This window comes from Pseudomonas sp. A-RE-22 (genome assembly GCF_019956035.1).
GTDB classification, from domain to species: Bacteria; Pseudomonadota; Gammaproteobacteria; order Pseudomonadales; family Pseudomonadaceae; genus Aquipseudomonas; species Aquipseudomonas brassicacearum.
This window is the reverse complement of the sequence record NZ_JAHBCZ010000047.1, coordinates 1-43213: the sequence shown is the minus strand read 5'-3', so window position 1 is coordinate 43213 and position 43213 is coordinate 1. Positions and strand designations below refer to the sequence as shown.

Genomic DNA, 43213 nt, shown 5'->3' with positions numbered 1-43213 from the left:
CTGCTGCACGCCATCAGCAGGCTGAAAAGACTGAGCAAAACGAGCGATCGTAGCGGCATGTGTGGCTCCAGCAAGGTGAATTCCATGGATCTGACGGTAGGCCCGTCTGTATACCGTAAACCCTATGGCTTGTCTTGCCAGTGGGATGCGCTACCATGGCCCTCCCTTTTTTTGTTGCCTGCCACCATGCACTGTCCCTTCTGCGGTGCCAACGACACCAAGGTCATCGACTCGCGACTGGTCGCCGAGGGCGAACAAGTCCGCCGCCGCCGCGAATGCCTGGCTTGCGGCGAACGTTTCACGACGTTCGAGACCGCTGAACTGGTGTTGCCGCGCCTGATCAAAACCGACGGCAGCCGCCAGCCGTTCGATGAAGAAAAACTGCGCGCCGGCATGCAGCGCGCCCTGGAAAAGCGCCCGGTGAGCGTCGAGCGCCTGGAAGCGGCGCTGGTGCACATCAAGCACAAGCTGCGGGCGACCGGTGAGCGCGAGGTCAAATCCCTGGTGGTCGGTGAGTTGGTGATGGCCGAGCTGCAGAAGCTCGATGAAGTCGCCTACATCCGTTTCGCCTCGGTGTACCGGCGCTTCCAGGACCTGAACGAATTCCGCGAAGAAATCGACCGCCTGGCCCGCGAACCGGTGAAAGAATGACCGCCTCGGCGCAGCAGGCCATCCTCGACGCCCACTACATGGCCCGTGCCCTGGAGTTGGCGCGGCGCGGTCACTACACCACCCACCCCAATCCCCGGGTCGGTTGCGTGATCGTGCGTGACGGGCAGATTGTCGGCGAAGGCTGGCACATCCGCGCCGGCGAGCCCCATGCCGAAGTCCATGCCCTGCGCGCCGCTGGCGAACAGGCCCGCGGCGCCACGGCCTACGTGACCCTTGAGCCGTGCAGCCATCACGGGCGTACGCCGCCGTGTGCCGATGCGTTGGTCAACGCCGGCGTGGCGCGGGTGGTGGCGGCGATGCAGGACCCCAACCCGGAAGTCGCCGGGCGTGGCCTGCAACGGCTGGCCCAGGCCGGCATCGCCACCGAAAGCGGCGTGCTGGAGGGCGAAGCACGCAAGCTCAATGAAGGTTTCCTCAAGCGCATGGAGCAGGGCCTGCCGTTCGTGCGGGTCAAGCTCGCCATGAGCCTCGATGGCCGCACCGCCATGGAAAGCGGCGAAAGCCAATGGATCACCGGCCCGGCCGCACGCTCGGCGGTCCAACGCCTGCGCGCCCAGGCCAGTGTGGTATTGACTGGTGCCGACACGGTGCTGGCGGACAACGCCCGGCTGACCGTGCGCGCCGATGAACTGGGGCTCGATGCCGAGCAGACCGCGCTGATCATGAGCCGTCCTCCGCTGCGGGTGCTGGTGGACGGGCGTCTGCGGGTGCCGCTGGATTCCGCGTTTTTCAAAGCCGGCCCGGCGTTGGTCGCTACCTGCATGGCGGTGGAAGAACAGTACGCCAACGGTCCCGAATGCATGATCGTGGCGGGCGATGACGGCCAGGTCGATCTGTATCGCCTGCTGGTGGAACTGGCGGGCCGTGGCGTCAACGAGGTGCTGGTGGAAGCCGGTCCGCGCCTGGCGGGGGCTTTTGCCCGGCAAGGGCTGGTCGACGAGTTCCAGATTTTCATCGCCGGCAAGTTCCTCGGTTCTTCGGCGCGGCCACTGCTGGACTGGCCGCTGGCGCAGATGAAAGACGCCCCGCAGTTGAAAATCACCGAAATCCGCGCCGTGGGCGATGACTGGCGAGTCATCGCCGTTCCCGTTGCGCAGGCGAGCGTATAATTCCCGGCTTTCGCGCAAGCGGCGGCCTGTTCTCGAGGAGGACTCCATGTTTACCGGCATCATCGAATCCATCGGCAGCATTCGTGCACTCACCCCCAAGGGCGGCGATGTGCGGGTCTACGTCGAAACCGGCAAGCTCGACCTGAGCGACGTCAAGTTGGGCGACAGCATCGCGGTAAACGGCGTGTGCCTGACGGCCGTCGAATTACCGGGCAACGGTTTCCTGGCGGACGTCAGCCGCGAAACCCTCGACTGCACGGCCATGAACGACCTCAAGAGCGGCAGCCCGGTCAACCTGGAAAAAGCCCTGACCCCCACCACTCGCCTGGGCGGGCACTTGGTCAGCGGCCACGTGGACGGCGTCGGTGAAGTGGTGTCGCGCACTGATAACGCTCGGGCCGTGGAATTTCGCATCCGCGCGCCGAAGGAACTGGCCAAGTACATCGCCCACAAAGGCTCGATCACCGTCGACGGCACCAGCCTGACGGTCAACGCGGTGGATGGCGCCGAATTCCTGCTGACGATCATTCCCCACACCCTGAGCGAAACCATCATGGCCTCGTACCGGCCAGGTCGCCGGGTCAACCTGGAAGTCGACTTGCTGGCCCGTTACCTGGAGCGCCTGCTTATGGGAGACAAGGCCGCAGAGTCTGACTCTTCACAACGGCGGGCGGGTAACATCACTGAAAGTTTTCTGGCCGCCAACGGCTACCTCAAATCCTGACCCAAGGGGGTGCCGCGTGGCGCTCAATAGCATCGAAGAACTGGTTGAAGACATCCGCCAAGGCAAGATGGTCATCCTCATGGATGACGAAGACCGCGAGAACGAAGGCGACCTGATCATGGCCGCCGAGTGCTGCAAGGCCGAACACATCAACTTCATGGCCAAGCACGCCCGTGGCCTGATCTGCATGCCGATGACCCGCGAGCGCTGCGAGCTGCTGAAGCTGCCGCTGATGGCGCCGCGCAACGGCTCGGGCTTCGGCACCAAGTTCACCGTGTCCATCGAGGCCGCCGAGGGCGTGACCACCGGTATCTCCGCCGCTGACCGCGCGCGCACGGTGCAGGCCGCTGCCGCCCGGGACGCCAAGGCCGAAGACATCGTCAGCCCCGGCCACATCTTCCCGCTGATGGCCCAGGCTGGCGGCACCCTGGCCCGCGCCGGCCACACCGAAGCGGCCTGCGACCTGGCGCGCATGGCGGGCTTCGAACCCAGCGGCGTGATCTGCGAAGTGATGAACGACGACGGCACCATGTCCCGTCGTGCGGAGCTGGAAACCTTCGCCGCCGAACACAACATCAAGATCGGCACCATCGCCGACCTGATCCACTACCGGATGATCCACGAACGTACCGTTCAGCGGATTGCCGAGCAGCCGCTGGACAGCGAACTGGGCCAGTTCAACCTGGTGACCTACCGCGACTCGGTGGAAGGCGACGTGCACATGGCGCTGACCCTGGGCACCGTGTGCGCCGAAGAGCCGACCCTGGTGCGCGTGCACAACATGGACCCGCTGCGCGACCTGCTGATGGTCAAGCAACCCGGCCGCTGGAGCCTGCGGGCCGCCATGGCTGCGGTGGCCGAGGCCGGCAGCGGCGTGGTGCTGCTGCTCGGTCACCCACTCGATGGCGACGTGCTGTTGGCGCACATCCGTGAAACCGGTGACCAGGCGGCGGTGAAAAAACCGACCACCTACAGCATTGTCGGTGCCGGTTCGCAGATCCTTCGTGACCTGGGCGTGCGTAAAATGCGCCTGATGAGCGCACCGATGAAATTTAATGCGATATCCGGTTTCGATCTGGAAGTTGTAGAATACGTGCCCTCCGAATAATAGCCCGGGATTTTCCGGCCCTGTATTCGTGGCTAATATCACTGAGGAGCGCGTTATAGAACGCGCTCCGGCTCTTTAAGAGATCTGACGAATGACCCTGAAGACCATCGAAGGTACCTTCATCGCCCCCAAAGGCCGCTACGCTCTGGTAGTGGGCCGTTTCAACAGTTTCGTGGTCGAGAGCCTGGTTGGCGGTGCGGTCGATGCCCTGGTTCGCCATGGCGTGAGCGAAAGCGACATCACCATCATCCGTGCCCCTGGCGCCTTCGAAATTCCGCTGGTTGCGCAGAAAGTCGCTCAAAAGGGCGAATATGCGGCGATCATCGCCTTGGGCGCGGTCATTCGTGGCGGTACTCCGCACTTCGAATACGTGGCCGGCGAATGCACCAAGGGCCTGGCCCAGGTGTCCATGGAATTCGGCGTGCCAGTCGCCTTCGGCGTACTGACCGTTGACTCCATCGAGCAAGCCATCGAACGTTCCGGCACCAAGGCCGGTAACAAAGGTGCCGAAGCTGCCCTGTCCGCCCTGGAAATGGTCAGCCTGCTGGCGCAGTTGGAGGCCAAGTGATTAGCGACGAAAGCGATCGTTTCAATCCGCGCGATCCAAAGCCTGCGGATGCCGGCAAGCCGTCGAAAAGCGTCAAGCGTCGCGAAGCTCGTCAGCTCGCGACCCAGGCGCTGTATCAATGGCACATGGCCAAGCAATCGCTGAACGAGATCGAAGCGCAGTTTCGGGTCGACAACGACTTCAGTGATGTTGATGGCGCTTACTTCCGCGAGATCCTGCACGGGGTCCCGCAGTTCAAGACTGAAATCGACACCGCGCTCACGCCTTGCCTGGACCTGACCATCGAAGAGCTGGATCCGGTTGAACTGGCGGTGCTGCGCCTGTCCACCTGGGAACTGCTCAAGCGCGTCGACGTACCGTACCGCGTGGTGATCAACGAAGGGATCGAGCTGGCGAAAGTCTTCGGTTCCACCGATGGCCACAAATTCGTCAACGGTGTGCTCGACAAGCTCGCCCCACGTCTGCGTGAAGCTGAAGTGAAGGCGTTCAAGCGCTAGTCAGCGCTTGATATCCGCATGGGTGAGTTCGAGCTGATCCGTAATTACTTCGCTGCCGCGCCTTGTGCGCAGGGCGGCGAGGGCGTTGCGCTGGGGATTGGCGACGACTGCGCGTTGCTGGCCGTTCCTCCCGGGGAGCAGCTGGCGGTGTCCACCGACACGCTCGTGGCCGGTGTGCATTTTCCAGACCCGTGCGACCCGTTCCTGCTCGGCCAGCGCTCGCTGGCCGTGGCGGTCAGCGACCTGGCTGCCATGGGCGCCAACCCTTACGCCTTTACCCTTGCCCTGACCTTGCCGACGGTGACCACCGATTGGCTGCAAGCCTATGCCCGCGGTTTGAACCAGATGGCCCAGGCCTGTGGCGTGGCGCTGGTGGGTGGGGACACCACACGTGGGCCCCTGAGCCTGACCATGACCGTGTTCGGCCACGTGCCGTCCGGCCAGGCCCTGACCCGTAGCGGCGCACGGCCCGGCGACCTGCTGTGTGTGGGCGGCGAGCTGGGCAATGCCGCTGGCGCACTGCCGCTGGTGCTCGGCCAGCACGGCGCCGAACCTGCGATTGCCGAGCCGTTGCTGGCCCATTACTGGTCGCCACGTCCGCAGATCGACCTGGGCCTGGCATTGCGTGGCAAGGCCAGTGCGGCGATGGATATTTCCGATGGCCTGCTGGCCGATTGCGGGCATATCGCCCTGGCGTCTGGGGTGGCCTTGCAGGTTGAACGGGACCGACTGCCGTTGTCCAACGCTCTGGTAGCGTTTCTTGGCCGGGCGGATGCCGAGCAGGTGGCCCTGAGCGGCGGTGACGATTACGTGCTGTTATTCGCCGTGCCACCGAACCGGTTGTCGACGTTGCAGGCCGCCGGCTGGCCGATCCACGTGATCGGCAGCGTACTGGCCGGGCAAGGCGTCACGCTGGTCGACAGCGTCGGGCACGACATCACTCCGCCAGTGCGGGGCTATCAACATTTTCGGGAGACACCGTGACAGATCATCCCAACCAGGTCCCGGCAGAATTCGTTCCGCCTTCGGTCTGGCGCAATCCCTGGCACTTCCTGGCATTTGGCTTCGGTTCGGGTACTTTGCCTAAAGCCCCGGGCACCTGGGGCTCGCTGGTTGCGCTACCCTTCATACCGTTGTGGCAGATGTTGCCGGACTGGGGCTACTGGTTGATGCTGGGCATCACCATGCTGTTTGGCTTCTGGCTGTGTGGCAAAGTGGCGGACGACCTTCGGGTGCACGATCATGAAGGCATCGTCTGGGACGAAATGGTCGGCATGTGGATCACCTTGTGGCTGGTACCGGAAGGCTGGTATTGGTTGCTGGCGGGTTTCCTGGTGTTCCGTTTCTTCGATATCCTCAAGCCGTGGCCGATCCGCTGGATCGACCGGCACGTACACGGAGGTGTCGGCATCATGCTCGATGATGTATTGGCCGGGGTTTTCGCCTGGCTGGCAATGCAAGGATTGGTGTGGTGTTTCACCTGAGGGAGTCAGGCATGGGCGTAAGCCGCGCACTACTGCTGTTGCTGTGTTTAGGAGCCTGTGTGGGTGCAAGGGTGGCCGAGTCGGCTCCGCTGCCTGACAAGATCCGTGCGGCCAGCGAAGAGTGGGCCGATTACACCCAGGCCGATGGCCAGGGCATGGGCTGGGACATCTTGCGTGCAGTGTTCGAGCCTGAAGGCGTCAAGCTGGAGATCCGCAGCGTGCCCTATACCCGCTCGATCGGGTTGGTGCAACGTGGGGAGATGGACGCACAGGTCGGCGCCTATCGCGATGAAACCGAAGGGCTGCTTTACCCGCATTGGCACTACGACGTCGATCATATCTATGCCCTGGGGTTGGCCTCCAAGCCGTCACCGACGCTGACGACGATTGGCAACTACCGACTGGTGTGGATGCGCGGGTACGCATACGACAGCTACCTGCCCAACATCCGGCGTTTCAATGAAATCCACCGCGCCGTGGGTATCCTGCCGATGCTGGTCCATGATCGTGCCGATTTTTATATCGATGCGTTGATGGAAATCCAGGACGTGCTCGCCAAGGCCGACAATCCCCAGCAATTCAAGCTCTCGCCGCTGATCAATTTGCCGCTGTACCTGGGGTTCGCCAACAACGAAAATGGCCGTACGTTGCGTGCGCTGTTCGACCGACGCATGGAAGTGCTGGTGAAGAGCGGCGAGTTGAAACCGATTTTCGAACGCTGGAAGCAACCCTATCCTTTCGACGAGAATGGCAATCCACCGAAGCCATGATCAATCTTATCGATGATCATTAGCGATAATTCAGCCTAAGCGTCGGTTGGGTCGTGCTGTTACAATGCCCGCCTCTGCGAATCTCCAGTACTAGATCAGGAGCACACCGGTGCCTGTCGTTTTTGTTGCCGCTTCCAAGCTGCCAACGCCCTTTGCGCAATTCACCATGCATGGCTTTCTCGATGAGGCCACCGGCCGCGAGCATGTCGTGCTCAGCCTGGGTGATTTTACCGACGGTTCTCCGGTGTTGGGCCGCCTGCATTCCGAATGCCTGACCGGCGACGCCCTGTTCAGCCAGCGCTGCGATTGCGGTTCGCAACTCGAAGCCGCGTTGCAGGCCATCGCCCGCGAAGGCCGTGGCGTGTTGCTGTACCTGCGCCAGGAAGGCCGTGGCATTGGCCTGTTGAACAAGATCCGCGCCTATGAACTGCAAGATGGCGGCGCCGATACCGTGGAGGCCAACGAGCGCCTGGGTTTTGCGGCCGACCTGCGTGACTACAGCATTTGCCTGCCGATGCTCGAACACCTGGGTATCAAGTCCCTGCGGCTGATGACCAACAACCCACGCAAGGTCAAGGCCTTGACCGACATGGGCATCGTGGTGGCCGAGCGTGTGCCGCTGCACACCGGTCACAACCCCCACAACAAACTCTACCTGGCAACCAAGGCCAGCAAGCTCGACCACATGATGGGTAACGAGCACCAAGGCGAGGTTGACCGGGCGTGACGCGCGGTCAGGTCCGGCGGCGGCTGTCCGTCAGTTGGTGGAAATACCTGGCCCTGGCCTTGCTGCCACTGTTCGTGATCAACGCGGTGTTCGGCCAGGGCGAAGCGATTCTGCCGGTGCTGGCGATGCCGTTGTTCATTGCCGGCATGGCGTCGATGTTTGTCAGCCTGCGATTCTTCGGGCCGTACAAGCAAGCCCTGATCGCCACCCAGAAAGCCCTCGACACGCCCGAAGAACCCCAGGCCTGGATTGACCTGGCGGCCCGTCGTCGCGCCGCCTTCCTAGTGGCCGGGCTACCGGCCTGGGTCGGTGCCCTTGCGGTGTTCGTTGGCCTGGAGGCGGTGCCGTTGATGCTGCTGGCCTTGTCGACCGCCGTGTTGTTCTACCTGTACCGCATCCCGCGCCAACTCGGCTGATGAACCGCTGGCTGGCGGTCTTGCTGCTGGCCGTCAGCGCCTCGACGATGGCGGCTTCGCGGGTTGTCAGCCTCGCGCCGTCGCTGTCGGAAATTGTCGTTGAGCTGGGCTCCGCCGACCTCTTGGTGGGCGTGCTGGATGGCGGTGATCGTCCGCCAATCCTTAAAGACCTGCCTTCCGTAGGCCGTTACGGCCAGCTGGACATGGAGCGCTTGCTCAGCCTCCAGCCCGACCTGCTCCTGCTCTGGCCCGGCAGTGTCGGCCCGGCCCAGCGCGAGCAGCTCAAGGGCTTGGGCATTTCTGTCTATGTCGCCGAGCCCCGCAGCCTCGACCAACTCATCGTGCAAATTGAAGACATTGCCACGCAGCTCGGCCGCCCGGAGCGGGGCGTGCAACGGGCGGCGCAGTTGCGTGTGCGTCTTGCGGCGTTACGCCAGCGCTATCGACGGGACCCGCCGTTGCCGGTGTTCTACCAGGTCTGGGACCGGCCGCTGTACACCATCGGGGGCGGCCAGATCATCAGTGATGCGCTGGCGGTGTGCGGGGCCCGCAACGTCTTTGCCGACCTGAGCGTGCCGGCCCCGCAGGTGAGTGTGGAAGCGGTGCTGCAACGTAATCCGCAGGTCATCCTCGCCACGGAACAGGCGCAGCTCGATGCCTGGAAAACCTGGCCGGTGGCGCAGGGGCGGTTGTTGCTGGTCAATGACAAGGGGCTGGAGCGGCCCAGTGGACAGATGATCGAGGCGACGGCGCGGTTGTGCGAGTTGATTGCGCCAGACAGATAGACCGTGGCGCCTGCAATCGCGAGCAAGCTCGCTCCCACATGGGATTTTGTTGTGAACACAAAACCTGTGGCCACTGAAGATCAACTGTGGGAGCGAGCTTGCTCGCGATGAGGTCAGTCCAGGCACCACAGGTTCTGGATCAGAGAGAGGGGGTCCAAGTAACCCCAAACAACCAGGTCCGACCCTCCTCCCGATACCCATACTGGCCCCCATCATGGCTATACAGCGCCCGGCTGTAACCCTTGTCCAGCAGGTTATCCACCTTCATCTCCAGCTTCACTTCCCGAGTCAGCGCCCAGTTGCCGCGCAACCCGAGCAGGGCATAGCCGCCCAGGGCATAGCGGTTGTTTTCATCGTCATAGCTGCCACTCACCGCTTGCCAGGTGGCGCCCAGGCCCAGGCGGCCGAATTGCCGGTCCAGGTCCAGGCTCAAGGTCCGCCGGGCGCGGCGGGCCAGGGTGTGGCCGCTGTCGCGGTCACGTGGGTCGATGATGGCCAGGCCCAGGTGCCCTGCCAGCCGAACACATCCTGCAGGTAGGCCATCTCAAAACCGTTGATCCGCGCCGAGGCAACGTTCTGTGGACGTGAGTTACTGCCAAAGATGATCGCGTCTTCCAGGTCCGTGCGGTACAGCGAGGTCTCCAGGCGGGCGCTCTCGCTCAGTTGGCTGCGCCATTGCAGCTCGTAGCTTTTTGCCGTTTCGGGTTTCAGGTCAGGGTTGCTGAAGTCCGGGTAGTACAGATCGTTGAAGGTCGGGGCGCGGAAGCTTTCGCTGTAGGTCAGCAATACGTCGTTGTCCGGATTGATTGGTAGGGTGATCGTGCCGCTCCAACTGTTCTGGCCGCCGAATTGCTGATTCTGGTCGCGACGCAGGCCCAGTTCGGTGGAGAAGGTTTCGGCCTGGAAGCGATGCTGGATGAACGCGGCACGGTTCCAGCGGCTGTCTTCGTCGAACGGCGTGCTGCTGTTGACCCGGTCCTGATACCAGTCACCGCCGATGATCAGGCTGTTGCGCTCGTCCAGCGTCACGTCGTTCTGCCAGGTCACTGAATCGCGGTAGGTGTTGAACACTTCGCGGACATCGCTGAGCTTGTCGAAGGTCTTTTCACGGTTCTCGCTGTGGCCCAGTTCCAGGCGTGATTTCCAGGCCTCGTTGATTCGCCCGTCCACATAGGTGCTGAAGCTGCTCACCGCGAACTCACTGTAGGGTTGCTGGGGCAGGGATTCGAAGGTGGCTGGGTCGAAGCGGCCGAACGGGTTGTCGTATTCGCTTTTGCCGCGGTTATCCAGCACGTTCAGGCCGACTTCCAGGTCATCGCTGGCGGCATGGCTCAGGCTCAGGCTGAAAGACTGGTTGCGGTTGGCATCGTCGTCGCGGTCGCTGGCATAGGACTCGCGGGTCCGATTGCTTCCAGCGCTCTCGTCGAGGCTGGCGCCGAGGTTGAAGCGGGTCTGGTCGTCGCCGCCGGACAGGCCCAGGCTGCGTTCCCAGGTCTGGTGGCTGCCAACGCCCACATGCAGGCGCGGTTGCAGGCCTTGCTCGTTGCCGCGACGGGTGAAAATCTGAATCACCCCACCCACCGCATCGGCACCGTAGATCACCGAACGCGAACCGCGCAGCACTTCCACGCGCTCGATCTGGTTGATGTTCAAGCGCTGCAGGTTGCTGTCGCCGGAGGTGGCATTGCCGATGCGCTGACCGTCCACCAGCACCAGGCTCTGGGCCGATTTGGTGCCGCGAATGTAAATCCCCGGCAGGCTGCCGCGCCCACCCAGCGGTGCCACCTGCACGCCTGGCACACGGCTGAGCAAGTCAGTGACACTGGCCGGCTGCAAGCGATCGATGTCGTCGCGGGTGAACACGGTATTGGCGGCGCTGCTGTCGTTGCGGGCCTCGACCTGGCGGTTGGCGCTGATCACGATGTCGGGCAGCTTCAGGGCCTGGTCGCGCTCGAAGGTGTCGGCCAGCAGGTCGGGGGTGGGGAGTAGGGATAGAGTGAGGGCGAGGCGGAGTTTCATGGGGTTCCAATCATGCTTGATTCACACAAAACCAATGTGTGCGAGCTTGCTCGCGATAGCGGTGTGTCAGCCAATGGGTTTATTGACTGATCTTCCGCTATCGCGAGCAAGCTCGCTCCCACAGGGGCTTGTGTGGGCTGAACTTACAGGCCCAGCAACAGCAACCGCTGGCGCACCGCCGCTTCGATTCCCACCTCGTTCAACCCACATTCGGCGAGCATCTGCGCCGGCTTGGCGTGTTCGACATAGCTGTCCGGCAAGCCCAGGTGCAGCACCGACTTGAGGATGTTTTCCCGGGCCAGGAACTCGCTGACCGCCGCACCGGCGCCGCCCATGATGGCGTTTTCCTCGACCGTTACAAGCAGGTCGTGGCTGCCGGCCATCTCGCGCACCAGGGCTCCGTCGAGGGGTTTGACGAAGCGCATGTCCACCACGGTGGCGTCCAGGGTCTCGGCGACTTTCAGGGCTTCGGCCAGTTGCACGCCGAACACCAGCAGGGCGGTTTGCTTGCCCTGGCGGCGGATCACACCCTTGCCGATCTCGATTGGCTCGAGGTCGGTCGAGATCGTCGCGTTCGGGCCGGTACCGCGCGGGTAGCGTACTGCGGCCGGGCCATTGAACAGGTGACCGGTGGTGAGCATCTTGCGCAGCTCGTTTTCATCGCTCGGGGTCATCACCAGCATGCCGGGGATGCAGCGCAGGAACGACAGGTCGAAGCTGCCGGCGTGGGTCGGGCCGTCTTCGCCCACCAGGCCGGCGCGGTCGATGGCGAACAGCACGTCGAGGTTCTGTACCGCGACGTCATGAATCAGTTGGTCGTAGGCCCGTTGCAGGAACGTCGAATAGATCGCCACCACCGGCTTGGCGCCTTCACAGGCCATGCCGGCGGCGAGGGTCACGGCGTGCTGCTCGGCAATCGCCACGTCGAAATAGCGTTGCGGGTAGCGTTCGCTGAAGGCCACCAGGTCCGAGCCTTCCTTCATCGCCGGGGTAATGCCCACCAGGCGCGGGTCGGCAGCGGCCATGTCGCACAGCCATTGGCCGAAGACGCCGGAGTATTTCGGTCCGCCGGCCTTTTTCGGCGCGGCCGCCGGAGCGTCCAGGGGTTCGAGCTTGGTGATGGCGTGGTAGCCGATCGGGTCGACTTCCGCCGGGGCGAAGCCTTTGCCTTTCTTGGTGACCACGTGCAGGAACTGCGGCCCCTTGAGGTCGCGCATGTTGCGCAGGGTGGCGATCAGCGTAGGCAGGTCATGGCCGTCGATGGGGCCGATGTAGTTCCAGCCCAGTTCTTCGAACAGCGTGCCGGGGACCAGCATGCCCTTGGCATATTCTTCGGTGCGGCGGGCGATTTCCCAGGCGCCGGGCAGGCGGGACAGCACTTTCTTGCTGCCTTCGCGCATGCTGGCGTAGGTGCGGCTGGAGAGGATCTTCGCCAGGTAGTTGGACAACCCGCCCACGTTGCGCGAGATCGACATGTCGTTGTCGTTGAGGATCACCAGCATGTTGGCGTCGACTTCCGGCGCGTGGTTCAGCGCCTCGAAGGCCATGCCCGCGGTCAGTGCGCCGTCGCCGATCACGGCAATGGCCTTGCGCTCGCTGTTTTGCAGGCGTGCGGCAATCGCCATGCCCAGGGCGGCGCTGATGGAGGTGCTGGAGTGGCCGACGCCAAAGGTGTCGTATTCGCTCTCGGAGCGGCGCGGGAAGGCGGCGATACCGTCCTTCTGGCGCAGCGTGCCCATGCGCTCGCGACGACCGGTAAGGATCTTGTGCGGGTAGGCCTGGTGCCCAACGTCCCACACCAGCCGGTCGTCCGGGGTGTCGAACACGTAATGCAACGCGATCGTCAGCTCGATGACGCCCAGGCCCGCGCCGAAGTGCCCACCGGTCTGGCCGACCGTGTAGAGCAGCTCCAGGCGCAACTCATCGGCCAGGGTTTCCAGCTCGGCTTCACCCAGGCGACGCAGGCCGTCCGGCGTGTTGGCGCGGTCCAGCAGGGGCGTGGTCGGGCGCTTGCGGGGAATCTCTTGAAACGTCGTGGGCATCAGGCGAATCGTTATAGGTATAGAAAGAGGCGGCAGTTTACCTTATGCATCGCAAGCTGCCCACGCGTTGGCCGGAACTTGGCCGATACGCACTTATGAATGGGTTGACCCTGTATCAGCTGCGTCGTTCGACGATATAACGCGCCAAGTCACGCAACGGCTCGGCCGCCGCGTCAAAGGGTCGCAGCGCGGCCAGGGCCTGGTCGCGCAACTCCCGGGCGTAGGCCTTGGCGGCGTCGAGGCCGAGCAGGGCCGGGTAGGTCGGCTTGTCGCGGGCGATGTCGGCACCCTGGCGTTTGCCCAGGGTCTGGGTATCGCTTTCGACGTCGAGGATGTCGTCCTGCACCTGGAACGCCAGGCCGATGGCTCGGGCGTAGGTCTGCAAGGCCTGCAATTGTTCAGGCGTGGCCCGGCCGCTGGCCAGGGCACCGAGCCGGACGCTGGCCTCGATCAAGGCGCCGGTCTTGTGCCGGTGCATGTATTCCAGGGCGCTCTGGTCCAGCTTCAGGCCCACTGAGCCCAAATCGATGGCCTGGCCGCCGACCATTCCGGCAGGGCCTGCCGCCAGCGCCAGGGCGCTGACCATGTCCAGGCGAACCTGCGCCGGGCAATCGCTCAGGGCTGGATCCAACAGGGCGGTGAAGGCCAGGCTCTGCAAGCCGTCGCCGGCCAGGATCGCGCAGGCTTCGTCGAATTGCTTGTGAGTGGTGGGCTGGCCGCGACGCAGGTCATCGTCGTCCATGGCCGGCAAATCGTCGTGCACCAGCGAATACGCGTGGATCAACTCCACCGCACAGGCGGCGCCGTTGGCCTGCTCGGCCTGGCCGCCCAAGGCTTCGCACGCGGCGTAGGCCAACAGCGGCCGCACACGCTTGCCGCCGTTCATCACGCTGTAGCGCATGGCTTCGTACAGGCGCGCCAGCTCCGGGCTCGGGGCGCTGAACAACGTCTCCAGTGCAGCATTGACCCGGGCCTGGCTGCTGGCCTGATAGGCGCCGATCATTCAGGCTGTTCCGCGTCGAAAGGCTCTTCGGTCAGCTCACCGTCACGTTCGAGCAGCAATTGCACCTTCTGCTCGGCCTGGGCCAGCGCCGCCTGGCAGTCGCGAGTCAAGCCGATACCTTGCTCGAAGGCGGTCAGCGAGTCTTCCAGCGACAATTCGCCGTTCTCCAGGCGTTCGACCAGCGTTTGCAGGTCGGCCAGAGATTGTTCGAAATCCAGTGCAGCTTTTTTGCGGGCCATGGCGGCTATTCCGGTTGACTGTTAAACCGGCGCGACACTAGCAGACATGGGGTATTGGGGCAAATCAGGACCGCCGGGCGTCACCCCGATCAGCAAGGATGTCGGAACCTGTGGCGAGGGGGATAAATCCCCTCGCCACAAATGATCTCAATCAGCGGGATAGTTTATTCGGTAACGGGTGCTGCGCCCGCCGCCGGGCATCCGCTCCAGGCAACCTTTCTCCAGCAGTTCCGCCAGGTGTCGCGTTGCTGTCGCCTTGGAGACCTTGGCCACGGCTTGATATTGAGTGGCGCTGATCCCCTGCCCGAAGCCTTTTTCGCCGCCATCGAGCAACCGGTTCAGCACTTTGGACTGTTCAGGCGTGAGTGCCGAAGCGCGATGGGCCTGCCAGAACCGGGTCTTGCCCAGCACGCTTTCGATCTGTGTCATCGCTTTATGCAGGCTGCGCAACAGTGTCTGCAGGAACCAAGTCAGCCAGCCGGTGATATCCAGCGTGGCTTTCTGGCTGTTTTCCAGGATTCGGTAATAACCGGCGCGGTCGTCCAGGATGCTCACGGACATGGCGTAGAAACGGATCGCCTGAGCCTCACCCTGGGCCAATGCCAAATCGGTCAGGGTGCGGGTCAGGCGACCATTGCCATCGTCGAATGGATGCAGAGTAACAAACCAGAAATGAGCAATGCCGGCACGCAGTAGCGGATCGAGGCTGACCTGATGGCGACTGGCTTCGAACCAGTCGACGAACGTTTGCAATTGCTGTTCAAGGCCCTGGCGAGGCGGCGCCTCGAAGTGAACGATAGGTCGGTCCAGCCTGCCCGAAACCACTTGCATCGGTTCGTCACCGCGCAGCGCGCCTACGCGGATCTGTCGATAGGCAAGGTCGCTTGTTTGATCAGGAAACAACCACTCGTGCCATTCCAGCAAGCGTTCGACCGTCAGGGGCTGGTTGAAGTGCCGGGTCGCGTCCAGCAACAGGTTCGCCAAGCCTTCGCTGCGTTGGTTGACCGGCGTGTCGTCGACGTGCTCGAGGCCCAGGCGGCGAGCGAGGGACGAGCGCACCGAGCCGACATTCAATTGTTCTCCTTCGATAGCCGAAGAGGTCACGATGTTTTGCAGCAAGGCATCCAGTTCGTTCTGGGCACTGAGCGAAGCCGTGACCGCGCCCGTCATTCCGAGCAATTGACCTTGTGTCTGCACGCATTCGCGTAGCAGGGGGGCCAATGCTTCAGCTTGCCAGCGGAAGTCGGGCCAGTCGGGCTGTTGCCAGATCCAATGGGGTGTCATGCGCCTGTCCAAAGATGAATGAGCCGAATAATAGCGCTATTCGGCTCATTTTGTGAGCCGAATAGACCCTCTATTCGGCTCACGCCCCCCTCAGTACGTGATTTCCCACACAGAATCGTGCGTTCCCCGATTGTTAATAATCCGCCGAATCGCTAACCTTCGCGCCATCTACGGCCCCCTTGCGACGGGGCCTTCAGACGAAACCTGAATAATGACAAGCGCGCTGAGGATTGGCGCCGGGTTGCGTCGTGCATGGCAGGAGGCATACGTGCGTTTTCTTTCTTTATTGATCGTGCTGATGGGCGCGCCGCTGGCGTGGGCGCAGCCTTCTGCCGAGATGTCGGAGCCGGTGGGCGGTTGGCGCTACAGCGGCTTGCTCGATCGCACCGAAAACCCGCAAGTCGCCTATCCCACACCGCCCATCGACCGGGGCGTGCAGCGCAATCGCACAATGATCGAGGGCCGGCTCAAGGCCATGGGCACGGCTCGCCAGCCCCACAGCCTGGCGGTCAACGGCAATCCACTGAATCTCTATACCGACGACGACGGCCGTTTCGCCCGGCCGTATGCGTTCGGCGCCGGCTCCAACAGCGTCGAGGTGCGCAGCTCAGAAGGCCAGTCCCTCAAGCGCGTGCAATTCTATGAAGCCAACAACCTGCGCACCCCGGCGCAGATCCGCGTGGTGCTGGGCTGGGACGATCCGAAGGCCGAACTCGATCTGCATATCGTCACACCCGACGGCCAACATGCGTTCTTCGGCCAACCGGCGCTGAGCAACGGCGGTGGTCTCGACCCGGATGGCGTCGATGGCCCCGGCCCTGAAATGTTCACCATGACCGCGCCGATGCACGGCACCTACCTGGTCTACGTGAACTATTGGGGCAACTACGGCAGCGGTGGCTACAACTTCGATGAGACCAGTAACGAGAACGAGGTGATCACCTCGCAGATCAACCTGGTGCTCAACGAAAACACCGTCAATGAAAAACGCGAGACCTTTGTCGTGCCCCTGCGCGCCATTGGCGATCTGTTGCTGGTCAAGACTTTCAACTACTAAGTATCCGCTCCACGGATGAACAGGCCCTTGTGAATATGAGCGACAACACTGCTTCCCCGACCACGCCGACACCTGTCGCCAAACCTGTGCGCCGCTGGCCGGCGATACTGATCGGGCTGTGCCTGGTAGGCGGTGTGGCCGCCGGGCTGGGCTGGTTCATGAACAAGCCCAAGGCGCCGCCCATGGAGTTGGCCTTGGAAAAACTCGGCTTGAGCCGTCCCGACGGCTTGCTCGAGGCCCATTCCCTGAGCCAGTTGCCCAAGGACCTGTTGGCGGTGCCGTTCCTCAAGGCCACGCTCACCGAGGACTTCGTCTTCTATTACGAGGCCCATGCCGACCGTCTCGGGCTGATTGGCAGCCTGCGCCGGATCATCTACGAGCATGACCTCAAGCTGCAGGACAGCCTGATCGAAGAACTTTTCGACCAGCCGGCCGATGTCGCGTTGTGGCGCGGTGCGGACGGTCGCCTCAAGGATTTCCTGTTGGTGATGGATCGCGGTGGCCTGGCCAAGGTTCTGGAACCGTTGGCGAAAGTCGCCCTGGACGACACTCAGTTGAGCAAGCTCAGTGACCTGAAGGTAGGCGGTGACGACGTCGCGCTCTACCAGCTCAGCTACAATGCCAGCAAGTCCCTGGTCTTCGCCTCCCATGGCGACAAGCTGGTCGTGCTGTCCAACCCGACCAAGCTGTATGACCCGGCCAGCGGCTCCGCGGTTGAGCCGGGCAGCGTTTCGACGACCGCCCTGGCTGCCTTGCTCAATGGCGACAAACTGTTCCCCGAAGCCTTCGGCCTGCCGCCCAAGGCGCCGGAGGTCAAGCAACGCATCTCGGTCAACGCCAGCGTGCTCGCCATGGGCTACCAGCGGTTCATCCCGAACTTCGCCGGCTTGCGTTTCGACATGGACGACAAGGGTTGGCACAGCTTCCTGGCGATGGACGAGCTGGAAAACCAGCCGGACTTCGACTTCAAGCCGATCTGGCAAGCCATGCCCATGGGCGCCAGTGCCTGCGTGGCCTTGCCCCTGGCCGCCGAGCAACAGAAACCGTTGCTGGTAAAACTCGGTGCCGACGAAAAAGCCGCCCAGGCCATGGTCGACCATGTGGCCGGCGCAGCAGGCCTGTGCTGGTACGCCGATTCGCGCCTGTACACGCCGCTGCTGGTGGCGAGCCTGAATGAAGACGACGGCAAGCTCGACGCCGACCTGGGCAACCTGTTCGGTTCGATGGTCGGTGCCTATGAAAACAACGTTGCCGAGCATGCATTCCCGGTGGTCGAGAAGCAGCAAGGCCCGACGCACCAGTGGCTGCGTCAGGTCAGCTCCAATTTCGGTCCCTACCTGGCCAAGGAAGCGGAACAGCCTGACGCGATTACCGGCAAGGCCTTCCTGCGGGTCAGCCTGGCGCGCCACGGTTCGACCTTGCTGTTCTCCCTCGATGACAAACTGGTGGACAAGGCCCTCGGCACCCTCGACAAACGCTTCCCGCCCATGGCCGACGTGGTGCCCAAGGACCTGCTGATGCCGGTCTACTTCGGCCCGGACTCCATGGCGCAACTGATGCAGCGCGAAACCCTCGACAGCTTGCCCCAGGACATGGAGCCGGTGTTCTACAACGCCGCGCAAACCTACCTGATCCCTAAACTGCGCACCCTCGGCGGCTACGGCAAATACGCCCTGACGTTGCCTGAAGGCAGCGAGCCGGATGGCCACTGGCAGTGGCTGCCGCTGGAATGGAAAGCGCTGTGACAGCACTGATCCGCAACCCCGCGTTGACGCTGCTGCTGGCGTTGCTGCTCGGCGGGCCTGTGCTTGCCGTCGAGGCGCCGGCGTTGGACGTGCAGCAATCCCAGGTCTTTCGTGCCTGGTTCGTGCGCATCGCCCAGGAACAGCTGACCAAAGGCCCGAGCCCGCGCTGGTATCAGCAGGACTGCGCCGGGCTGGTGCGCTTTGCCGCCAACGAAGCGCTGAAGGTCCACGATGAAAAATGGCTGCGCAGCAATGGCCTGTCCAATCGCTACCTGCCGCCGGAACTGCCACTGAGCGATGCGCAACGGCGCCTGGCCCAGCAATGGCAGCAGGGCGGCGGCAAGGTCGGACCCTACGTCAACGCCATCAAGCTGATCCAGTTCAACAGTCACCTGGTGGGCCGCGATGTCGCCCAGGCCCGTCCCGGCGACCTGATGTTCTTCGATCAGGGCGACGACCAGCACCTGATGATCTGGATGGGCCGCTACATCGCCTATCACACCGGCACCACAACCCCTACCGACAACGGCATGCGCTCCGCAAGCCTGCAACAACTCATGAACTGGAAGGACACCCGATGGATACCCGACGCAGCCAACCCCAACTTCATCGGCGTCTATCGACTCAACTTTCTCTCCCAATGACCGGTGCCCGCATGCTGCGCTTGTGTTCAAAATTGCCCCTGCTGTTTGCCTTGTTGCTGGCACCTGTCGTGAACGCCGAAGATACGGTGGAGCCCAGCGGCTACACGCCGGTGTCCGGTGAAAGTTTCTTCCTGCTGGCCGACAGCAGCTTTGCCAGCGACGAGCAGGCCATGGTTCGCCTCGAAGCGCCGGGCCGCGACTACCGTCGATTCCGCATGGAGCCCTACGGCGGCGCCGATATCCGCGTCTATCGCATCGACAAGCCGCTGGATTTCCTCAAGCGCCAGAAGAACCTGCACCGCGTGGTCAGCGACGGCCAGTTCAAGGGCGAAGGCCTGTCGAACACCCTCGCGTACCTGTGGGACAACTGGTACCGCAAGTCTCGTCGGGTGATGCAACGGGCGTTTTCCTACGAGTCCCGCCAGCAAGTTACCGAAGAAGTGCCGGAACTGAAGATCGGTGATGCCCTGGTCGCGCCGACCCCGTACGACGCACCGCCGCAATTCGCCTTGATCCCGGGCTTGCCGGTGGTCAGCCAGTTCCGTTATCCGCTCTGGGAAGCCAAGCCGATCCAGCCGCCCGCGGGCGTCAACCTGGCCGGCTCGTCCAGTGACTTCGTCAGCGTCGCGCCGGGCAACGTCTATGTACCGCTGGGCCAGTTGAAGCCAGGCCTGTACCTGGTGGAAGCGCTGATCGGCAAATACCGCGCGACCACCATGGTCTTCGTCTCCAACACCGTGGCGGTAAGCAAGATTGCCGGTGATGAATTGCTGGTCTGGGCCGCACGCAAGCATGAAGGGCGTTCGGTGCCCAAGGTCAACGTGCTGTGGACCGACGGCCTGGGCGTGATGAGCAGCGGTGCCACCGATGAAGACGGCCTGCTGCGCCTCAAGCACGTCAGCCCGGAGCGTTCCTTCGTCATCGGTGAAGATGAGGAGGGCGGGGTATTCGTCTCGGAAAACTTCTACTACGACAGCGAAATCTACGACACCAAGCTCTATGCCTTCACCGACCGGCCGCTATACCGGCCAGGGGATTGGGTATCGCTGAAAATCGTCGGCCGTGAGTTCAAGAACGCCCGTGATTCGGTGCAACCGACTGCGGCCGACGTCAATGTCAGCGTGCTGGACGCCACCGGTACCGAGCTGCAAACCCTGGCCCTGAAGCTCGACTCCAAGGCCGGCACCCAAGGCCGTTTCCAACTGCCGGAAAACGCCGTGGCCGGCGGTTATGAGCTGCGTTTCAGCTACAAGGACCAGCTCTACAGCAGCGCCTTTCGTGTCGCCGAATACATCAAGCCGCACTTCGAGATCGCCCTGAACCTGGCCAAGCAGGATTACCGCACCGGCGAGCCGGTCAAGGGCAACCTCGTGCTGCTGTACCCGGACGGCAAACCTGTGGTGAATGCCACGGTGAGCCTGAGCCTGCGCGCCCAGCAACTGTCGATGGTCGATAACGAGCTGCAATACCTGGGGCAATTCCCGGTCGAGCTGACCAGCAGCGAAGTGACCACCGATGCCAAGGGCAACGCGACCCTCGACTTGCCGGCCGCCGACAAGCCGAGCCGCTACACGCTCACCGTGTTTGCCAGCGATGGCGCGGCGTATCGGGTCAAGACCACCAAGGAAATCCTCATCGACCGTGGCGCGGCGAATTTCCGCCTGAGCGCTCCCCAGCGGTTCAGCGCCACCGGCCAGAAGGTGTCGTTCAGCTACGCCAACGAAGGCGGCAACGAACAAGCCAAAGCCGTGACGCCAGGCAGCTACGCCTGGGTGCGCCTGGAAGACCAGAGCACCGGCGAAGGCAAACTGGCGGCCAAGGACAAGGGCTTCAGCCTGACCTTCGATCGCCCTGGCACCTACAACCTGACGCTCAAGGACGACCACGGCCGGGTCATTGGCGCCGCCGCCCATGCAGTGACCGGTGAAGGCATCAAGGCCGTGCCGGGCACTGTCGAGATCGTCTTCGACAAGCCTGAATACAAGACCGGTGACGAAGCGCTGGCGCTGATCACCTTCCCGGAGCCGGTCAGCGACGCGCTGCTGTCGCTTGAGCGGGACAAAGTCGAGGCCACGGCGCTGCTGTCCAAGGGCGGCGACTGGCTGAAGATGGAAAAGCTCAGCGACACCCAATACCGCGCGCGCATTGCCGTGAAGGATAACTTCGCGCCGAACCTGACCTTCTCGGTGCTGTACACCAAAGGCGGTCAGTACAGCTTCCAGAACGCCGGTATCAAGGTGGTCACGCCGCAGATCGACGTTGCCGTCGTCACCGACAAAGCCACCTACCGCCCGGGCGACACGGTGACCGTGGACCTGAGTACCCAGTTCGCTGGCAAGGCGATCCCGGCGCACCTGACGGTCAGCGTGGTGGACGAAATGGTCTACGCCCTGCAACCGGAAGTGGCCCCGACCATCGATCAGTTCTTCTATCACCCGCGTCGCAACAACGTGCGCACCAGTGCCAGCCTGTCGTTCATCAGCTACGACGTGGCACTGCCAGGCAGCCCTGGCGCGCCGGGCAAGGCCAACCGCAGCGAACGCGGGGTCAAGGTACTGGAGCGGCCACGTCGTGAAGACGTCGACACCGCTGCATGGCAGCCGGAGCTGGTCACTGACGCCAACGGCAAGGCCCGTTTCACCTTCAAGATGCCGGACTCGCTGACTCGCTGGCGCATCACGGCCAAGGCCATTGCCGACGACGGCCAAGTGGGCCAGAAGAAGCAGTTCATCGCCTCGGAAAAACCGCTGTACCTGAAATGGAGCGGCCCGACCCGTTTCCGCACGGGCGACAAGCCGCAACTGGGCCTGTTCGCGTTCAGCCAGTCTGAAAAACCACTGAAGGCCGAGCTGCTGATCCGCTACGCCGGCACTGAACAGCGCATGGCGGTGGACCTGAAAAACGGCATCAACTATGTGGCGCTGCCGGCCCTGGAACTGAGCAGTGGCGACTTGAGCGTGCAGTTGCAATTGAACGGCGAAACCCAGGACGCCCTGGCCATGCGCTTGAACGCCAGCGGCAATGGCTGGCAAGTCACCCAGAACCAGCGCCTTGATGTGGCGAGCGGTGACACCCCGTTGACCCTGCCGGCCGACGCCAGCGATATTCGCCTGCGCCTGGATGACAGCCCGCAAGCGTTGTTCCGTTCGGCCCTGGATGACCTGCTGAGCTATCCGTACGGTGGCGTCGAGCAGACCGCCAGCCGTCTGTTGCCATTGAGCATCGCCTATCCGACCCTGGCGTCGAACCCGCAGATCCGCGACCGCTTGCGGTTGATCATGCAGAACAGCCGCTTGCGCCTGGTGCAGATGGCCGGCCCCTCGGCGAGCTTTACCTGGTGGGGCCAGGACGGTGAGCCGGATGCATTCCTCACCGCCTATGCCTATTACGCCGACTGGCACGCCAGCAAGGCCCTGGACCTGAGCCTGCCGCCGGAACACTGGCAACGGGTGCTGGAGGTCTACGCCAAGCAGGCCGGCGATACGCCGCTGCTGCAGCGTGCGCTGATCCTGTCGTTCGCCAAGCAGATGCAACTGCCGGTGAACACCCTGCTCAGCGGCTTGATGGACGACCTGGCCAAGGCCAGTGAAGACAGTACCGAGAGCGTGCTGGACAGCGGCGAAGACAGCCTGGTCATGAACGCCCCGGATTCGGCCCTTGGCTTGGCCAGTGCCCGTGTCCTGACCGCGTCCCTGGCGAAACAAGCGAAGGTGCCGTTGCCGGCGGCCTTCAGTCGTCAAGCCGATGCCGCGCAACAGCAACTGGAGCTCAGCTCGCAGCCGTTCGTCGAGGCCCTGGTGCTGTCGTTGCAGAGCTTCGATCAGGCCCGCGCCACGGCATTGCTGGAGCGTGTGTTGCCGCAGCAGTCCACCCTGGAACGGGCCCTGGCCCTGACCTGGTTGCAGCGCAGCATCGAACAGGCAGCACCGGCCGTGGCCCTGGCACCGGGCGAAGGCTGGGTAGCCAAGCAGGGCGCGACCGGTGAAACCTACTGGCAGTGGCAGGGCGCGCAGCTTCCAACGATGCTGACCCTGACCGGCGCCCAGGAGCGTCCATTGCAAGCGGCACTGAGCTTCCAGAGCCAGCAACCGCCGGTAGCACCGATGGCCGTGTCCATCACCCGTCGCCTGTCGCGTCTGGTGCCGGGCGACGAGGCCTTCACCTTCAAGCTTGAAGCCGTGGGCAACAAACCGTTGTCCAGCGACAGCCTCTACCTGGATGAAGTGATCATCAACAGCAAGGCGCCGACGCCTCTGCGCTACGGCATGCTCGAAGTGCCGCTGCCGCCGGGCGCCGATGTGGAGCGCACTACCTGGGGCATCCAGTTGATGGGCAAGGCCGACAGCGAGCCGACGTCCCTGGAAAAAGCCCGCTTCGAGCCCGGCCAGATGGCGTATGCGGTGCCGGTGGACGCCCTCAGTGGCGAGCTGCGCCTGCGGCACTTGGTGCGCTTCTCCCAGAAAGGCCAGTTCACCTTGCCACCGGTGCGCTTCACCCAGGTCTACGCGCCGCAACATCAGGCGCGGGAACAGAAACCGGCGCTCGGTCAGATCACGGTCAACTGACATGCGCAGGCTGTGGGTTGGGTGGTTGTTGTGCTTGATCCCTGCGCTGGCAGCAGCGCAGGACGAGCCGTTGCGCCTGGCCTTCGACGGTCAATTGCTGCGCGTGAGCCAGACCCAGGTGCTGGATCGCCAACCATTGCCCGACACTTTGCAGGCGCCTCTGGGCAGCCTGTGGAAGCTGTTTGTCTACGCCTGGCTGGTGGACACCGACGCTCGCGAACCGGTCTATGAGTGCCGCGGCGAGTCGAAGGAAGAAGTCTATTGCTGCAACGCCGGGCAGAGCATCGGTCGTGACCAGGCCCTGGTGAAATCCTGTGGCTTGTATTTCGAGCCACAGCGGCTCGGGCTGTCGGCCTCGAACTGGCGCGATTACTGGCAGGCCCGTCAGGCGCCGGCATGGTTGTTGGATCTGCCGACCTTGCAACCCCAGACGCAAGTGCCCGTCGCGCAGTTACTCAAGGCCCTGGCCACGCTGCCGGCCCAGGAGCAGGCGCGACGGGTGCTGCTGGATGTGGCGCTCAGCGCGGCCGACGGGCGGCTGGTCGGCGAATTGGGCAGTCGCCTGCGGGTCAAGACCTGGAGCTGGCTGGGTGACCAGGGGCCTTCATCGCGACAGGGCGGTTTCGCCGGTTGGCTGGCCGATGGCACCCCGGTGTGGGCCGGTGGCCGCGGCACCAGCCAGCAGGTCCTGAAGGTCTACGGTGAAGGTCTGGCGGCGGCATTGCCAGCGCGCTGGCCGGCGGAAACCGGACTTTGCGTGGAAGTCGGCCTGTTTGCCCGCTATCCGTTGCAGCGGGTGATGTCCGGTGACCGTCCGGCCTCGCCGGGTCAACTGCGCGGCGACTACCGCGTCGAATTTACCAATGGCAATCAATTGGACATCCACAGCGATGGCGAGCTGTTCCTGATGCCCGGCAAGCTGGTGGCGCGTCTGGACCGGGAGGAATACGTCGCCCGGGTCTTGCAGCGCGAAGCCAAGGCCGAGCCTGCCGAGGCGGCCAAGGCCCTGGCCGTGGCGATCCGCACCTACCTGCTGCAGAACGCCCAGCGTAACGGCGATTGCCTGAGCATCGACGACAGCAGCCATCGCCAGCGCGTCGCGCCACGCCCGGCGGCGCCCGAAACCCGCGCCATTGCCGCCTGGACCAGCGACCTGGTCCTGGCCGGCACCGATGTTACCTACCACTCCGACCAGCCTGGGCCGGACAAACTGTCCTGGGCACAAGCGGTGGAACAAGCCAACGCCGGCCAGCGCTACGACGCCATCCTGCTGCACGCCTACCCGCGCGCCAGCCTCAGCCGCTGGGACAACCCGGTGGCATCCTGCGAGGCGCTGCCCGCCGCGCAGGACTGGTTGCTGAAACAGCGCCGGGGCTGGCGCGAGCGGCTGGAAAGTGAAGTGGGCTACAACGAAATCAGCGCTTTCGCCGTCTGCCGCGTCGCCTTTGGCCGGCCTTATGTCGACCGCGAGCGCCAGCGCATCTACGTGCGCGGCGTGCTGTCGCTGCAGGATCGTCTCGACCTGACGCATGAATATCTGCACCTGGCCTTCGAAGCTCATCCCAACGGCCAGGACGAAACCTATATCGAAGGGCTTGCCCGTCACCTCTTGCTGGAATAGACCATGACACTCCGTTATCCACAGGTCTTGCTGTTGCTCTGCGCCCTGACCGCGTTGCCCTCGGCCATGGCCGCCGACACTATCAAGCTCGACACTCCGATTGGCGGCTGGCGCAGCGGTGCGCCGGGCGGTGAAGGCGAAAGTTTCAGCCAGACCGTCAACTACCCGGCTTCGTCGGTCAACACGCCCCCGGGCCAAGCCAACACCGCACGCATTACTGGGCAGATCAAAAGCGCACCCAAGGACAGCAACGTACCGGGCCAACTCATCGTCAACGGCGTCAGCCTGCCGCTGAAGCTGGACGAGGAAGGTCGCTTCGATCGGCCGTTCTCGTTCCCCAACGGCAGCAACAGCGTTGAAGTACGCAGCGCCGATGGCCAGCAGCGCCACCGCACGCAATTTCTCAACACCAGCGGCGGCGCCACACCGGCCAAGCTGCGGGTCCTGTTGACCTGGGACAGCGACGGCACCGATCTGGACCTGCACCTGGTCACCCCGGACGGTGCCCACATCTGGTACGGCGACCGCGCCGCCGCCAACGGCGCCGCTCTCGACGTCGACGTCACCACCGGCTACGGCCCGGAAATCTTCGCCATGCCCGCGCCGATCAAAGGCCAGTACCTGGTGTATGTGAACTACTACGGCGGCGGTTATCGCAGTGAGGAGGTCGACGAAGAGGGCGAGGGCGGTGGAGAGCAAGCGCAACAAGCCCTGACCACCGCACAAGTTACCGTGATCACCGAAGAGGGCACGCCGAACGAGAAGATGGAAACGTTCGTCGTGCCGATGCGGGCGGTGGGTGAACTGACGTTGGTCAAAAGCTTCAGCTATCCGTAAGGCGCCATCAGCAGTCACAACTGATGTCGCCGCCTGGGGAGATCCCCCTGCGGGAGCGAGCTTGCTCGCGAAGACGGTCTTGCATCCAGCATCAATGCAAGCTGACCCACCGCCATCGCGAGCAAGCTCAGCTCCCACAGAGGATCGATGGTGGACGCCTGATCTGTGAACGCTCAAAAAACCTGTGGGAGCCGAGCTTGCTCGCGATGACGGCGGCACATTCGGCATCGAGGTGTCTGGTAGGTCGCTATCGCGAGCAAGCTCGCTCCCACAGGGAGGATGAGTCGCTAAAAAAAATCTCACGCGTGAGCTATTGTGAGGTTTGGAAAGTACCTGTAGTGTTTCTCACGCGTGAGTTTTTCACAGTGGGGTCAGTATCATGCCAACCAGCTCTCCATCAGATCCGCCAGACGGGTCTGTGACCGATTCAGCGAGCCGCACGGGAGAGCGCGCCAAACCCTCCGCGAAAAAGCCGTCGAGCTTCTACATGAAGCAGATGCGCGCGGGCCTGAGTGCCGCCGGGTATGTGAAACACGAGACTTGGGTGCTTCCCGAAAACCGAAGCCTGCTCAAGCAGATGGAGAAACAGCTACGCCAACCGATTCTGGCTGGCTCATTCATGTCGGAGGATTACATGAGCGCAGGTAACAACTGGAACATCGATCGCCTCTACAGCGCCCTTCAGGCCCTGGACGAAGTGGTCGCGAACGACATCACTCTCTCTCTCGTTCAAGGCTCCGAGTCCAGCATCAAGCTGGAAATGAATGATTTTGGTGGCCTGCCGATCTACATCGCGGTGGTGGGCGACCAGATCATCGTCGATACCGTCCTGGTGGACGTCGAATCGATCAACGACGTGGCGGCCTTCAACGATGCCGTGCTGCGCAGCCGGGAAATGTTCCCGCTGTCGTCCATCGGCATCGAGACCATGCCCAACGGACAGGTCGTCTACAACATGTTCGGTGCGCTGAGCTCCGACTCCAGCCTGACCAACGTCGTGACCGAGGTCAAAACCCTCGTCGACAACGTCCAGCGCGCCAGCGAAGCCTTCGAACGCTTCTTCATTTAATTCACCGAACAGGAACCATCCAATGACTCAGTCCATCTGGAGCAAATTGTTCACCGCATTGCGTGGCGGTGCCAGCGAAGTCGGTGAATCGATCGTCGACCAACAGGCCCTGCGCATCCTCGACCAGGAAATTCGCGATGCTGACAGCGCGCTGGCCAACGCCAAGCGTGAACTGGTCACCATCATGGCCAAGCACAAGCTGGCGACTGATCGCGTCGGCGAATACAACGCCAAGATCAAGGACCTGGAAGCCAAGGCCCTGGCCGCGATCCAGGCCAACCGCGAAGACCTGGCGCTGGAAGTGGCCGAAGCCATTTCGACCCTGACCAACGAACTGGACGCCGAGCAGAAGCACGCGACCGAATTCGGCGGTTATGCGGACAACATGCGCAAAGACATCACCAAGGCCGAAAGCCGGATCAAAAGCCTGCGTCAGCAGGTGGACATGGCCAAGGCCCGCGAAAGCGTGCAGAAGGCCCAGGTCAGTGCTTCGATCGCCAGCGGCGGCGCCAATGGCAAGCTGGAAACCGCCGTCGGTACGCTCAACCGTCTGCAGGCCAAGCAACAGCAACGTGCCGCCGAGCTGCAAGCCCAGGACGAACTGGCCGAGGCTTCGACCGGCTCCGATCTGGAGCGCAAGCTGCGCGACGCTGGCATCACGCCGAACGAAGGCAGTGCCAATGCGATCCTGGAACGTTTGAAGAAAAAATCGGCTGAGTAATCAGTCAAGCCCGTAGTGAGGGACTTGCTCGTGCCGGACTTTGTAGGAGCTGGCGAAGCCTGCGATCTTTTGATCTTTCGCTTGAGATTCAAGTGTCTGGGGAAAGATCGCAGCCTCGTTGCACTCGACAGCTCCTACATAGGTCCCTCGCCACAAAAGTGTTCGGCACGCCATGGATTTAATTGTGAGGCAGGTACTTTTATCCAAGCCCCGCAGCAGGTTTAATGCTGTCCGGCCACTACGCTCGAGCCCTCAGACGCCAGAGCGATGATCCCGCCAGGAACGAAGCCCCACGGAGTCAGGGACGAATGTCGATTTTCCTTTTGTTGCGCACGTACGCGGCGTCGTTCTTCCATCGGTTCGGCTGGGCGGGCCTGGCCATAGCGTTGGGCGTGCACCTGTCCACGGCCTGGATCGGCCTGGTGCTGCTGGGCGAGCAACACCTCATCGCCGCCGCCACGTTTATCTACTTCTATCTCACCACCACGCTCACCGTCGGCTATGGCGATCTGTTGCCACAGACATCCGCCGGGCGAATTTTTGTGGCGACCTGGATCATGCTCGGGGGCATTGCCCTGTTGACGACGGTCATCGGCAAAACCACCAGCAGCGTCATTGATGTATGGAGAAAAGGCATGAAGGGCAAAGGCGATTTCACCGGCAAGGTCGGCCACACGGTTCTCATCGGCTGGGAGGGCACCTCCAGCGAGCGGGTCATCGAATTGCTGCTGCAGGACGAAACGTCCAATGACAACCTGATCGTCATCTGCGATTGCGATCTCGAAGAAAACCCCATGCCCGGCAAGACATCGTTCATCAAGGGCGACAGCCTGTCCTCCATCGCGCTGTTGCAGCGTGCCGGCGTGCCGGGTGCCGAACGCGTGCTGGTGCGAACCCATTCCGACGACCTGACCCTGGCCACCGTGCTGGCGGTCAATCAATTGGGGCCCGCCGGGCATGTGGTCGCGCACTTCAATGACAGCGAAATCGCCGCCCTCGCCAGCGCCTATGCGCCGAGCCTGGAATGCACCTCCAGCATGGCCATCGAAATGCTGGTGCGTGCCTCCCAGGACCCGGGCTCGTCCGTGGTCATCAATGAATTGCTCTGTGTCGGCCAAGGCGCCACTCAGTACCTGATGAAGCTACCCGAGGCGTTTGAAGCGACGTTCGGTGACCTTTATGCCCGGATGAAAGAACAGCACAACGCTACGCTGATTGGTTACCGCGCCAAGGGCGCCCGACACCCGTCGATCAACCCGCCCGGCGCCACCCGCGTCGTGGGCGGAGAACTCTTCTACATCGCCTCCACGCGTCTCAAGGAAATTTCCCATGGGGTGGTTTAAACAGTTGATGGGGCTTGAGGCCCCGAACGCGAACACGACAACCAGCAATAACTCGCCTGTCACCGGGCCGCTGGGCCTGGCCTCCGGCAAGCAGGTCATGTTCGACTCCACGCTCAAGTTGTTGCTCGACGGCAACAGCACCGTGGTCATCCCGGGCTCCCAACAGATCTGGAGCCTGGGCATCGTCGACCTCGGGCAGTCGAACTGGCTGTCGCGTTGCTACATGAACGACGAGGACTACTGGCTGCAAGTGCACACCAGTGGCGATATCGCCGGGCAGGTCGAGTCGGTGATCCTGTTCAACTACCTCAGCTACGTCACGATCAACAGTGAAGCGGAGTTGCGTCGCCTGGCCGGCCCCGAAAGCCTGATCGGCCTGCCGACCTACACCCACGACGGCGTCGAGTACACCCGCGAGTGGGGCACCGAGGCTGGCCAGACAGAACTGGTGACGTTGAGCGAGCGCGTGAGCAACCCGGATGAATCCTACAACGTCGAGCACAGTTCGATGCTGTACGCCCGCGACACCGGCCTGACGGATCGCCGGGAGTTCCTGCTGTTCTCCGTCGAAGAGGACGCCGAAGGCACTGTCAGCCTGAGCACTTCGCTGGGTATTTCGCTGTACACCACTGACCTGAACACTCTTTGAATAAGGAAGAAGTCCATGCTTGAAGCGCTCTCCATTTCCCTGAACAAGGCCGCCGTGTTCGGCTTCGTCCTTTATATCCTCGGCGCCGCCGTGCTGTTCGCGCTGTTTCAGTTCATCTACATCCATGTCACACCACACAAAGAGTTTGAACTGATCCGTTCGGGCAACGTGGCTGCGGCGATCGCCCTGAGCGGTGCCCTCATTGGTTTCGCCATCCCGGCCAGCAATGTGATTGCCTACTCGATCAGCCTGCTGGATTTCGTCGTCTGGGCGGTGATCGCCGCTGTCGTTCAGTTGTTGGCGTTCCTGGTGACCAGCCTGGTGCTCAAGGGCGCTTCCGCGCGCATCAAGAACGGTGAAATCGCCGCGGGTATCTACATCGCTGCCGTGGCCATCAGCGTCGGCATGTTGAACGCCGCGTGCATGACGCCTTCCACGAACTGATTGCGCCACGGAGAACCCGATGAAACGAAGCAAGTACGTCCAGCTTTCGCTGGCCGCGTCGGTCGCCCTGGCGATATCCGGCTGCGGGCCTACGGAAAAAACCTACAAGTTGCAGAAGAAGTACAACTTCCAGTCCGTCCAGCAATGTGTCGATGAAAAGCTGCCGGTGGACATTTGCGCCGACGCCTACATGAGCGCCATGGCCGAGCATCGTCGCATCGCGCCGACGTACGTCAGCCAGGCCGATTGCGATGCCGACTTTGTCCCCGATTGGTGCCAGCAGGACTCGTCCGGTCAGTTCATCCCCAAGCTGGGTGGTTTCGAGCTGAGCGCCGATGGCGAGGTCACGCAATCCCAGGTCGACGCTGCCCGGGCCCAATTGCCGGCTTCGGAAGCGAACGTCGGTGGTTCAGGCTTCGGCAACCTGCTGACCGGCATGCTGATCGGCAACATGTTGAGCGGCAACCGCAACAGCTATTACTCCGAGCCGGTCTACCGCTACCGCGATGATCGCGGCGACTACGGGTCCTCGACCCTCAGCCAGCGGGTGTCCAGTGGCTCGACCTTTACCAAGTCCAACCAGGCGCGGTACGGCGGCTATACCGACTCCATCAAGACCAGCAAGGCGATGTCCGTCGCGTCCTCCACGTCTCGCGGTGGCTTCGGCAGCAAGTCCAGTGCCCGCAGCGGTTGGGGCGGTTCGAGCAGCTCCGGCGGTTGAGGAACCAGCGCCATGAAGAAGATCCATTGCGCAGAACGTCATGACTGGAAGCAGACTGCCGAGCAGCTCGGCTTTCTGTTCCACACCATCGACGACGAACCCTACTGGGACGAAAGCGCGTACTACCAGTTCACCCTCAAGCAGATCGAGGACGACCTGGAAGACCCGACCACCGAGATCCATGACATGTGCATGGACCTCGTGGCCCGCGTGGTCCAGAGCGAAGAACTGCTGGAACGCCTGAGCATTCCCGCGCCGTTTTTCGACCTGGTGCGCACTTCATGGCTCGAAGGCCACCCGCATCTGTATGGGCGTATGGATTTCTCCTACAACGGCAGCGGCCCCGCCAAGCTGTTGGAGCTCAACTACGACACGCCGACCAGCCTCTACGAAGCGGCGGCGTTCCAGTGGGGTTGGCTGGAGCAATGCATCGAGCGCGGTTTGCTGCCCAAGCATGCCGACCAGTTCAACAGCATCGACACCAAGCTGCACCAGGCCTTTGCCCAGTTGCAGCTCAAAGAGCCGTTTTATTTCGCCTCGATGAAAGGCTCGGTGGAAGACAAGGGCACCACGGACTACTTGCGCCTGATCGCGGAAAAAGTCGGCATTGAATCGCGGCACATCGATATCGAAGACATCGGCCTCAACAGTGACGGGCGTTTTGTCGACCTGGAAGAGCGCTGGATTCCGCACCTGTTCAAGCTGCATGCCTGGGAGTTCATCTTCCACGAGCCGTTTGGTGAAGCGATTGCCCAGTGCGATACGCAGTTTTTCGAGCCGGCCTGGAAGTCGATCATCTCGAACAAAGGCATCCTGCCGCTGCTCTGGGAATTCAACAAAGGCCACCCGAACCTGCTCGCGGCCCACCTGGATACCGACACGAGCAAAGCGGTGCCCAAGGGCTGGGTGCGCAAGCCGTTCTTTTCCCGGGAGGGCGCCAACATCGAGCTGCAGACCGCTGATGGCCTGATCGTAAAAGAAGACGGCCCCTACACCGACGCCCCGTTCATCCTCCAGGAATTCGCGCCACTGCCACGCTTTGACGACAGCTACACCCTGATCGGCTCCTGGGTCATCGGCGACCAGGCCGCTGGCATTGGCGTGCGGGAAGACAACAGCCTGATCACCAAGGATTCAAGCCGGTTCTTGCCGCACCTGATCCTCGACTGATTCTCCCTCCACACCCAAGCCCCAGTGGGAGCGAGCTTGCTCGCGATAGCGGTAGATCAGCCGACATCAATGTTGGCTGACCTGGCCCTATCGCGAGCAAGCTCGCTCCCACAGGTTTAGGTGTTCGTCACAGGCTTTTTCAGGTCCACCAGTACCGCACCAGGTGGAAGAAGATCGGCGCCGCGAAGCAGACCGAGTCCAACCGGTCGAGCATGCCGCCGTGGCCTTCGATCATGTGGCCCCAGTCCTTGACGCCGCGGTCGCGCTTGATCGCTGACATGACGATGCCGCCAGCGAACCCCAGCAAGTTGATCAGCAAGGCGATGAGGAACGACTGCCAGGGATTGAACGGCGTGATCCACCACAGCGCGCCACCGATCAGCGAGGCCAGGAAAATGCCGCCGACAAACCCTTCCACGGTTTTCGAGGGCGACAGGTTCGGCGCGATCTTGTGTTTGCCGAACAGCTTGCCGCAGACGTACTGCAACACATCCGAGAGCTGCACCACGATCACCAGATACGCGATCAGCAACAGGTTGCGCCCTTCGAAACCGGCGATGTCCAACGTCAGCAGGGCCGGGACGAAGGAGATGCAGAACACCGCGATCATCAAGCCCCACTGAACCTTGGAAGCGCGCTCCAGGAAGTGCGTGCTGTCGCCGCCCAGAGACGCCAGGATCGGCAGCAGCAGGAACACATACACCGGGATGAAGATCGAAAACAGCCCGTACCAGTCGTAGTAGATCAACAGGTATTGCAGCGGCAGCGCCAGGTAGAACGCGGCCACCAGGGCCGGATAATCACTGCGCCGGGTCGGTGTCAGGGTCAGGAATTCCCGCAGGGCGTAGAACGACACCGCGTAGAACAACAGGATCACCGCCGCGTTGCCGAGCCAGAACGCGATGCCGATCACCAGCACCATGATCCACCAGGCATTGATCCGCGCATTGAGGTTGTCGATGACGGAATTCGGCGCGCCTTTGGTCCGCAGCCTGAGAATGAAACCGATCAACGAAGCCAGCACCAGAATGGCGCCGATCCCGCCAAACAACATCAGGGTATATCGATCCATGTCAGACGTGCTCCGGGGCCAGTGCCAGCAGCGCGGCGCGACTGCGTTCAAGAAATTGCTCTTTGCTTTCACCTTCTTCGATGCACAGCGGTGCGCCGAAACTGGTGGTGCATAACAGTGGCAGAGGCAGAACCCGGCCCTTGGGCATGACGCGGTTGAGGTTGGCGATCCACACCGGGATCACCTCGACCTCGGGGTGATTCTTCATCAAGTGATAGATCCCGCTCTTGAAGGGCAACAGGCCTTCCTCCGGATTGCGTGTGCCTTCCGGAAAGATGATCAGCGAGTCGCCGTTTTCCAGCGCATCGAGCATCGGCTGCAATGGGCTGTAGGAAGGATCCTTGCGCTCGCGGTCCACCAGCACGCCGTTGAACACCCGGTTGATGATGTAGCGCCGCACCGGGCTGGTTTGCCAATAGTCGGCTCCCGCCACCGGGCGGGTGAGCCTGCGCAGCGCTGGCGGCAGCGAGGCCCAGAGCAACACGAAGTCACCGTGGCTGCTGTGGTTGGCGAAGTAGATCCGCTGCACCGGCGTCGGCGCGCAGCCGAGCCACAGGCTGCGAGCGCCCGTGACCATGCGGGCGGCGGAGGTGATGAGGTTGGCGACCACGGGTTCGAACATGAGGATTCCTTATCCTGAGAAAGCTAGCCAGGGACTGGCCAGGATGAAGCCCAGCGTCAAGACAACTTGTGCAGCCAGCAACCGCGATTGCCGGCGCAGCAGCAACAACGCGCCGTGCCGGCGTTCGGTCCACAGACGGCCTGCACGTGCGGCCGGTTGCAGGCCCAGCGAGGTGAGGGCCTGGTCCAAGGTATAGGTGCGTTCGGCCAGGGATTGGCTGCTGTCAGCCATGCGCTGGAACAGATCGGCATCGAATGCCACGCGCAGCGCCCAGTATTTCTCCAGCACCCCGAGGACGATCAGTGCGGCACTCAACAGCAGCAACCGCGGATCGATAACGCCCACCAGCCACTGCCCGAACCCCAGCAGTACCGCCAGCAGCGTCAGCCCGGTGGACAGTTGATCCAGCGAATGGCCCCGGCGCAACAGGCTCGCCACGGTGTGGAGCTCCATATCAGTGATCATGGATATTCCCCCTGTGCTGTGGATAACTGTTCCAGCGCGCGACGGTGCGCCGCGTGCAAGACGATACGCGGTCGAGCGCGCTGGATTTGCACGATCGCCGCGTCAACGTTCGCTGCCCGCCCACTGTGCAACAACCAGGCAACCACCGCCGTGGCGCTGCGCGAATAACCCAGGGCGCAGCAGACCAGCACCGGCCCGTGCTGGCGCAGGCTTTCGATGGCTTCTGCCGCTTTCAGGCATTGCTCGGCGGTCGGAGCGGTCAGGTCGAGCACCGGCAATGAGCGATAGGCGACGCCCGTGCTGTCCATGGACAGTTCTGCGCAGAGGTCGAGCACCCCGGTAAACGCACTGTCCTTCAGCTCCATCGGCGTGGGGATGCGCCCCAGCCAGACGTTATCCGCCACCTGGTCCGGCTGCGGATGCTTGCGCGTCCAACTGCGCGAATTGATCCACGCCGCCGCCAGATAAGGCGCCAGCAACCAGCGCGCCGCCGGACTCAAGCGACCATCGGCACGCTTCTGGAAACCGTCGGCACCGAACAACAGGTAATTCAGCGCCACCATGAGCACCGCGACCGCCGGCCAGATCAGCCAGAGCCACGCGCCGCCGAAGGCAAACGCCGGGATGAACAGCGCCGCCGCGCCCAAGCCATAACGCAAGGCCAAGCGTCGGCGGGCAGGATCTACCGCCAGCCGCGCACTCAGCAGCGGACTCGGACGGTCCAGCGGCCACAGCCAGACACACAGCCAACCGGCCAGCGCGCCCGTGGGCAGGTCAATGAAGTGATGTTGATAAGTGGTCAGCACCGACACGCCGATCAATGCGAACCAACCGTGCATCACCCAGCGCCAGAAGCCCTGCAGATGCCGCTGATAGCAGACCCACAGCACCACCAGCAACGCGATGTGCAGCGACGGCGCCTGGTTGAACGGCTTGTCGAAACCCGCCAGCACTTCGAACAACCAACCGAACACCCCGTCCATTTCCGGACGGGGGAAGGTAAAGCGCAACGGCCAGAGCAGGAAGCAACTGACCGCAATCGCCTGGGCCGTGAGCAGGCGCAAGGCGTGGCGCTTGAGTTCTTCGCGGCTGGTGGGCAACAGCAAGGACAGGCCGTACAGCAGATCAATCGACCAGTAAGGCACGATGGTCCAGGCCATGAACGGCATGTGGCTTTCCCAGGCGAACACCAGCGTGCCGACGTCGTCACGCTGGGACGTGACCCAGGTGGCGAAGCCATAGGTGGTGAAGAACAGCGGCGCCAGCAACAGCAGCCACAGCACCGCCGGTTTCAGCAGTGCGGGCTCGCGGGCCGGGGTGATGACGGCGCTCATTACTGCACTCGCTGGGCCAGCGAAACGCTGAAAATGCCCCATTCATCGACCCGCAGGGTGATCTTGCGGAAGCCCGCCGCCTCAACCAATTGATCCATCTCTGCCTGGGTGCGTCGACGCATCACCCAGGCCTGACCTGCGCGGTGGCTGGTGAGGGCGCGGGCGATCAGCTCCAGTTGCGGGTGCCACGGCTGGCCGGTGTAGACCAGGAAACCGCCAGGCTCCACGGCTTCGGCCAGGCCGGCGAGGGAGCCACCGACCAGTTGGTTGTCGGCAAACAACTCGTACAGGCCCGACACCACGGCGAGGGTTGGTTTCGGTTCCAACGCTGCCAGATCCTGGCGGTCGAAGGCATCGCCTTTGACGAATCGGGCGATATCGCCCAAGCCTTTTTCCACGATCAGCGCACTGCCGTCGCGCACGTTGATGTCGCTGTAGTCGCGCAGCAGGATCGACTCGGGCAACGGGCTGACGCCTTGCAGCGCTTCGAGAATGTAGCGGCCATGGCCGGCGGCGATGTCGACGATGCGCACCTCGCGGTCTTGGGCGCGCAATTCGGCCATCGCCAGGCGCAGCAATTCCTCGACGTTCAGCTTGCGTTGGCGAATGCCGCGCCAGCCGATGGAGTTCAGGTAGTTCTGGTCAATCATCTTGCCCAGCGCCGAGGTGCCGGTGGGGCGGTTGCGGTAGACGTAATCCAGGGTACTGCCGGAGTCGAACCCGGTGTCGAAGCCCAGCTTCACCCCGGCCGACAACTTGCTGCCAAAGCGCATGCTGGCGCGGGTCATGCGCCAGTAGAGGTCGCGCAACGAATTGTGCGGCAGCGACGTGGCCAGGGTTTCGGCTTCGGCGCAGGTCGCGCCCAGGCGATCGGCGTCGAGCAGGGAAGGGCGGTCCAGCGGTCGGGCAAAGTTCTGCAGGATGAAGCGGCGGGCACTGGCAACGGCCGGCGCGCGGTTCTTCTCGCCGAGGGTGTCGTGGAAGAAACCCGGCAGGATGTGCTTCTCTTTGTGCAGGCTGCCCAGGCGCTCGAAGAACTGCTCCTGGGGTTTGCGGTGCACGACAAAGTCCGATCCGGAGATCAACAGTTGCGTCGGCACCTGGATCGCCTGGGCATCGGCCACCACGCGGTCGGCGGCTTCGTACAGGCCCAGCAGCACGTTCACCGAAATGGCCTTGGTGATCAACGGGTCGCTGTCGTAGGACGCCACGCGCTCCGGGTCATGGCTGAGGAATTTCGCCTTGACGTAGCTGTTGACGAAGAAATTGCCACGCAACTTGCGCATCAGCGCCAGGCCCGGACGGGCGAATGGCACGTAGAGCTTGACCTTGAACGCCGGCGACGCCAGCACCAGCGAGCGAATGCGCGGCGCGTAGTCGTGGACCCAGGTGGACGCGATCACCGCGCCGACGCTTTGTGCGACCACGGCGATGTTCGCTTCGTCGATCTGATGCGCCGCGCCGATGTGATCGCAGAAGGTCTGCACATCCCGTGCACTGGTGGCAAAACTCGGGCTGTCGCCCCGTTCACCAGGCGACTGGCCATGGCCGCGCGAGTCCCAGGCAAAGAAGTCGAACCCGGGCAGGTCCAGTTCATCCACCAGGTGCGCAATGCGCCCGGAGTGTTCATGACCGCGATGAAACAACAACACAGCCTGGCGGGGCTCACCCGCCGCCGCGTCGACAGCCGGCCAGTGCCGGTAGAACAACTCCACGCCATCGTGGGTGGTGAACGTCAGTTCCTGGGCTTCGCGCATTGCAAGTTCCTTTATGCTGAGGGAGCGTTTTCCTTCACTTGGTCCAGGCCATGACGGACCCGATTGACCAAGGTATAAACCAGCAGGGCGGCAACCACCGCCATCACACCATCTACCCAGAGCGCCCCGAGCCAACCCAGGGCAATGCCGGTCGCCAGCACGCCCAACACAAAGGCGCGATCACTCTTGCCCATCGGCCCGTCATACCGCCGCGAAGCCCCCACCATCGCCCCGAGCACGCCGGCGTATTCGCTGAACAACGCCAACAGCGTGACCAACAACACGAGCAACAGACTGGTATCGGCAAACAGGGCAAAAGGCAGGATCAGGGCAGCGTCGGCGATGATATCGCATAGCTCATTGAGGTAGGCGCCCAGATGCGATTGCTGACCAAACTCCCGGGCCAACATGCCGTCCACGGCATTCAACGCCATGCGCAGGATCATCCAGATTGGCACCAGGACGAAGATCCACGGATGGTTGGCAAACCAGGCGATGACCGCACCGACCAGGACTGAAACGATGCCGGCGAGCACCGTGACCTGGTTGGCGGTGACACCGTTGTTGTAGAGGCGTTGAACCATGGGGCGCAGCAGATTTTGAAAGGCGGGCTTGAGTTGGTAGATGGAGGGCATCGGGGTGAGATCTCGGCCGGTTGCGGGGCTGGGCTTATACAGGTGCGAGATTACGATAGGTTGAAGGGTTGCAGGCGGGTATTTCTCGAGAATGCGCGCGGGTAGGCATCTAAAACCAGTGATCTGTGCAAGAAATAGCCAATGTGGGAGCGAGCTTGCTCGCGAATGCGGTGTTTCAGTCAACATCAATGGCGGCTGACCCAGCGCATTCGCGAGCAAGCCCGCTCCCACAGGTTTTGTGCCTGAAATGAATTGTGCGCTGTGCATGCGATCCTGTTTCAAGGCTGCATTGGCCGATGTTTTGACTCTGATTTATACTGAGCGAGTTGTGAGCACTATTTGTATTTAAATCTCCTTATAAAACAATTTGTTGAGAGTTAATTTTTGTTAGGTGCTGCCGGGAGGTAAGTCATGGTTATCGAAGAGCGGCTTAAAAGGTCAATCGCCTTGCGAAAGGACGATGTGTTTCTACGCTCCGAGTTTTCCGACTTTGGCAGCCCCGCGCAGGTATCCCGAGCGCTGCGTCATCTGGTGGCCAACGGCGTACTGGTCAAGCTCGGCGTGGGTGTGTTCGCAAAGGCCAAGGCCAGTGTCCTTACGGGCAAGCCGATACCGGTTCGCCCCCTTGAAGTCCTGGCACCTTTGGTTCTGCAAAAGCTTGGCGTGAAGATCACGGCGGGACGCGCAGTGCGTGAATACAACGCCAGCGATAGCTTGCAGCTACCCGCCGGCATCGTTTTTGACACGGGGTCACGGCGTATTAATCGCAAGCTCGGCTTCGGTGGTCGGTACGTCGTTTATGAAAATCATCACGCCTGAACAGGTCGAGTTAATCGATGCGGTGTTGGCTGAGGTTGATGTCGGACTACTTACGGCTAGCATCCTGGAAAAAGACGTCCACGTGACGGATGCTTTGCAAGCTCTGATGGGGATGCGGTTTCCAGGTGTTCGCCTGGTGTTTTGCGGTGGTACAAGCCTATCGAAGGCTTACCAACTGATCGAGCGTATGTCTGAGGACGTCGACTTAAAGATCGTTTTGGACGAGCCTGATGCGTTAAGTGCCTCGGCTCAGAAGCGGCATCTCAGCAACCTGAAAGCTCAGGTCTGTCATGTCCTCGCCGGTCTCGGTTTTGAGGAAATCGTGGAAGCGCGTGTTGCCCGGAATGAAAACCGATACTTCGCCAGTCGTTGGCAATATGCCCCGCAATACCCTCACGACACCAGTTTGCGCCCTTATCTAAGTCTTGAGCTGACTGCGCGAATCCCACAGTTTGAAGTGACTCAGCAGCCGCTGGAATACCTGGTCAATCGACTCGCCGCAAGGTCTGGGCGATTGGACGATATTGCCTGCGTAGCGGTTGAGGAAACGCTTGCGGAGAAAGTCATTTCGTTTCTTCGCCGCTATGCCCAACACCAAGCCGGAGCCATGCTCCAGCCATGGGACGATACATTGGTGCGGCATATCTATGATGTTTACTGCATAAGCCGTGGCGATCCCGCTGTTGGCGAACGAGCCGCTCTCGGTTTCAAACGTCTGGTGGAGTTTGATGCGCTCGAATTTGGTCGGCAGTTTCCTCCATTTGCTGACGATCCGGGAGATGTCATGCGGAGCGCTCTCCATCAGGCGAGTTCGGATGCGCTGATTCGTAGCCAGTACGACGCGAAGCTCATGCCGCTGATTTTTGGCAATGTCCGCCCGAGCTTTGATGAAGCTTATGTCGTGTTTCGTCTGCACGCCGAAGCGTTGATTCGGACACTGTGAAACTCTCGGATCATAAACGGGTTAAGGGATTCTGCACGCGGGTGTCTTCTTTCGAGCAAAGCGGGTCAGTGGCCGGCTGACTAAATACAAGGAGTGTTTCAAATGCTGCAAATGGATTGGCTCACTAACCACATGGATAAAAGCGACCAGATGGCCGAGTGGCTCCATCGGGAATTCAGTTATGAATTTGCCCAGCAATCGCTCGCCAGTTGGCAGCAGGAATTCGCTGCGGGGCAGCACGATGGCCGCTGGAAGTGCCTGATCGCCATGGAACACGACCAGTTGCTCGGCGGCGCTTCACTGGCCAGCCACGACCTGCCTGACCGGCCAGAGCTGGGCCCATGGCTGGCGTGTGTGTTCATCACCCCAGAGGCTCGACGCAGAGGGCTTGCAGCGCAGTTGATCGAAGGCATATGCAACCATGCGCGAGAGGCTGGAATCATCACCTTGTTCCTGCACACCCACAGCCAACGTGATTATTACGCCAAGCTGGGTTGGGACGTGCTGGAGCGCTTTGAGGCTTGGGGGAAAGGGCAGTGGCTGATGGCTCGGTGTTTATAGTCATCGGCGGGTTTTCCACGCCAAGCGTCTAAATTTAGCGAATCGCCCTACATCCATTCCCTCTTTTCCTGACTTATTTCTCTCGCCATCGCAGGCAGAGTCTCGCGCCCACTCCTGCGCCGCGAGCTGCCTGCATGCCCAACTACGACAAAACCCTTGCCCAAGGCAACGTCATTGGTTCGCTGGTGATGGCAGTCATGGACCCCGAGCAGCCGGATGTCGAAGCAGTTTTCCGGGATTTTCGAACCTGCCTGAACGACTACGACTCTTGGGCTGAAAGCTTCTGGGCCGGTTGGGCGCTGGATCTTGAGCAAGTGTTCAAGGTCGGCAATGAGGTTTCCCTGGCCGCGCCGAAAAACCTGGATAAACCCATCAGCGCCACGGTGGTGGCTTGTCCGGCGGAGGGGCCGCTGACGCTGGTGCACATGTTCCAGGCGGCGCGCTTCGTGCCGATTGGCGACACGCCGGTGATGCTGGAACCGGTCATTGGGGGCGAGCCAGGGCAGGAAACTTTCGGTGAGCCGATCCATCACGTAATCGGCCCCAGCGGCATTCTGGAAGTCCCTGAGTGTTGGCGAGGCCAGCGTTATCGCATCACCTTTTTCCCCCATGTCAAGGCTGATCACGTCAAGGCGTTGTACGCGTCTTACCAAGGCGTGATCGACGAACTCGAGGGCTGGCTGAAAGCGGAGTGGGAGCAGTTTCAACCGCTGTGGACGGAGTTTTCCGAGGCCGGGTTTCTCGAGCGTTACAGCGCGTTGCAGCAAGCCGATTGGCGCGGCTTCAAAAATGCCCTGCATCAGCTGTGGGACGACGTTAAACAGGTTTTCGGGCTGCTGGCCGACTTGCAGGCCAACAGCGAAAAGTTGTTGGAGTACCTGACTCAAGTCGAGCTTGAACAGCTACTGAGGGCGTCCTCCGAGGCGATCGCCAAAGGGCTGATGGTGTTGAGCGACGAGCCGTTGCTCTTCGTCCACGTGGCCGCGTTCACCAGTTGGGTGCGAATGTTGCCGCCTCAGTACGTGGCCGAAGTTGTCGGAGAGCTGCGCGCCTCGGTACTGATCAATTTCCTGCTGATGCGTTTGACCGGGGGGCTGGGCCTGGGGCTGCGCATGAGCGGAAACGTGCTGGGCCGGGTCCGCTCCGAGCGGGCCCGGGAGTGGTTGCTGGCGTCGAGCCTGAGATTGGGCCAACTCGCCCCTGACCGGCTCAATCAGCATGCCGATGTGCTCAAACCGTTGGTGGTCAGCCAGCGCGGACCTTTAAAACCGACGCCTGTCGGACCTTTGCACATCACCCCCGAACACTCTGCCCCCCTGTCCGTCAGCAATCCAGCCGCCGTGGCGCGGGAAAAATCCCAGCCCTCTACACGCCTGAGCGAGCACGAACCCCACGACGACGCCCCGGCCCAGTCGAAAAACCCCAACGGCGACCCCGCCGACACCGCGTCCCAGACCCAGACCAGCGGCTGCCCGGTGTCGATGGTCACCGGCGAAGAACTGCTGACCCTCGACGACGGCACCCTCGATGGTCGCTTGCCGTTCGTCTTCACCCGTTTGTACCGCACCAGCGCCGCTGACCTGGATGTCGGCCTCGGGCGCGGTTGGAGCCATGCCCTGGCCCATCGCTTGGAGCTCAAAGGCGAGCAGGTCACCTGGGTCGACCAGGAGAACCGCCGCACGACCTTTCCGCTGCCCAGCGCCCAGCGTCCGGCGATCCACAACAGCCTGGCCCGCGCAGCGATCTACCTGGGCTCCGAGCCGGACGAACTGATCGTCGCCCAACCCGGCGAAAACGCTCCATTCCTGCACTTTCGCGACGGCCACCTGAGCGCCCTCAGCGACCGCTACGACAACCGCCTGACCATCCTGCGCAACATCCATGGCGACATCAGCCGCCTGGACAACGGCGCCGGGCGCGCCTTGCGCCTGCGTTACGAACAGCGCCACCTGATCGCCGTCGACTACCAGAGCTTCCATCCCGCCATCAGCCTCGACGAGGCCTGGCGGACCGAACAGACGCTGGTGTCCTACCGCTACGACGGACGTTTCCGACTGATCGAAGCGACCAATGCCGCCGGTGAAAGCGAGCGCTACGACTACGACGACCAACACGTCATCCTCCAGCGACAACTGGCCGGTGGAGCGAGTTTCTACTGGGAGTGGCAAGGCGTCGGGCCGGCGTCCCGCTGCGTACGGCATTGGGCCTCGTTTGCGCAGATGGACAGCCGCTACACCTGGGGCGAAGACGGCAGCGTCACGGTCCGGCACCTGGACGGCAGCCAGGAGGTGTATGTCCACGACGAGCGGGCGCGGCTGGTGCGCAAGGTCGAGCCCGACGGCGGCGAGCACCTCAAGGCCTACGACGAACAGGGCCGGCTGATTGCTGAGCAGGACCCGTTGGGGGCGGTCAGCGAATACCGCTACGACGAGGTCGGACGGCTGGTGGCGCTGCTTCCCCCGGATGAGGCGCCGACGTCCTACGAATACCGCAACGGTTTCCTGCACGCCCGTTCACGCGGCAAGGCCGTGTGGACCTACCGGCGCAATGCCCGCGGCGACGTGATCGTCCTCATCGATCCGGACGGCCGGCGCACGGAATATGCCTACGACGCCCATGGGCAACTGCTGGCGACGTATGCCCCGGACGGTGGCGAACATCGCTTCACCTGGAGTCGCCTGGGCCAACTGACCGAAGAGATCCTGCCCGACGGCGGTCGCCGGTGTTTTTCCTACGACGCCCTGGGGCGGTTACTCAGCCGCCAGGACGAACACGGCGCGCTCACGCACTACCGATGGGACGCCGTCGGCCGACTGCTACAGGTGACCTTGCCCAACGGTGCCACCCGGACCTGGCGCTACAACGCCTACGGCAAGGTCACCGCCGAGTGCGATGAACAAGGGCGGGTCACCCGCTACGAATACGCCGACGACCTGCACCTGGTCAGCCGCCGCCTGAACCCCGACGGCAGC

Annotated in this window: 39 protein-coding genes and 1 pseudogene; 29 read left to right on the top strand and 11 right to left on the bottom strand. The window is 62.5% G+C overall.

Annotation, left to right across the window (positions count from 1 at the left end):
• Positions 1-186: 186 nt before the first annotated feature.
• The 12 genes from nrdR to KGA89_RS22210 all read left to right on the top strand — a co-directional run bounded on the left by nrdR (position 187) and on the right by KGA89_RS22210 (position 8860).
• Positions 187-651, top strand: coding sequence for a transcriptional regulator NrdR (gene nrdR, locus KGA89_RS22265; protein WP_013694316.1), 465 nt, complete (start codon positions 187-189; stop codon positions 649-651).
• Complete coding sequence (ribD, locus tag KGA89_RS22260) at positions 648-1781, top strand: bifunctional diaminohydroxyphosphoribosylaminopyrimidine deaminase/5-amino-6-(5-phosphoribosylamino)uracil reductase RibD (RefSeq protein ID WP_223472553.1); 1134 nt, start codon at positions 648-650, stop codon at positions 1779-1781. The genes nrdR and ribD overlap by 4 nt, the downstream gene beginning before the upstream one ends.
• 46 nt (positions 1782-1827) lie before the next feature.
• Positions 1828-2505: a riboflavin synthase gene (locus tag KGA89_RS22255; protein ID WP_014340443.1), complete on the top strand. Its 678-nt coding sequence runs from the start codon at positions 1828-1830 to the stop codon at positions 2503-2505.
• Positions 2506-2521: 16 nt separating this feature from the next.
• Positions 2522-3613 (top strand): bifunctional 3,4-dihydroxy-2-butanone-4-phosphate synthase/GTP cyclohydrolase II, encoded by a 1092-nt coding sequence (ribBA, locus tag KGA89_RS22250; RefSeq protein ID WP_003206026.1) that lies wholly within the window; start codon positions 2522-2524, stop codon positions 3611-3613.
• Between the two features lie 91 nt (positions 3614-3704).
• Positions 3705-4181, top strand: coding sequence for a 6,7-dimethyl-8-ribityllumazine synthase (gene ribE / locus KGA89_RS22245; RefSeq protein ID WP_003206025.1), 477 nt, complete (start codon positions 3705-3707; stop codon positions 4179-4181).
• Positions 4178-4678 (top strand): transcription antitermination factor NusB, encoded by a 501-nt coding sequence (gene nusB, locus KGA89_RS22240; protein ID WP_003185935.1) that lies wholly within the window; start codon positions 4178-4180, stop codon positions 4676-4678. Before ribE ends, nusB begins: the two co-directional genes overlap by 4 nt.
• Positions 4679-4696: 18 nt before the next feature.
• Positions 4697-5662: a thiamine-phosphate kinase gene (thiL, locus tag KGA89_RS22235; protein WP_223472552.1), complete on the top strand. Its 966-nt coding sequence runs from the start codon at positions 4697-4699 to the stop codon at positions 5660-5662.
• Entirely contained in the window at positions 5659-6162 is a 504-nt protein-coding gene (locus KGA89_RS22230; RefSeq protein ID WP_003206020.1) for a phosphatidylglycerophosphatase A, read from the top strand. Before thiL ends, KGA89_RS22230 begins: the two co-directional genes overlap by 4 nt.
• Before the next feature lie 11 nt (positions 6163-6173).
• Positions 6174-6932 (top strand): substrate-binding periplasmic protein, encoded by a 759-nt coding sequence (locus tag KGA89_RS22225; RefSeq protein ID WP_223472551.1) that lies wholly within the window; start codon positions 6174-6176, stop codon positions 6930-6932.
• Positions 6933-7041: 109 nt separating this feature from the next.
• Positions 7042-7659, top strand: a complete 618-nt coding sequence (ribA, locus tag KGA89_RS22220) for a GTP cyclohydrolase II (protein ID WP_003206015.1) — start codon at positions 7042-7044, stop codon at positions 7657-7659.
• The gene (locus KGA89_RS22215) at positions 7656-8075 is read left to right on the top strand and encodes a hypothetical protein (RefSeq protein WP_003206013.1); all 420 of its coding nucleotides are present in this window, start codon (positions 7656-7658) and stop codon (positions 8073-8075) included. The genes ribA and KGA89_RS22215 overlap by 4 nt, the downstream gene beginning before the upstream one ends.
• On the top strand, positions 8075-8860 hold the full coding sequence (locus tag KGA89_RS22210) for a cobalamin-binding protein (RefSeq protein WP_003206011.1): 786 nt from the start codon (positions 8075-8077) through the stop codon (positions 8858-8860). The genes KGA89_RS22215 and KGA89_RS22210 overlap by 1 nt, the downstream gene beginning before the upstream one ends.
• 139 nt (positions 8861-8999) lie before the next feature.
• Here the strand turns inward: KGA89_RS22210 and KGA89_RS22205 are convergent.
• From KGA89_RS22205 to KGA89_RS22185, 5 genes and pseudogenes are all read right to left on the bottom strand, one after another.
• Positions 9000-10879: pseudogene (locus tag KGA89_RS22205) on the bottom strand (TonB-dependent receptor domain-containing protein).
• Positions 10880-11022: 143 nt separating this feature from the next.
• Entirely contained in the window at positions 11023-12921 is a 1899-nt protein-coding gene (gene dxs / locus KGA89_RS22200) for a 1-deoxy-D-xylulose-5-phosphate synthase (protein WP_223472550.1), read from the bottom strand.
• A gap of 115 nt (positions 12922-13036) precedes the next feature.
• Positions 13037-13924 (bottom strand): (2E,6E)-farnesyl diphosphate synthase, encoded by an 888-nt coding sequence (gene ispA / locus KGA89_RS22195; protein ID WP_223472549.1) that lies wholly within the window; start codon positions 13922-13924, stop codon positions 13037-13039.
• Positions 13921-14163: an exodeoxyribonuclease VII small subunit gene (locus tag KGA89_RS22190; RefSeq protein WP_003185917.1), complete on the bottom strand. Its 243-nt coding sequence runs from the start codon at positions 14161-14163 to the stop codon at positions 13921-13923. Before KGA89_RS22190 ends, ispA begins: the two co-directional genes overlap by 4 nt.
• A 147-nt stretch (positions 14164-14310) precedes the next feature.
• Positions 14311-15447: a Fic family protein gene (locus KGA89_RS22185; protein WP_003206003.1), complete on the bottom strand. Its 1137-nt coding sequence runs from the start codon at positions 15445-15447 to the stop codon at positions 14311-14313.
• Between the two features lie 298 nt (positions 15448-15745).
• Here KGA89_RS22185 and KGA89_RS22180 point away from each other — a divergent pair, with 298 nt between their 5' ends.
• From KGA89_RS22180 to KGA89_RS22120, 13 genes are all read left to right on the top strand, one after another.
• Entirely contained in the window at positions 15746-16504 is a 759-nt protein-coding gene (locus KGA89_RS22180; RefSeq protein ID WP_049798063.1) for a YfaP family protein, read from the top strand.
• A gap of 35 nt (positions 16505-16539) precedes the next feature.
• Positions 16540-18249: a DUF2138 domain-containing protein gene (locus KGA89_RS22175; RefSeq protein WP_013694308.1), complete on the top strand. Its 1710-nt coding sequence runs from the start codon at positions 16540-16542 to the stop codon at positions 18247-18249.
• Complete coding sequence (locus KGA89_RS22170; protein WP_223472548.1) at positions 18234-18893, top strand: DUF1175 domain-containing protein; 660 nt, start codon at positions 18234-18236, stop codon at positions 18891-18893. The genes KGA89_RS22175 and KGA89_RS22170 overlap by 16 nt, the downstream gene beginning before the upstream one ends.
• Complete coding sequence (locus KGA89_RS22165; protein ID WP_223472554.1) at positions 18890-23458, top strand: alpha-2-macroglobulin family protein; 4569 nt, start codon at positions 18890-18892, stop codon at positions 23456-23458. The genes KGA89_RS22170 and KGA89_RS22165 overlap by 4 nt, the downstream gene beginning before the upstream one ends.
• Position 23459: 1 nt before the next feature.
• A complete protein-coding gene (locus KGA89_RS22160) occupies positions 23460-25079 on the top strand; it encodes a DUF2300 domain-containing protein (RefSeq protein WP_223472547.1) in 1620 nt (539 codons plus the stop codon).
• Between the two features lie 3 nt (positions 25080-25082).
• Complete coding sequence (locus KGA89_RS22155; protein ID WP_003205991.1) at positions 25083-25916, top strand: YfaP family protein; 834 nt, start codon at positions 25083-25085, stop codon at positions 25914-25916.
• Between the two features lie 487 nt (positions 25917-26403).
• Positions 26404-26985 (top strand): YjfI family protein, encoded by a 582-nt coding sequence (locus KGA89_RS22150; protein ID WP_013694303.1) that lies wholly within the window; start codon positions 26404-26406, stop codon positions 26983-26985.
• A gap of 22 nt (positions 26986-27007) precedes the next feature.
• Positions 27008-27706 carry a PspA/IM30 family protein gene (locus tag KGA89_RS22145; protein WP_003205987.1) on the top strand — a complete coding sequence of 233 codons (699 nt, stop codon included), beginning with the start codon at positions 27008-27010 and terminating at the stop codon, positions 27704-27706.
• 308 nt (positions 27707-28014) lie between these two features.
• Entirely contained in the window at positions 28015-29049 is a 1035-nt protein-coding gene (locus KGA89_RS22140; RefSeq protein WP_223472546.1) for an ion channel, read from the top strand.
• Positions 29036-29698, top strand: coding sequence for a DUF2491 family protein (locus tag KGA89_RS22135; RefSeq protein ID WP_223472545.1), 663 nt, complete (start codon positions 29036-29038; stop codon positions 29696-29698). The genes KGA89_RS22140 and KGA89_RS22135 overlap by 14 nt, the downstream gene beginning before the upstream one ends.
• Before the next feature lie 15 nt (positions 29699-29713).
• Positions 29714-30142 (top strand): DUF350 domain-containing protein, encoded by a 429-nt coding sequence (locus tag KGA89_RS22130; RefSeq protein ID WP_003205981.1) that lies wholly within the window; start codon positions 29714-29716, stop codon positions 30140-30142.
• A gap of 19 nt (positions 30143-30161) precedes the next feature.
• Positions 30162-30863 (top strand): DUF1190 domain-containing protein, encoded by a 702-nt coding sequence (locus KGA89_RS22125; protein WP_223472544.1) that lies wholly within the window; start codon positions 30162-30164, stop codon positions 30861-30863.
• Between the two features lie 12 nt (positions 30864-30875).
• Positions 30876-32033: a glutathionylspermidine synthase family protein gene (locus KGA89_RS22120; RefSeq protein ID WP_223472543.1), complete on the top strand. Its 1158-nt coding sequence runs from the start codon at positions 30876-30878 to the stop codon at positions 32031-32033.
• A gap of 139 nt (positions 32034-32172) precedes the next feature.
• On the opposite strand, the gene KGA89_RS22115 is transcribed toward KGA89_RS22120, so the two are convergent.
• The 6 genes from KGA89_RS22115 to KGA89_RS22090 are packed head-to-tail and all read right to left on the bottom strand — an operon-like array spanning position 32173 to position 37918.
• Entirely contained in the window at positions 32173-33105 is a 933-nt protein-coding gene (locus KGA89_RS22115; RefSeq protein ID WP_003205974.1) for a phosphatidate cytidylyltransferase, read from the bottom strand.
• Position 33106: 1 nt separating this feature from the next.
• A complete protein-coding gene (locus KGA89_RS22110) occupies positions 33107-33727 on the bottom strand; it encodes a lysophospholipid acyltransferase family protein (protein ID WP_223472542.1) in 621 nt (206 codons plus the stop codon).
• Positions 33728-33736: 9 nt separating this feature from the next.
• Entirely contained in the window at positions 33737-34192 is a 456-nt protein-coding gene (locus KGA89_RS22105) for a hypothetical protein (protein ID WP_223472541.1), read from the bottom strand.
• The gene (locus tag KGA89_RS22100) at positions 34189-35526 is read right to left on the bottom strand and encodes a phosphatase PAP2/dual specificity phosphatase family protein (protein ID WP_223472540.1); all 1338 of its coding nucleotides are present in this window, start codon (positions 35524-35526) and stop codon (positions 34189-34191) included. Before KGA89_RS22100 ends, KGA89_RS22105 begins: the two co-directional genes overlap by 4 nt.
• Positions 35526-37283, bottom strand: a complete 1758-nt coding sequence (locus tag KGA89_RS22095) for a bifunctional alpha/beta hydrolase/class I SAM-dependent methyltransferase (RefSeq protein WP_223472539.1) — start codon at positions 37281-37283, stop codon at positions 35526-35528. The genes KGA89_RS22100 and KGA89_RS22095 overlap by 1 nt, the downstream gene beginning before the upstream one ends.
• An 11-nt stretch (positions 37284-37294) precedes the next feature.
• Positions 37295-37918, bottom strand: coding sequence for a CDP-alcohol phosphatidyltransferase family protein (locus tag KGA89_RS22090; RefSeq protein WP_013694298.1), 624 nt, complete (start codon positions 37916-37918; stop codon positions 37295-37297).
• Between the two features lie 411 nt (positions 37919-38329).
• On the opposite strand from KGA89_RS22090, the gene KGA89_RS22085 reads away from it, so the two are divergent.
• From KGA89_RS22085 to KGA89_RS22070, 4 genes are all read left to right on the top strand, one after another.
• On the top strand, positions 38330-38737 hold the full coding sequence (locus KGA89_RS22085) for a DUF6088 family protein (protein ID WP_003205962.1): 408 nt from the start codon (positions 38330-38332) through the stop codon (positions 38735-38737).
• Positions 38718-39680 carry a nucleotidyl transferase AbiEii/AbiGii toxin family protein gene (locus KGA89_RS22080; protein WP_027912225.1) on the top strand — a complete coding sequence of 321 codons (963 nt, stop codon included), beginning with the start codon at positions 38718-38720 and terminating at the stop codon, positions 39678-39680. The genes KGA89_RS22085 and KGA89_RS22080 overlap by 20 nt, the downstream gene beginning before the upstream one ends.
• A 102-nt stretch (positions 39681-39782) precedes the next feature.
• Positions 39783-40241: a GNAT family N-acetyltransferase gene (locus tag KGA89_RS22075; protein ID WP_013694296.1), complete on the top strand. Its 459-nt coding sequence runs from the start codon at positions 39783-39785 to the stop codon at positions 40239-40241.
• Positions 40242-40375: 134 nt separating this feature from the next.
• The coding region (locus KGA89_RS22070) for a DUF6531 domain-containing protein (protein WP_223472538.1) at positions 40376-43213 on the top strand (2838 nt) is incomplete at its 3' end.

Bases quoted from the DNA above. Each gene is read 5' to 3' on its own strand.
- nrdR (WP_013694316.1), top strand. From the start codon at position 187: ATGCACTGTCCCTTCTGCGGTGCCAACGACACCAAGGTCATCGACTCG.
- ribD (WP_223472553.1), top strand. From the start codon at position 648: ATGACCGCCTCGGCGCAGCAGGCCATCCTCGACGCCCACTACATGGCC.
- KGA89_RS22255 (WP_014340443.1), top strand. From the start codon at position 1,828: ATGTTTACCGGCATCATCGAATCCATCGGCAGCATTCGTGCACTCACC.
- ribE (WP_003206025.1), top strand. From the start codon at position 3,705: ATGACCCTGAAGACCATCGAAGGTACCTTCATCGCCCCCAAAGGCCGC.
- thiL (WP_223472552.1), top strand. From the start codon at position 4,697: ATGGGTGAGTTCGAGCTGATCCGTAATTACTTCGCTGCCGCGCCTTGT.
- KGA89_RS22225 (WP_223472551.1), top strand. From the start codon at position 6,174: ATGGGCGTAAGCCGCGCACTACTGCTGTTGCTGTGTTTAGGAGCCTGT.
- KGA89_RS22210 (WP_003206011.1), top strand. From the start codon at position 8,075: ATGAACCGCTGGCTGGCGGTCTTGCTGCTGGCCGTCAGCGCCTCGACG.
- dxs (WP_223472550.1), bottom strand. From the start codon at position 12,921: ATGCCCACGACGTTTCAAGAGATTCCCCGCAAGCGCCCGACCACGCCC.
- ispA (WP_223472549.1), bottom strand. From the start codon at position 13,924: ATGATCGGCGCCTATCAGGCCAGCAGCCAGGCCCGGGTCAATGCTGCA.
- KGA89_RS22190 (WP_003185917.1), bottom strand. From the start codon at position 14,163: ATGGCCCGCAAAAAAGCTGCACTGGATTTCGAACAATCTCTGGCCGAC.
- KGA89_RS22185 (WP_003206003.1), bottom strand. From the start codon at position 15,447: ATGACACCCCATTGGATCTGGCAACAGCCCGACTGGCCCGACTTCCGC.
- KGA89_RS22180 (WP_049798063.1), top strand. From the start codon at position 15,746: ATGGGCGCGCCGCTGGCGTGGGCGCAGCCTTCTGCCGAGATGTCGGAG.
- KGA89_RS22175 (WP_013694308.1), top strand. From the start codon at position 16,540: ATGAGCGACAACACTGCTTCCCCGACCACGCCGACACCTGTCGCCAAA.
- KGA89_RS22170 (WP_223472548.1), top strand. From the start codon at position 18,234: ATGGAAAGCGCTGTGACAGCACTGATCCGCAACCCCGCGTTGACGCTG.
- KGA89_RS22165 (WP_223472554.1), top strand. From the start codon at position 18,890: ATGACCGGTGCCCGCATGCTGCGCTTGTGTTCAAAATTGCCCCTGCTG.
- KGA89_RS22160 (WP_223472547.1), top strand. From the start codon at position 23,460: ATGCGCAGGCTGTGGGTTGGGTGGTTGTTGTGCTTGATCCCTGCGCTG.
- KGA89_RS22155 (WP_003205991.1), top strand. From the start codon at position 25,083: ATGACACTCCGTTATCCACAGGTCTTGCTGTTGCTCTGCGCCCTGACC.
- KGA89_RS22150 (WP_013694303.1), top strand. From the start codon at position 26,404: ATGAAGCAGATGCGCGCGGGCCTGAGTGCCGCCGGGTATGTGAAACAC.
- KGA89_RS22145 (WP_003205987.1), top strand. From the start codon at position 27,008: ATGACTCAGTCCATCTGGAGCAAATTGTTCACCGCATTGCGTGGCGGT.
- KGA89_RS22140 (WP_223472546.1), top strand. From the start codon at position 28,015: ATGTCGATTTTCCTTTTGTTGCGCACGTACGCGGCGTCGTTCTTCCAT.
- KGA89_RS22135 (WP_223472545.1), top strand. From the start codon at position 29,036: ATGGGGTGGTTTAAACAGTTGATGGGGCTTGAGGCCCCGAACGCGAAC.
- KGA89_RS22130 (WP_003205981.1), top strand. From the start codon at position 29,714: ATGCTTGAAGCGCTCTCCATTTCCCTGAACAAGGCCGCCGTGTTCGGC.
- KGA89_RS22125 (WP_223472544.1), top strand. From the start codon at position 30,162: ATGAAACGAAGCAAGTACGTCCAGCTTTCGCTGGCCGCGTCGGTCGCC.
- KGA89_RS22120 (WP_223472543.1), top strand. From the start codon at position 30,876: ATGAAGAAGATCCATTGCGCAGAACGTCATGACTGGAAGCAGACTGCC.
- KGA89_RS22115 (WP_003205974.1), bottom strand. From the start codon at position 33,105: ATGGATCGATATACCCTGATGTTGTTTGGCGGGATCGGCGCCATTCTG.
- KGA89_RS22110 (WP_223472542.1), bottom strand. From the start codon at position 33,727: ATGTTCGAACCCGTGGTCGCCAACCTCATCACCTCCGCCGCCCGCATG.
- KGA89_RS22105 (WP_223472541.1), bottom strand. From the start codon at position 34,192: ATGATCACTGATATGGAGCTCCACACCGTGGCGAGCCTGTTGCGCCGG.
- KGA89_RS22100 (WP_223472540.1), bottom strand. From the start codon at position 35,526: ATGAGCGCCGTCATCACCCCGGCCCGCGAGCCCGCACTGCTGAAACCG.
- KGA89_RS22095 (WP_223472539.1), bottom strand. From the start codon at position 37,283: ATGCGCGAAGCCCAGGAACTGACGTTCACCACCCACGATGGCGTGGAG.
- KGA89_RS22090 (WP_013694298.1), bottom strand. From the start codon at position 37,918: ATGCCCTCCATCTACCAACTCAAGCCCGCCTTTCAAAATCTGCTGCGC.
- KGA89_RS22085 (WP_003205962.1), top strand. From the start codon at position 38,330: ATGGTTATCGAAGAGCGGCTTAAAAGGTCAATCGCCTTGCGAAAGGAC.
- KGA89_RS22080 (WP_027912225.1), top strand. From the start codon at position 38,718: ATGAAAATCATCACGCCTGAACAGGTCGAGTTAATCGATGCGGTGTTG.
- KGA89_RS22075 (WP_013694296.1), top strand. From the start codon at position 39,783: ATGCTGCAAATGGATTGGCTCACTAACCACATGGATAAAAGCGACCAG.